The organism is Curtobacterium sp. CFBP9011 (assembly GCF_034045095.1).
Lineage (GTDB): Bacteria > Actinomycetota > Actinomycetes > Actinomycetales > Microbacteriaceae > Curtobacterium.
The window spans coordinates 56,365-112,489 of sequence record NZ_JAXCWN010000003.1 but is presented as its reverse complement, the minus strand read 5'-3'; the positions used below and the strand labels follow the sequence as shown (position 1 = coordinate 112,489).

The following is a 56,125-nucleotide window of genomic DNA, read 5'->3' as shown; positions in this document are numbered from 1 at the left end:
GCGATGCCCGCGCATTCTCTTCCGAGACATCTAGGCCGCTAGAAGCAATAGAGTGCCTCACTCGTTGAAGACCGAAAATCTCAACGTTCACCCGCCCAGCTTGAGCCTCGTTGAGGTTGACGTTCGTCGAAAGAGCGAGCCACGCCGTCCCAACGGCCAGCCGTGTCATACGCTCTCTTGAAGAGGCTAAATCGTCGCTTCCGTCCACCGGTTGTAACTGCTTTGGCAGCACACCGGAGGGCAGAGCAGACGGGGAAAGGGAAGGACCCACTGCGCCAAGCATATCCGCAAATTTAGAGATATTTGCGCAATGCAATCCGACAATAGCACCGCGACCGAGTCGGAGGTACGATTCAGGTCCTAAGCTAGTAACAACGAAAATAGGTGCTTTCTCGGATCCGAATATAGCTCGGGCGTCCCACACGGGTGTCGCGTCAAGCAGGGCGTGAAAGTCCGCGATGTTCTGCAACAGGGTCCATTCGGCACGATCGTCTGCCCGCCTTAGGGGAAGGCGCAGGTCGCAGCGAACGATCAATTCCCAATCTGCAGGAAGACTCGCCATCGCGTCCGCGTTCCCGCTCGCGGCCCGGTTCGCTGTTGAACGTAGCTCACGACCATACGCAGCAAGCAAATTTCCTGGAACAGAAGTGACCACCCTGCGTCCTGCGGAATCCACCTCGATCTCCGCCACATCATCTCCTACGACTGCACGAGCAGTCACTGTTGCGCCAATAGGTTCTAGCGCTCGGATTCGGTCGAGTAGCGGAGTGATGGCGTCAGATGTGATCGTTACGGTGGCAAAATTAGGCGTCCGAACTAGTGCCCAGCCTTCCGCAACCAAGTCAGAGAGTGTCGCCGTAGCGGCCTGCAGCTCCGCAACCGCCTGCGTAATCGCACTCAACTTACTGTCCCGTTGCCGGACCCCGGCAAGGTATCCGAGTCACTGAAGGTAGGAACGCTGGTAGCGGGTACAAGCGGCAGGTCTGTGCGAACTTCTGTTACCCACACCGTGCCTTCCTGGCGGGAGGTAACACGGCCGATTTCCGCGAGTGGCACCTTTAGTTCAATTCCGTGAGCCTCGTAGGTTTGTTTGGAGGTTGTCGCAAATGATGGTCGGATTATTCCCGGAATTGCTCCGTGCCCGCCAAGGGCTTTCGCCGAGCCGTCTAGTTCCGGTACGTCTTGGTGAATGCGAGTAATGACGTCGTTCGCACTACCACCGTCCCCTGCCGCCGCAACAGCGTCAGCTACCTTGCTCGGCGCAAGCACCGACATAGCCTTCACCAGCGCTTGCTCAGTCAATTTGGCAGTGGGGGATGCGTCGATTTTGTATGCATTCAGAAAATACTGGGCAGTACCAGCCATGGCACCGGCCTGCTTATCGCGGATAATAAGGTCTGAGTGCTGTCGGGGATCAGGCCAGGAGATGCCCTTTTGGATCTCGCCCGGGCTTGGGAGGAGGTCGTCGAAAACCTCCAGACGAATTTCGCCCATAATCTGCATGAGTCTCGCGGCTTCAATTTCTGCATCGAGCTTGAGCAGTGTGACCGACTTGCCGTCGCCATCTGAGCTAACGATGAGAGCAACGACACAGGAGGCTTTTGCTGCGACCGGGAGCATCGCCGTTGCGAGCTTCTGCACCAGTCGCTTGGCGATGTCGACAAATTCTGATTGCTCCGTGGCGTCGAGGGCTGCCATCAGATCTGATTCGAGACTCGAGTCGGGGCGAAATCGGCCTCGTGTCTGCTCATCCGTAGCGGTCGCACGGACTTCATCGATGTGTCTACGAAGGAAGTCCTCCTCGTGATCACCCAAATTGCTCCACGTTGGGTCCAGAACCTTTTTACCGCGTTCCGTAATCACGCCGAGCGCGCACTTCTCGATCATTGACTCATCTCCTTGATCGCAAACAAAGCGGGGCGGTTGCAGTGGAGCGAAGCGAGGTCCCGGCAATCAGCATTGAGGCGGCAGGCACGCTACCGCTCGTCTCGACCCATTGGGGCAAGCACGGAGCACCATCTTTCGCACGTCGTGTGTGATCGATACTCACATAAAGTCCCGACGTTCGTGTGCCACGACCCGCCGAGAGGGCGCTCGAGGACTGCCTAGATTGGCCAGCATGTTGCGCGATAGGCAGTCGAGGGCCCTGTCCGCATGGTCCTAGCGTCCGCTTGCCCCCTCTCGGCCACAGATCTATGCGGAGGTCCGGACGTGACGCAACACAGGATGCAAGAGGTCGCCTCGTGCGGGTCAGTTCAACCGATCAGAACCAGGTCATGGACGACGACGGCGCCGGCGCCGGCGCCGGCGCCGGCGCCGATGACGCTGTCGTCGCCGATGCTCACGCCGGGGCCGACGATGACACCGCCCCCAAGCCACACGTTGTTCCCGATGCTGATCGGGTGGGCTGCTTCGAGCTTGTGGCGGCGCGGCGGCGGATCAATGGGGTGGGTCGGTGTCAGCAGCTGGACGTTCGGCGCGATCTGGCAGTCCTCCCTACGGTGATCCCTCGTCACAGCCCCTGACGCCACATGCAGTCACCGGCCCGCGCCGCGGTCCGCCCCGGCACCGGTCCTCCCCATCACTCACGCCCGGTCGTGCACCGTCACGTGGTGCCCGGCCGGGCCGGCGAGGGAGTACCGGACGACGACGACGATCTCGTCCGCGACCAGCAGCAGGCCAACGGTTTGGGCATGCGCGGGACACCGTCGCTGACCCGTTGGGAGCATTGCGACGATGTGCGACACAATGGCGCTCGTGTCAGCTCCTCAGCAGCGCCTGTCCCGTTGGGCACTGATCCTCGCGACGGCGGGCTTCGTGCTGCTCGGCATCGGGGTCGGCATCACGGTCTGGCAGTGGGCCCATCCCGTCGAGTTCGGCTGGTTCGCGTACGCACCGCTCAGCGACACCGTCTTCAACCCCACAGTGAACCCGAGGTGGCCGCTGGTGCTCGGCTACTGCCTCACGGTGCTCGGAGCACTCGGGCTCGGCGCGGGGTGCGGCATCTACGCAGTCGCCCGTCGCGGACGCGGGTAGGCCCCGGGCCGCCGGGTGCTACCCGAGACTTTCCTCGTCACGACGCGGTTCCCTCGAGCGCGTCGGGCTTCCTCGCCGCTTGGGTCCGGTCCAGCCTCACTCGCGCCGATCCCTGCACGTTCGCCGCACCCCTCGCGGCGTGGCCGGCCGCCCGTGCCTCGACCACGTCACGCACCGTGAGGCCGCATGCCGAGGCCGGGCCGGGCCCCGGCACGGGCCGCGGTTCGCCCCGGCAGACCGCTCCTCCCCGGACTCACGCCCGGTCGTGCACCGTCACGTGGTACCCATCCAGGTCAGCGAACGTGAACGTCCGCCCGAACGGTCCGTCGATCGGACTCGAGACGATGCGGTGCCCGTCGGCCTGCAGGGCGTCGTGCATCGCCTGCACCTCGGTGCCGTGCAGCCAGAGCGCGACGCCGACACCGGGCTGGTCGGCAGCGTCGAGGTCGGTGCCGGGGACGACGTCCCGCAGCGCGAAGGCGATCGGCGTCGTGCTGAAGACGACGGCGTGCGGAGGTCCGGCGGGTGAGCGGACCAGGCCGAGGTACCGCTCGTAGAACGCCTGCGAGGCGTCGAGGTCGCGGACCTGCAGGGAGACGAAGTCGGGGCCGGTGACGGGCATGGTTGCTCCTCGTGTCGATGTCAGTTGTCTGACATCGAGCAGCGTATGTCAGACTATTGACATGAGTCAAGACGGACCCGGCGTCGACCTGCCGACTTCGATCGGCTACCTGCTCAAGGAGACCGCGACCGCACTCCGCACCGCGATGGAGGCCGTGCTCCGCCCGCTCGGCATGACGGTGACGCACTACTCGTGCCTGGAACTGCTGGCGCAGCGTCCCGGTTCGTCGAACTCCGAGCTCGCCCGCGGCACCTTCGTCACCCGGCAGTCGATGAACGTGCTCCTGCAGACACTGGAGCGGGACGGCGTCGTCACCCGCCCGTCGGAGGCCCGCTCCGGCCGGGTGATGCCGGCACAGCTCACCGAGCGCGGTCGTCGCGACCTCGCCGCAGCGACGGCGGCGGTCCGCGGCGTCGAGGACCGGATGCTCAGTGACCTCGACGAGGACGACCGCGCGGCCGCCCGGCGCCTCCTGCAGAGCATGGTCCGGTCACTCCGCGGCGCGGACCAGACCCAGGCAGCGAGTGGTCCGAAGGACGACGCCGCGGGTTGAGGGTCAGGCCTCGTCGAGGAACGCCCGGACGACCCCGACTGCGTCGGGATGGTCCTGCGGCCGGTGTCCGTGCCCGGCGAGCGTCACGTGACGGGCACCGACGATCCGGGAGGCGATGGCCTCGTACTCGTCGTTCCATCCGCCCGTCACCACCAGGGTTGGTACGCCGATCCGGTCCGGGGTGTCCAGGCTCCACGGCCCGGGCAGTCGGCGCTGCCGCTCGGCAGCGAGCAGGTCGGCCGAGTCCGTCGGGGGTGCGATGGTCTGTCCGGCGAGTGCCGTCGCGAAAGCCACGGCGAACTCCGCCGCCGGGAGCGTCGCCGCCCGGTCGAGCACTGGTTGCACCCGACGGATGTGCTCCTCGACCGCCGGGTTCCCCCGCGCCAGGGCGTAGGCGGCGGGCTCGAACAGCACGAGCGCCCGGACCAGGTCCGGACGACGAGCGGCGGCACGCATGGCGACCGGCCCGCCGAAGGAGTGCGCCACCACGGTCGCTCCGGCATCGCACGTCTCGAGCAGCCGGGCCTCCCAGCGGTCCTGGTCGAACGTGGCCGGCCCGTCCGCGCTGTACCCGGGCATCACCGCGAACCACGCACCGGGCAGATCCCCGACAGCCGACCAGGCCCGGTCCGGACTCCGGTTCGAGGCGTGCAGGAACACGATCCGCGCGCCCGTCCCGTCACCCGTCATGGACTGCACGCTAGCGCTGCCCTCCCGCCCGGTCACTCGCCGGCGAGGACGGCGTTCATCGCGATCCACAACGGAACCCACGGAGCGCAGAGCGCGAGGACCAACGCGACTGCAGCACCGACCCGGTGCACGCCTCGCCACAGGAGGACGACCGCAAGGACCACGGTGGTGGACGCTGCCGCGACGCTGACGACCGCCGCGGCGTTCAGGCTCGCACGGCCACTCGCCGTCGCAGCCGGTGTCGGCATCACCCCGAGGGTGAACACGTCCAGCAACGCACCGAACCACAGCATCGCGACGACGACCCCGCAGCCCAGGACGAGTGCGACCCACATCGCCGCGACGACCCCGCGCTCACCCGTCCCCATGTCGCTCATCCACGTCATCGTAGGTGCACTGCTCGCCGTCGGTCGCGATGTCCGATGGCCGATCACCGATGGCACTGCTGCACCCGCGCGGCACCGGCCCGGTCGGGCACACAACCCGAAGGGCGCACGACCCGCCGGACCGGCACGCGACGGACGGGAGGCGCGGCACCCGCTGGCACCGCGCCTCCCGTCCGTCAGCCATCCAGTCGGTCAGGCAGGGCCGGACCGGCGAGCACCCGGCTCAGCGCACCGCGAAGGGCGCCCGGCGCCCCTCACCCCACGCCCAGTGCAGCAGCGCCAACCCGGAGTCGTTCGTGACCCGCAGCGAGAGGTTGCTCCCCGAGCTGCGGACGGTCTCGAGGCTGTAGGTGTCGTCCGTCCGGAGCCCCGGCCAGTAGACCGCGCCGAGGTGCCGCTCCCGTGCAACGGTCGTCACGGTCTGCAGGAACGCGACCGAGTTGTCCGCGTCGGCGTTGCCCGTGGTGGCGGAGCCGCGGTAGTCGAGGCCGGTCGTCATCGGCACGCCGAACTCGTCGAGGACGGTGCGGTTCGAGCACGCCTGGTCGCCGAGTCGGCTCTCGAAGTCGGCCTTCCACTCGGCGGCGTTCCGGGTGCCCCAGTAGCCGTAGTAGTGCTGCGAGACGTAGGTGCCGTCGAGTGCCGGGGCCGCACAGATCGCGTCGACGTGGTCGTTGTAGCCGGTGCCGCTGACGAACACCCGGTCCCGCGGGATGCCCTGCGCGGTGTAGCGCTGCACCCACGTCGTGGCGAGCTGCACCCAGTCGGCCGGGGCGTACCCGAACGGCTCGTTCATCGGCTCGAAGAACACGCCGGAGTCGTGGCTGTACGTGCGGGTCAGGGTGTCCCACATGCCCCACCAGGCGGCGGGGTCGTCGACCTTGCCGTCCTTGCTGGCGTCGCTGCCCTCCCAGTAGCCGAGGACGACCTTGACGTCCCGGTGCCGGGCGGCGTCGATGACGGCTCGGTAGGAGTTCCACCAGGTCGTGCCGACGGAGTACGGGTTGACGGGCAGGCGGACGGTGTCGGCGCCCAGGTCCTTCCGGAACTCACGGATGACCCGGTCGGCCTTGCGGTATGTGGTCCGGTAGTCGTCCGAGGTGGACAGGCCCGACAGCACGACGGGTCCGTTGACGTAGTTGTCGCGCGGGTCGGCCCAGTTCACGCCGTGGAACCGGGTCGGGTCGAGCCGGGCGTCGAGCTGGGCGTCGGGTTGGGCGTCGTGGCCGTGGCCGGCAGCCGAGACCGAGGTGCCGGTCGTCGTCGCCGGAGTCGCGGACGCGGTCGTCGGGACCGCCAGTGCGAGTGCCGTGACGCCGGCGCAGACGGCGGCGACGACGGTCGCGATGCGGCGGAGACGCCCTCGTGTCGGTCGGCCCCTGCCGTCCGTCGAGCTGGTGGTGTGGATGGTCATGGTGTTCCCTCCTGCTCCGTCCTCGGAGCACCCCGGACGCCGTCGTCCTGGGGTCGTCGACGCAGCACGACCGTTCCCCCACCGGTGATGGCAACGTCAACACGGCGAGGATTGCACTCTGCACCACTCGTGTCAACAGGTCGAGTGCGGACGCACCTACGACGGACGGGAGGCGCGGTGCCAGCTGGCACCGCGCCTCCCGTCCGGTGGTCCGACCGTCCCGCGGGCCGAAGGGCTGGCGACCGGCGGGCCGGCGCTCAGCGCGCGGCGACCGCCTGCTGCGCTGCCGTCTCGGCGGCGACCCATGCGAGCATCCCGCACTTCACCCGCATGACGAACTTCGAGACCCCGTGGAACGCGACGAGGTCCTCGAGCACGTCCTCGTCCGGCTCGCCGACGCCGCGGGAGCGCATCATCGTGCGGAACTCCTCGGTCAGCGCCAGCAGCTCCGGCACCGTCCGCCCGACGGCCATGTCGGTCAGGACCGAGGCGGACGCCATCGAGATCGAGCAGCCGTCCCCCTGCCAGGCGACCTCGGCGATGCGGTCGGTGCCGGGCTCCAGACGAACCCGGACGGTGATCTCGTCACCGCACGTCGGGTTCCGTTCGAAGTGCTCGGCGTCGGCGTGCTCGAGCGGGCCGTCGCCGTGCCGGGCCTTGGCGTGGTCCAGGATGACCTGCTGGTACAGGCTGTCGAGGCTGCTCACGAGGCGTCCTCGGCGTCGGCACCGAAGTACCCGCGGATCTCGGCGACGGCGGTGACGAAGCGGTCGACGTCCTGCTCGGTCGTGTACACGTACGTGCTCGCCCGGCTGGTGGCGGTCAGGCCGAGCCGGCGGTGCAGGGGTTGGGCGCAGTGGTGCCCCGAGCGGACCGCGATGCCCTGCGCGTCGAGGTACTGCGACACGTCGTGGGCGTGCACCCCGTCGACCACGAACGCGGCCAGGCCGCTCCGTGCGACCCCGGCGGGCGGGCCGACGACCGTGACGCCCGGCACGGCGGCCAGGCCGGTCAGCATCCGCTGCGCCAGGTGCTCCTCGTGCGCCTGGACCCGCCGCATGCCGATCCGTTCCAGGTAGCGGACGGCTTCGGCGAGCGCGACGGCCTGGGACACGGGCTGGGTGCCGGCCTCGAAGCGCTCGGGGGCCGGCATGAAGTCGGTGTGCTCCATGGTGACGGTCGTGATCATCGAGCCACCGGTGCGGAACGGCGGCAGCGCGTCGAGCATCTCCTGGCGGCCCCAGAGGACGCCGATGCCGTTCGGGCCGAGCATCTTGTGCCCGGAGAACGCGGCGAAGTCGACGTCGAGCGCACGGACGTCGAGCGGCCGGTGCGGTGCGGACTGGCAGGCGTCCAGGACGACGAGGGCACCGACGGCGTGTGCGGCGGCGACGACCTCGGCGACGGGGGCGATCATGCCGGTGACGTTCGAGACGTGGGAGATCGCGACGACCCGGGTGCGGTCGGTGACCAGCGCGAGGGCGTCGGCCGCGGTCCAGCAGCCGGTGTCGTCGACGGGCACCCAGCGGAGCGTCGCACCGGTGGCCACGGCGAGCTCCTGCCACGGCACCAGGTTGGCGTGGTGCTCGGCCTCGGTGACCAGGATCTCGTCCCCGGCACCGAGTCGGAAGCGGTCGGCCTCGGGGCCACCGCGGCCGGCGCTGGCGTTCCGGAGGCCGTACGCGACGGTGTTCAGCGCGTCGGTGGCGTTCGCCGTCCAGACGACCTCGGACGGGCTGGTCGCGCCGATGAACCGGGCGACGGTTGCTCGAGCGTCCTCGTAGGCGTCGGTGCTCAGCGCGGCGAGGGTGTGTGCGCCGCGGTGCACGGCGGCGTTGTCGTGCTCCAGGAAGCGGCGTTCGGCGTCGAGGACCTGCACAGGTCGCTCGGCCGTGGCCCCGGAGTCGAGGTAGGCCAGGGGCTGCCCGTTCACCTCTTGCTGCAGGATCGGGAAGTCGGCCCGGATGCGGGCGACCTCGTCCTCGGTGAGCGGTTCGACGGTGTCGTCCGTCGGCGCTGGTGCAACGATCGTCACGGTGCTGGCCCTCCTGTGCGTCTCGCGGGAGACAACCCGTCAATCGTGGTCGTTCTTCCCGGTGACGTCCAGTCGGGCCAGCACCGCGCGGTCGTCGTGCGGCTGGCGCTACTCGTTGCCGATGCGCTTGTCGGCCTCGTCGCGGGCCTTGTCGATCTTGTCGTCGTACTTGCCGCCGGTGGCCTTCTTCACGGCGTCGGCGACACCGTCGAACACCTTGTCGCTGACACCTTCGGCCTTCTCGCTCTTGAGCGCGTCCTGCACCTTGCCGTCCTGCAGGAAGGACTGGGCCTTCTTCGCGATGTCGTCGAACCCCGCCATGACCGGCTCCTCACTTCGCCGCGGCGCCTGGTGCCCCGCGTCCTGGCGCCGATGCTAACCACCGAACGTGTGCTCGGTCCGGCTCAGGTCATCTGGGCGCTGCGGCGGCGGGCCAGGACGTACGCGACGGCGACCGACCCGCTGACGGCCAGGAGGGACGGGATGAGGATGTCGGTCCCCTGCTGCGTGAACTCGACGACGAGCACGAGGGCAGTGAACGGTGCCCGCATGGTGGTCGCCAGGAACGCGGCCGCGCCGATGAACGCGAACGAGGCGATGCTGCCGCCGTCCACCGGCCAGAGCAGCAGCCAGGCCGCGCCGAGGAACCCGCCGAGTGCGGATCCGATCGCGATCGACGGGGTCAGGGTGCCACCGACCGCGCCGGCGCCGATCGTCGCGGCCGTGGTGACGGTCTTCAGCAGGCCGAGCACCAGCAGCGCCAGGAGTGGTGCCATGCCGAGCAGGGTCGGGCCGTCCAGGTCGGCGTTCATCGCGGCGATGCCGAGGGCCCGGCCGTTGCCCATCACCTCGGGGAACGGCACCGCGACCAGTCCGACGAGCGCGAAGACGACCGGCAGCACCACGAGGAGCTTCCACCCGGTCGGGGCGATGCCCTGCAGCCGGTTCGTGGTCTTGACGAACCCGACACCGGCGAACCCGAGCAGCGGTCCGACGACGACCGCCCAGACCAGCAGCGACGGCGAGAGGTGCATCGCGGGCACGTGGTAGAGCACCTCGTCCGGGATCACGAGCCGGGCGACGAACGCCGCGACCGCACTCGTCGCGAACGCGGGCAGGGCGGTGGCCAGGGTGAGCTCGCCGAGCAGGACCTCGACCGCGAACAGGGCGCCGCCGAGCGGGACGTCGTAGACCGCCGCCAGGCCGGCAGCCGCACCACAGGCCACGAGCACCTTCGTCTCACGACGACTCAGGCCGGCGCGGACCGTCAGCAGCTGGGCAGCCCAGGCACCGATCTCGCGTGGTGCGACCTCTTTGCCGATCGAGGCGCCGAGCCCGACCGCCAGGATCTGCACGCCCGCGTTGCCGAGGGTCACCAGGGACGGCATCCGCTTGCCGCCGACCGCCGCGGGCACGCCGACGACGGGTCGACCCCAGCGTCGGATCGCCCACCACGCCACCGCGGTGAGGACACCGGCGGCAAGGACCGCCAAGAACCGGTTCAGCCCCGAGGGCGCGTCGGCAGCCTCGTGGTGTCCGGCGAACGGGTACCCGAAGGCGACGAACTGGATCAGCTGGAGGGCGAGCCACACGGCGATCCCCGCGGCACCGCCGGCGACGCCGACGAGCGCGGTGACGACGGCGAGTTTCAGCACCCAGGCCGGACTGGCGTGACCGTTGTGTGGCATGTCGGCAAGCGTAGTGGGAGCGCTCCGCTGAGACGATCTGGAGGCCCGGCCCACCACCGGCGGACCGGTCCCGACCTGCGGATGGTGATCCGGGCCTCCCGGCCTGGTGGTCAGACGGCCGTCACGCGGAACGGCACCACCGTCTCGGGGAACGTCATCGGGGCCTGGACGCCGACCACCTCGAGCGCACGGCCCGAGAAGACGCGGTCGCCGGACCACCACGGTGCCGGCTCGAGGCCGGGCACGTCGCCGATGACGAGCGGGTCGACGCGGTACCGGGTCTCCGGGTCCAGACCACGGAACGTGATCCGACCGCGCGGGCTGACCTCGGAACGGCCGACGACGGCCAGGAAGAACAGGGCCTGTCGGCGGTCCGACGCGACCGACCCGTAGACCAGCTGCGTGTCGTCCGCCTGGTCGACCCGGACCAGGTCGCCACCGTGCAGCAGCGGCCGGACCTGCTTGTAGGTGTCGATCCACTCGGTGAGCTCGCGCTCCTCGGCCTCGGTCGCCCGTGCCAGGTCCCACTCGATGCCCAGGTGCCCGTACAGCGCGGTGCCGGCGCGGAAGGCCAGCGTGTGCTGCCGTCCGGTCGTGTGGTTCGTGCCGCTGGCGATGTGCGAGCCGAGCATCTCGGCGGGCAGCAGCTGCATGGTCCAGCGGTTCATCTGCTGCCGCTCGAGCGGGTCGATGCAGTCCGACGTCCAGACGCGGTCGGTGTGCTCGATGACGCCGAGGTCGACGCGGCTGCCACCGGACGAGCACGACTCGATCTCGAGCGCGGGGAACCGTTCCTTCAGCGTCGCCATCAGCCGGTAGGCGGCGAGGGTCTGCTCGTGGACGGCGGCACCGGCGCCACGGGTGCCGGCCTCGACCAGGTCGCGGTTGTGGTCCCACTTGACGTAGTCGACGCCGACCTCGCCGATCACCGCGGTCAGGCGGTCCAGGACGTACTCGTACGCCGCCGGGATCGCCAGGTCGAGCACCTGCTGGTTGCGGGCACGGACCGGCAGTCGACCGTCCGCCTGCATGATCCACTCCGGGTGCTCCCGGGCCAGGTCGCTGTCCTCGTTGACCATCTCCGGCTCGAACCAGAGGCCGAACTCCATGCCGAGCGCCCGGACGTGGTCGACGAGCGGGGCGAGCCCGTCCGGCCAGACGTCCTCGTCGACGAACCAGTCCCCCAGGCCGGCCCGGTCGTCCCGGCGTCCCCGGAACCAGCCGTCGTCGAGGACGAACCGCTCGACGCCGATCCGTGCTGCACGGTCGGCCAGGTCCGTCAGGCGCGCCAGGTCGTGGTCGAAGTAGACCGCTTCCCAGACGTTGATCGTCATCGGGCGGGGGCGGCTCGGGTGCTGCGGTCGCTGCCGGAGCCAGTCGTGGAAGCGGCGGGCCTGCGCGTCGAGGCCGTCCCCGTACGCGCCGTACACCCACGGCCCGGAGTAGGTCGCGTCGCGCTCGAGACGGACCTCGCCGGGCAGGAGCAGTTCGCCGCCGCCGACGACCTGTCGCCCGTCGCTGACCCGTTCGGCGTGGTGGCGGTGGTTGCCGCTCCAGCCGACGTGCACGCCCCACACCTCGCCGCTCGCGAAGCCGAACCCGGGCGTCCCGACGCTGAGCACCGTGGCGGCGTCCGGACCGGTCCGGCCACGACGGCCCTCGCGCTGGTGGGTGCCGACGACGAGCTCGTGGCGCTGCGGGGTGCGTTCCTTGCCCCAGCGTCCGGCGAAGTCCAGGACCTCGCGGGCCCGGCCGGGGACGGGGAGCGCCACCGTCAGGTCGTCGAGCGTGTAGGTGCCGTCGGCGGTGTTCGTCACCGCGGCGCGCAGGCGCACCAGGCCCGACACGAGCATCTCGATCTCGAGGCGGAGCGCCAGCCCGGCGACCTCGTCCGCGGCGTCCACGACCAGGCGCTGCAGTGCGCCCACGTCGCCGGTCCGGGTGACGTCCGAGACCGTGAACGCGGGCGACCAGTCGGCGCCGTCGCGGTGTCCGACGAGGCCGGGACGACCCGTCCAGCCGGTGTGCGCCTCCGGCACCACGCTGAGGCGGACGGCGACGTCGGGCGTGCTCGGCTGCAGCGGCAGGACGTCGGCCTGGGCGAGCGCGGTCAGTTCGGCGTCCGACGACTCCCCGAGGGCAGCACCCCAGTGCACGACGGCGGGCAGGCGGCCGTCCGAGCAGTCGAGCACCAGGGAGACGCCGGCGGCGCTCAGGTGGACGGGGACGGTGGGGAGCTGCGACATCGGGTCTCCTCGGTGCGGACGGACGGGGACGAGCCTCCCGGTCCCGGGCGGTGCGCCGCAACCCGACGCGCTGGTGCACTCAGAACCAGCGGCTGGTGCACTCAGAACCAGCGTTTGGCCTTGAACACGGCGTACAGGACCGCGGCGAACAGCACCATCGCCAGGATCGAGAGCGGGTAGCCCCAGGTCCACGACAGCTCGGGCATGTGTGTGAAGTTCATGCCGTAGATCGCCGCGATGAGGGTCGGGGCGAACAGGATCGCCGCCCAGCCGGAGATCCGCTTCGTGTCGTCGTTCTGCTTCTGCGCGGCCAGGGTCGAGTCGACCGTCAGCGCGTTCTGCAGCAGCTGCCGGAAGGTGTCCAGGCGCTCGACGACCCGGATGGCGTGGTCCAGCACGTCGCGGAAGCGTCGCTGCAACTCGACCGGCAGGTGGTACTTCTCGGCGCCGCGGTGCAGGTCCTCGATCATCCGGATGAGCGGTCGCGCTGCCCGCTGGAAGTCGACGACCTCGCCGAACAGTTCGTAGACGCGGCGGGACACCCCGGCGGAACCGGAGAACAGCTGTCCCTCGATCTGGTTGATGTCCTCCTCCAGGCCGTCGATGACCGGGCGGTAGTCGTCCACGATCGAGTCCATCAACGCCCAGAGCTGCGCCTGCGACCCGGCGGTGACCAGGCCGGGCTTGCCGCTCATCCGCTGCAGTGCGCGCGGGACGGTGCCCGGGCCGCGCGGGTCGGCCTGCACGACGGCCAGGAAGAAGTCCTGGCCGACGAAGGCGTGCACCTCGCCGAACTCCACCTCTTCTTCGGCGTCGCGGTACACGGCGGGCTTCAACACGGCGAAGAGGGTCGACCCGTACCGTTCGAGCTTCGGACGCTGGTGCCCCTCGGCGGAGTCCTCGACCGCCAGTTCGTGCAGCCCCAGGGCGACGGCGACGTCCCCGAGCTCGACCGCGTCCGGCCGGTCCAGCACGATGCACGCGGAGGCACCCTGCTCCTCGATCATCCGGAAGCTGTCGTCGAGCGAGTGGCTCGCCGTCGGAGCGATGCGGTCCACGTACACGGTGTTCAACTCGACGGTCACGGCACCACCGTACGCACCCTGGGCAACGGGTGGGCGAACGACGGCGGGAGGGCGTAGCGTCCAGGTCCTCAGCATGCTGACGAAAGGAACGACCATGCGGTGGATGCGGAAGATCGTGATCGCGGTGAGCGCCGTCGTCGCCGTGGTGGGCTCGTTCATCGGGTCCGGCGCGGCCGGCGGCACCCCGATCGCCGAGGCGGCGGACGGCGCACTGTCGGCCTCGTCGACGGCGATCGCCCCGGGCGGCCCGGCGTTCGGGATCTGGAGCGTCATCTACGTCGGGCTCATCGCCTTCGCCGTGTGGCAGTTCCTCCCCCGCACCGCCGACCGCGCCCGCCACGACCGGCTCGCCGTGCCCGCGACGCTGTCCTTGCTGCTCAACGCGGCCTGGATCCTGTCCGTGCAGTTCGGGTACCTGTGGCTGAGCGAACCGATCATCGTCGCGCTGCTCGGCGTGCTCGCCTGGGCCTTCGTGGTGCTCCGGCGCACGCGGCCGTCGGGTCGCCTCGAAGCGGTCATCACCGACGGCACGTTCGGGCTCTACCTCGGCTGGGTGTGCGTCGCGACGGCGGCGAACACGGCCGCGGTCCTGACAGCAGCGGGCTTCCGCGGGTTCGGTCTCGGGCAGGACGTCTGGGGCGTCGTCGTCGCGGCGGTCGCCGGACTCGTCGGGGTCCTCGTCGCCGTGACCGGACGGGGGCGGATCTCGCCGACCCTGTCGCTCGGCTGGGGTCTGGCGTGGGTCGCGGTCGCCCGCCTCGACGGGCCGCTGGTCTCGGTGCCGACCGCCGTCACCGCCGTCGGTGCGACCGTGGTGGTCGTCGTGGTGACGCTCGTGGCCCGTGCGCGGGCCGGCTGGGCGGCACGTCCGGCCGCACTGCGCGCCGCCTGACCCGGTCGGGCCGACGCCCGGCGCGGGCGTCGGACCCGGTCGGGAGTCGCGCCTCACCCCGCCCCGCCGCCGGGCCCCCGGCAGGCTCAGCGCCCGGCGGCCACCAACCCGTGCGCTGCGGCGACGGCGTCGTTCGTGACCCGCCCCGCGTGCACGTTGAGGCCGAGGGCGAGAGCCGGGTCCGCGTCGAGCGCCCGCTCCCACCCCTGGTCCGCGATGGCCACGGCGTACGGCAGCGTCGCGTTCGTCAGCGAGATCGTGCTGGTGCGGGGTACCGCACCGGGCATGTTCGCCACGCAGTAGTAGACGGCGTCGTGCACCATGAAGGTCGGGTCGTCGTGCGTGGTCGGCCGCGAGCCCTCGAAGCACCCGCCCTGGTCGATCGCGATGTCGACCAGCACCGAGCCGGCTCGCATGTCGGCCACCATCGCGTCGGTGACGAGCTTCGGCGCCGAGGCTCCCGGGATCAGCACCGACCCGATGACCAGGTCGGCGTCCGCCACGGCCGCGGCGATGGCGAGCGGGTTCGACCGGAGCGTCGTCACCCGGCCGTCGAACCGCGCGTCGAGCGCCCGGAGGCGCGGCAGGCTGATGTCGAAGACGGTCACCTCGGCACCCATCCCGAGCGCGATCGTCGCCGCGTGCTCCCCCGCGACCCCGCCGCCGATCACCACGACCCGACCCTTCGGCGTGCCCGGGACGCCACCGAGGAGCAGGCCTCGACCGCCGGTCGCGCGCATCAGGTGGTGCGCGCCGACCTGGGCGGAGAGACGACCGGCGATCTCGGACATCGGCGACAGCAGCGGCAGCGACCGGTCCGGCAGCTGCACGGTCTCGTAGGCGATCGCCGTCGCACCGGACTCGACGAGCGCCGAGGTCAGCGGACGGTCGGCGGCCAGGTGCAGGTAGGTGAAGAGCACCTGCCCCTCGCGGATCAGCGGGTACTCGGACGCCACGGGCTCCTTGACCTTGAGCACCATCTCGGCCTGGTCCCAGACCTGCCGGGCCTCCGACACGACGGTCGCGCCGGCCGCGGTGTACTCGTCGTCGGTGAACGCCGATCCCGTCCCGGCGCCGGCCTGTACGAGCACCTGGTGTCCGTGCATCGTCAGCTCGGCGACCCCGGCGGGGGTGGCGGCGACGCGGAACTCGTTGTTCTTGATCTCGGTGGGGACGCCGATGCGCATGACGGACTCCTTCGTGGGCAGTTGCTCGGTCCCACCATTCAGCCGCGTGTTCGTCATGGCTGTGGTCAGACCGAACGATCACCCGTCTCGACGGAGTTCGGTGTCACGGTGTTCGGTACCGCGGCGCGTGAGACCGCTTCCACCGAACGCAGCACGGCACGCCGGCCGACTGCGATCAGCGACGTAGGCGCGAGCGCAGGGTGTCGCTCGGCAGCTCGCCGAAGCGGGACCGGAACGCGGCCGAGAACCGGCCGAGGTGCCCGAAGCCCCACCCGCGGGCGATGTCCGCCACCGAGGTCTCGTCACGCTCGGCCCGCCGCAGGTCCTCGCGCGCACCGTCGAGCCGCACCGAGCGGAGCAGTTCACCGGGGGTCTGGTCGAGGTGCCGACGGAGCGACTGCTGCAACCCGCGCGGGCTGAGACCGGCGGCCGCGGCGATCTCCGGGGTGCCGATCGGCTCACGGGCGTGGGCGTGCACGTAGTCGAGCGCACGGCGCAGGCGCTGGTGTTCCGGTCCGGTGCCCGAGACGGCGGCACGCCAGGTGCTGCGTCGCGGGAACGCCCGGACGGCGGCGGTCGCGAAGGCCTCGGCGATGTCCCGGCGCGCGACGGCGGAGAGCTCGTTGTCGACCTGCAGCCACGTCGACGAGTGCCGACGGACGGTCTCCTGCCAGATGCGCAGTCCCTCGGGGTCGGGTCGCTCGAGCGGTTCGAAGGCGAAGGTCTCGTCGCCGACCAGGTCGGTGAGGAACGTCCGGTCCAGGTGCACGAGGTTCAGCCCGATGTCACGGTGGTGCAGGTCGTAGACCTCGGACGGCAGGACCATCGGCACCCCCTGCACCAGGTCGACGGAGCGCCCCTTGAACGTGATGGTGCTGCTGCCGCTGCGGAGCCACGCGACGATGACGTCGTCGGACTGGCTCTGGCTGCGCAGGTCGACACCGAACCGGGAGGTCCGGAGCGACATCCGCTCGTCGGTGACCCCGGCGAAGTCCCAGAGCGTGTCCGGGCGGGTGCGTCGGATGACCGGGGCCTTCAGGTCGTAGTCGGCGGTGAAGAACGCCATGGCCTGGTCGATGTCGGTCCCCGCGAGCCGGCGGTAGGAGCGCGTGTCCTGCCGCGGCACGGCTCGGGGCCGCTCGACGCTGCCGGAGGGGCGGGCGACGGACGGACCGGCTTCGGGAGAGAGCACCATGCTCCGACGGTAGATCAGGCCACCGACATCCTGGCCGGTCCGTCCACCCCAGAAGCGGGGACACGACCGGGGTTCCCCGTCCGGGCTCCGGGTCACCGGTCAGTTCTGCAGGATCGCCTGCCCCACGCTCTCGTCGAGGATCAGGTCCGTCACGAGCCCCGCCGCCAGGGCTCCGCGGAGCGACGCCGCCTTGCCCCGCCCGGCGACCACGCAGATCCGCCGCGGTGCGCGCTTGATCGTGTCGAGGTCCGGCGCACCGGCCCGGGCGTTCACCCCGATGTCCTTCCACGACCCGTCCGCGCGGTAGAAGACGGTCGAGACGTCGCCGACGACCTGCGCGGTGACGAGCTCCTCCTGGTCGGACGGGTCCAGGTACCCGCCGGAGTAGACGTGCGAGGGCACCGGGGCCTGCGGGGCGCCGACCCCGAACACGACGACGTCCATCCGTTCGTGCAGGTCGAGCACGCGGCGGATCGAGCGCTCCCGGAACAGCGCGGCCTTGGTGGCGGGGTCGTCGAAGAACGCCGGCACCGGGAACTGCTGCACGAGGGCGCCGTAGGCCTCGCCGAACCGCCGGAGGATCTCGGAGGCGTAGACGATGCCCGTCGTCCGGGTGTTGGCCGCGCCGTTCACCTGCACGATCGTGGAGCCGTGCGTGGTCTTCGGCACGAGGTACCGGCTGACGGCGCTGACCGTCGACCCCCACGAGATGCCGATCACCATGTTCGACTCGATGTACTGCGTCAGGATCCGCGCGGCCGACAGGGCGACCCGCTCCAGGCGGTCGACGTCGCTCGTGTGGTCCGGCACCGGAACGACGTGGGCGTGGACACCGAAGCGGGCGCGGATGCTGCGGCTGAGCGCGGCGGCCTGGTCGAGGGGCGAGCGGATCTGGATGTCGACGAGTCCGGTGTCCCGCGCGTACTTGAGCAGACGGGACACCGACGAGCGGGACGTGCCGAGCTCGTCGGCGATGGCGTCCATCGTCAGGTCCTGCAGGTAGTAGAGGTGTGCGGCCCGCAGGGCCTGCTGGGTGCGCACGGGCTGGGCGGCATCGCTCATGGACCGAGCATGCACGGACGTGCACGACCTCTGCAACCCCGTCCGCGCCTCCCGTCCGCACAGACGCACCACGGGACGCCAGGCGCGACAACCGTTCTGCACGTCCGTGCACGCAGGTTGCCCACGCGTTCCGACGAGCGCACGATCGACGGAGTACCAACGAACCGACCCCAGAAAGCGATGCGAACGACCATGTCGAAGAAGACGCAGCCCAGGAACACGGTCACCGCCCTCACCGGACGCCCGAACGCACAGGTCCTCATCGTCGGTGGTGGCATCAACGGCATCGCCACCTTCCGCGACCTCGCCCTGCAGGGCGTCGACGTCGCCCTCGTCGAGCGTGGCGACTACGCCTCCGGCGCCTCGGCCGCGTCGAGCCACATGATCCACGGCGGCATCCGCTACCTCGAGAACGGCGAGTTCCGCCTGGTGCGCGAGAGCGTGCAGGAGCGCAACGGCCTGATCCGCATCGCCCCGCACTACGTCAAGCCGCTGCAGACGACGATGCCGATCTTCTCGACCTTCTCCGGCATCATGAACGCCCCGCTGCGCATGCTGACGCACAAGCAGCGCTCCACGAAGGAGCGCGGCGCGATGCTCATCAAGATCGGCATGACGATCTACGACTCGTTCTCCCGCGACGGCGGCTCGGTCCCGAAGCACGTCTTCCGCACCAAGAAGGCCGCGCTGCAGGACATGCCGGCCCTGAACCGCGACCTCAAGTACACCGGCACCTACTACGACGCCTCGGTCCACGAGCCGGAGCGCCTGGCGCTCGACGTGCTCAAGGACGGTCTGGCCGCCAGCACCGGCACCGGGTCCGACGCGACCGCCCGTGCGACCAACTACGTCGAGGCCGCCGGCAGCCGCGACGGCGGCGTCCTGCTCCGTGACCGCGAGACCGGCGAGGAGTTCGTGTTCACCGCGGACGTCGTCGTGAACGCCTCCGGCCCCTGGACCGACCTGACCAACGAGGCGTTCGGTGGCGAGACGAAGTACATGGGCGGCACCAAGGGCTCGCACATCGTCGTCGACAACCCCGAGCTCCTCGAGGCGACGAAGGGCCGCGAGCTGTTCTTCGAGAACAACGACGGCCGCATCGTCCTCATCTACCCGCTCAAGGGCCGGGTCCTCATCGGCACCACCGACATCGACGCCGACCCGTCCGAGCCGGCCGTCTGCACCGAGGAAGAGGTCGACTACTTCTTCGGCCTGGTGAAGCACGTCTTCCCGCAGATCGAGCTGGGCCGCGACCACATCGTCTACCGCTACTCGGGCATCCGTCCGCTCCCCCGCCACGAGGACACCGCCCCCGGGTTCGTGTCGCGTGACTACCGGATCGTCGACACCCCGATCGCGGGTCTGCCGAAGACCACCGTCCTGTCGCTCGTCGGTGGCAAGTGGACGACCTTCCGTGCCCTCGCCGCGCACCTGTCCACGGACATCACGACGAAGCTCGGCGTGACCCGCAAGGTCGACACGACCGGCATGCCGATCGGCGGTGGCAAGGACTTCCCGACCACCGACGGGCAGCGTGCGCTGTGGATCAAGTCGCACCGTGACGGCCTGGCGTCGGAGACGGTCGACCGTCTGCTCGAGCGCTACGGCACCCGTGCCGCCGAGGTCGTCGACGTCCTGGTCACCGGCCCGGTCGAGCCGCTCGAGTCCGACGGCACGATCACCCGCGGCGAGGTCCGGTACTTCGCCGAGCGTGAGCAGGCCGTGCACCTGATCGACGTGGTGCTGCGCCGCACGAACCTCGCGTTCGTCGGTGGCGTCACGATCGATCTGCTCGACGAGCTGGCCGACGTCATGGCCGAGACCCTCGGCTGGACGACCGAGGAGCGCGCGGACGAGATCCAGCGCACCCTCGACGTCCTCCGCGAGTCGCACGGCGTCATCGTGCCGCTGACCTCCGCGTCGCAGCTCGCCTGACCCCTCCCGCACGACGCAACCTGGGCGGTTCTCCGCAGCGACATCACGCTGCGAGGAGCCGCCCAGGTTGCGTTTCGCGAGGACGCGCGGGGACCGCGAGGACCGCGGGTCGGACTGGAGGCGCGGGCCGGGCCCGTCAGAACCGCTCGCCGGTCGGGTCCTGCGCGCCCAGGTCGGCGAGGTCGTCGCCGCCGATCGGCTCCCCCGCCCAGTCCACGAGGCGCCAGCCGTCCGCGGTCGATCCCTCGAGCTCGACGACGCCGGTGTTCTCCAGGTGCCGGTTCCGACCGAGGTCGGCCGGCACGTTCTGCGCGGTCACCGCAGCCCAGATCCGGATCGCCGCACCGTGACTGAACGCCGCGGCGACCTCGGCACCGGTCGCCTCGATCTGCTGCACGGCGTCGTCGTAGCGGGCGAAGAAGGCGTGCCCGTCCTCGGCGCCCGGCATCCGCTCGTCGCGGTCCCCCGCCGCCCAGGCGTAGGCCGCCGCCAGGTAGCTCTGCACCGACACGGTGTCGCGCTTGCCCTGCAGGTCGCCGGCCTCGATCTCGCGGAGGCCGGGCAGCACCACCGGCTCGAGGTCGAGCGCCCGGGCGAGCGGCGCGGCGGTGATCTGCGTGCGCACCATGGACGAGGTGAAGAGCCGCTCGATCCCCCGGTCGCCGAGGGCCGCGGGCAGCGCCTCGGCCTGCTCCTGCCCGAGGTCGGTCAACCCGGGTCCGGGCACCTCGGCGTCGAGCAGGCCGGTCACGTTGGCGGGGGTCTGTCCGTGGCGGACGAGGAGCAGTCGCATGCCCTCACCCTACGGATCGACCCGGACGTCACCCCTGCCGGGTGTTCCAGCGCGGGTTCTTCTTGTTGATGACGTAGACGCGTCCGCGGCGGCGGACGATCTGCGAGCCGGGGATCTTCTTCAGTGCCTTGAGCGAGTTGCGGACCTTCACCACGAGCCTCCTTGTTGAGAACGGTTTTCATGTACCGTACTGCACATGTCGACCGTCCCGATCACCCTCGTCTCCGCGCTCCACGACGCCGATGCCGCACGCGTCGCCTCCCGGCTGTCGGACGGCCACCGGATGCACGCCGCGGGCAGTGCGCTCGCAGCCGCCCGGGCCGTTGCGGACCGGGCGGACCACCTGGCCGAGGTCTGCGGTCCTGACGCCCGGCACTCCCTCGTCGTCACGCTGCCGGCGTGGGGCGACGCCCGAGCGGTGGCGATGATGCTCGCGAACGCCGCCCGCGCCGAGACCGGCGACGACCGGGTGATCGACCACGTGGTGTCGGTCCTCCGTGCGGGCGACGTCGAGCACCTGCTCTGGTCCGGCGTCGACGACGCCTTCGTCGCCGCGGAACGGCTCGCGGCCCTGGTCGAGTACGCGACCGTCATCGTGCTCCAGGGCACCGAACGCCTGCCGGTCGCCCGCCGCCGGGCCCTCGTCGCCGTCGTGCACCGCTGCGCACCGCAGGCCGTCGTGCTCGCCGACGTGCGGCTCCGGAGCGCCGACGACCTGCCGGCCTCGAACGGTGCCGCCGCGCGCGTCCTGGCCGGGGCGGCGGGCTGGATGCTCGCCCTGTCGACCGACCACGACCTCCGGTTCCGGCACGCCGACGGGCTGACCGCCTTCCGCTACCGCGACCCGCTGCCGTTCCACCCCGCGCGGCTGGCCGACGTCGTCGAACACGACCTGGTCGCGGGGCCGCAGGGCCGGGTGCTGCGGTCGCGCGGGTTCTTCCGCCTGGCGTCGCGACCGGACCACGTCGGCTCGTGGTCGAGCGTCGGCGCGATGCTCGCCCTGGACCCGACCGCGAACCCGTCCTGGGACGAGGACGCCCCGATCGGCCAGGCGCTCTGGTTCGTCGGCGAGGGGCTCGACGTCGACCGGCTCAGCCGCGCCCTCGACGGGGCGCTCATCACCCCGTCGGAACTGCTGGCCGGCCCGGACCTCTGGCGGTCCTGGGCCGACCCGTTCCCGGTCTGGCCGGCACTCGACCGCGGCGAGTGACGCCGCAGCGCGCGCGGGGCTGCGAAACACCGGTGTTCGTCTGTCGAACACCCGCAGGTCGCGGTGTGACGGACGAACACCGGTGTTCCGCGGGGGGACGGACGGGAGGCGCGGGTCAGCGCCCGCGCTCGCCCGCCGGCTCCGGGGTGGCCGCGTCCACGACCCCGAACGGCAGGTCGCCGAGGTCCAGGTGGGGGTTGGTGTCCTGCGTGCGCACGAGCTCGCGGGCCTCGTCGCTGGTCTCCACGGCGGGCATCGAGCCGGGCAGTGGGCGCTGCGAGGACTCCTTCATGCAGAACACCCCGACCGCCCCGAGGACGCTCGTCGCCATGAGGAAGTACGCCGGTGCCAGCTCGTTGCCGGTCGCGTCGAGGAGCGCCTGCACGATGAGCGGCGTCGTCCCACCGAACACGGCGATGGCGATGTTGTACGCGAAGCCCATGCCGCCGTACCGCGTCGAGGTCGGGAAGAGCGCCGGCAGCGACGCCGCCTGGTTCGACACCCAGAGCGCGGTCATCAGTGCGAGCAGCGCCAGACCGAGCAGCGTCGACCACTGCTCGCCGTGGCCGATGAGCATGAACGCCGGCAGCACGAGCACGATCGTCGTCGCGGCGCCGATCCACATCACCGTGCGTCGACCGAGTCGGTCGGACAGCCGTCCGGTCAGCGGGAGCATCAGCGCCAGGAGCACGAGCACCGGGATCGTCAGCAGGGTGCCGTCGATGGCGGAGTAGCCGAGCGAGTCGGTGAGGTACGTCGGCATGTACGAGGTCAGGGCGTAGCCGACCGTGTTCGACGCGGCGACGAGCATCACGGCGATGACGATGGGGCGCCAGTACTGCCGGACCATCGCGAACACCGTGGCCGGTCGGCCCTCGGCGTCGGCACGGGCCTCGGTCGACGCCTCCTGCGCCGCCTGGGTGGCCTGGAACACCGGGGACTCCTCGATGCGCAGGCGGAAGTACACGGCGACGACGCCGATCACGCCGGCGAGCAGGAACGGCAGCCGCCAGCCCCACGCGGTCATCGTCTGCTCACCGAGGACGATCTGCAGGACCGTGACCACGGAGGCGCCGAGTGCGAAGCCCATGTAGCTGCCGAGGTCCAGGAAGCTGGCGAAGAACCCACGGCGGCGGTCCGGGGCGTACTCGGTGATGAAGGTCGTGGCCCCGGCGTACTCACCGCCGGTCGAGAAGCCCTGCAGCAGCTTGAGCACGACGAGCAGCACCGGCGCCATGACGCCGATCAGCGCGAAGTCCGGCAGCGCTCCGATGAGCACGGTGGACGCCGCCATCATGATGAGCGTCGTCGCCAGGACCTTCTGGCGGCCGATGCGGTCCCCGAGTCGCCCGAAGACGATGCCGCCGAGGGGGCGGGCGATGTACGTCGCCGCGAACACCCCGAGGCTGAAGAGGACCTGCACCCCGGGCTCGGCCGTCGGCAGGAAGACGCGGCCCATCGTGACGGCGAGGTAGCCGTACACGCCGACGTCGTACCACTCCATCGTGTTGCCGACCACCATGCCGCCGACCGCCCGGCGCATCATGCCCTTGTCGACGACGGTGACGTCGCTCTCGCGGAGGCGACGAGCAGGCCTGCGCCCGGGCCTCCCGAACGACCGGTCACTCCGTGGTGACCCGTCCTCCCGGATGTCGGGGCGCTCGGTACTGCTGGGGTCGGAACCCATCCGTCTCTCCTCTGGTCCGCTCGGCCGGTCGTTCCGGCCTGGAAGCAACAGCCGACGACGTTACCGAGCGACTGCAATGTCATCCAGCGGAGACTGCCAGGTTCGCAGCTGTCACCCGGACGGGGGTCATGCCCGATCAGCAGCCCCGTGCGGATCGGGCGGGACGGTCACATCCTGGTAACTTCTCGCCATGCCGATCGAACCGGACACGAAGAACTGGACCTGGGTCATCGAGTCGGCCTGCCCGGACTGCGGGTTCGACGGCTCGGCCGTGACGATCCGCGAGGTGCCCGACCTCATCGACGCGAACACCGCCGGGTGGCCGGAGCAACTCCGGCGCGATGACGTTCGGCAGCGCCCGGACGACGCGACCTGGTCGCCGCTGGAGTACGGCGCACACGTCCGCGACGTGCACCGGAAGATGACCGAGCGCCTCGAGCTGATGCTCGCCGAGGACGACCCGCTCTTCCCGAACTGGGACCAGGACGCGACCGCCGTCGCCGACCGGTACGACGAGCAGGACCCGGCGACGGTCGCCGAGGACCTGCAGGCCGCGGCTCGTCGGGCCGCACAGGCCTTCGCCGGCGTCCGTGACGACCAGCTCGACCGCACCGGGCGGCGCTCCGACGGCAGCGGCTTCACGGTCGCGACGCTCGCGGTCTACTACGCCCACGACCCGGTCCACCACCTGTGGGACGTGCGGCACGCGCGCTGAGCGATCCGGGCCTCCCGGCCGACGACGAACGCAGACAGCCGACCACAGACGGCCGCCGACCGTCGTCAGGCCAGGGCGTCGAGCAGCGCTCGCGCGGTCGCCGCATCAGTGACCAGCTCGTTGACCAGACGTCCCCGGACGGCGCTGATGATGCTCGGCACCTTGACCGCACCGACGGCGACGCCGACCGCGTGCGGCACGGCGGCCAGGACCTCTCGTGAGGTCCGCACCATCCGGTCGCTGCCCGGGAACTCGATCGGCTCCCCGTCCGGCCCGGTGAAGTTGAGGCAGACGTCGCCGGTCGCCCGGTCGAAGACGTCGTCGTCGACCGGCAGCCCGCGGGCCATCGCGTCCCGGGTCACGACCGGCGCACCGATGCCGAGGATCGCGCCCTTCGCCCGGGTCCAGAGCCCGACGACGTGCTGGAACGCCGGGTCCTCGTCCAGGGAGGCCCGGAGCGCCTCCGACGGCAGGGCCTGCGCGAACAGGAAGGTCGGGATCGCCCCCGAGCGCTCCGCGGCCGCTCGGGTGATCTCGTTCGTCTGGAACCACTGGTTCGGGTCCGCCTGACCGCCGACGGTCGGGACGAGCTGCACGCCCGGCATCGGCGGCATCGCCCCGTGCGCGATCGCGTGCACCGTGCTGCCGGACGACATCAGGACGGCGTCGCCCGGGGCCAGGCCCATCGCCGCCACCGCGGCGGCGACCGGCTCGGCCAGGTCCACGCCGAGGGTCGCGGCGTGCGTGACGGCGGCCAGGTGCACCGCCTGCAGACCGAGCACCACCTGCAGCCGTTCGGCCAGGGCGACGGTCTCGTCCTGGAAGGGGTCGACGACCTCGATCCGGACCAGACCGGCGCGACGGGCCTCGGACACGAGCCGGCTCACCGTCGGGCGGGAGACCCCGAGGCGCGTCGCGATCTCGTTCTGGGTGGCGTCCTCGAGGTAGTACATCCGCGCGGCCTGGTAGACGGTGTCGAGCGGGAACCGGGAGCGCTGGGCCTCGGGGACCGTCACCGACGTCGGCTGCTCGGGCGTGGCCGGGACGGGGACCGACGGGCCGGCGGACGCAGTGCTGTCGGACATCGAGCGCAGGCCTCCCGGGGTGTGGTGCCGTCGACCGGGCGTGCGGACGACACGGTGATCGTAGCGCCGGACGGCCGCACGTCGGCGGCCCGTGACCCCCGGCAGAGCACAGCGTTCTGTCGGTTGTCGGACGTACCGTGCTCGAGACTCCGATGCGCTCCACAGCGGGGTCCGACGTTCCATCGAGGGGATCCACCCATGAAGAAGTCCGTCTGGCTGCCGGCCCTGATCGCACCCGTCGTCGTGGCCGGTGTCGTCGCCGCTCCCGTCATCGCGCAGGCCGCGTCCACCCCGATCGCCGGGGACCACCCGACCGCGGCGGCCGTGATCGCCAGCATCGCGAAGTCCTCGGACGAGCGGTACTCGGGCAAGCTCTCGCAGACGAGCGACCTGGGCCTGCCGGAGCTCCCCACCGGTGCCGGCGGGTCCTCGCTCGAGGGCAACGCCTCGGACGCCCTCAGCCTGCTCACCGCGTCGCACACCGCCCGTGTCTACGTCGACGGGGCGAGCAAGCAGCGCGTGCAGGTGACGGAGCAGCTCGCCGAGCAGGACCTCATCCGCAACGGCAGCACCGTGTGGACGTGGGACTCGAAGCAGCGCGCCGCGACGAAGACGACGCTCCCCAGCCGATCTGCCCAGACCCCGGGCAGCGGCACAACGACGCCGACGGACGTCGCGGAGCAGGCCATCGACGCGATCACGCCGACCACCACGGTCTCGAAGCCCGTCGCGACCTCGGTCGCCGGGCACGACGCCTGGCTGCTGACCCTGACGCCGAAGTCCTCGGACACCTTGGTGGGTCGGGTCCAGCTCGCCGTCGACCAGCAGACCGGGCTGCCCCTCCGCGCGTCCGTCACCGCCGCCGGCAAGGACGACCCCGCGTTCCAGGTCGGGTTCACCAGTCTCGACTACGGCGCCCCGGCCGCGCGCCTGTTCGACTTCACCCCGCCGACCGGTGCGGACGTCAGCACGAAGGACCTCTCTGACGCGACGCCGGGCTCCGGTGCGCGGCACCACGGCGCCGGCAGCGCCGAGCGCCCGACCGTCTCGGGCAGCGGCTGGGACACCGTCGTGGCCCTCCCCGCGGGCAGCGCCGACCAGGCCGGGCTCGACGCGGACGCTTCCGGTCTCCTCGACCAGCTCACCACCGCGGTCGACGGCGGTCGTGCCGTCCAGACCTCGCTCGTGTCGGTCTACCTGACCGACGACGGCCGGGTCCTGGCGGGCGCGGTGCCGGTGTCGGCCCTGGTCGCCGCGGCCAAGTGACGACGACGCCGACCGGCACCGACCGCGCCGTCAGCACGGACCTCGCCGTCCGCACCGACCTCGCCATCCGCACCGAGGGACTCCGCAAGGTGTTCCACAAGCAGCGCGCGGTGGACGGCATCGACCTGACCGTCCCCCGCGGGTCGGTCTTCGGGTTCCTCGGACCGAACGGCTCCGGCAAGACCACCACGATCCGGATGCTCCTCGGGCTCTCGAGCGCGACCGGCGGCTCGATCCAGGTGCTCGGTGAGCCGATGCCCACGGCCCTCCGCTCGGTGCTCCCCCGGGTCGGCGCGCTCGTCGAGGGTCCGGCGTTCTACCCGTACCTGTCGGGACGCGCGAACCTCTCCCGGTTCGACGCCGCCGACCCGACCTCGGACCCGCGCAGCCGGAAGGAACGGGTCGCGTCCGCCCTGGACCGCGTCGGCCTGACCCACGCGGCCGACAAGAAGGCGCACGCGTACTCGCTCGGCATGAAGCAGCGGCTGGGGCTGGCGAACGCCCTGCTCACCCCGCGCGAACTCCTGGTGCTCGACGAGCCGACGAACGGCCTCGACCCGCAGGGCACCCGCGAGGTCCGCAACCTCATCCGCTCCCTGGCCGACGACGGCACCACGGTGTTCGTGTCGAGCCACCTGCTCGCCGAGATCGAACAGGTCTGCACGCACGCCGCCGTGATGCGGACCGGGCAGCTCGTCGCGCAGGGCACGCTCGACGACCTGCGCTCCGCCGGTGCCCGCACCGTGACGGTCCGCACCCCCGACGTCGGGCAGGCCGCGGTCGTCCTCGGGCGTCTCGGTCTGGCACCACGACGGGACGGCGGGTCGGACGTGCTCGTCGCCGACCTGGTCGCCGACGTCGAACCGGAGACCATCACCGCCGAGCTCGTCCGTGCCGACGTCCGCGTCCGTGGGCTCGCCGTCGGCGGCGGGACGCTCGAGGACCTGTTCGTCGCACTGACCGGAGAGGGATTCGATGTCGCCGGCTGACCCCACCCCGACCACCGCCGAGCGCCCGGCGACGACCGGCAGCGCCGACCACGGCACCGCCCCGGCCCGCCGGACACGTCCGTTCGCGCTGCTCGGCTCCGAACTCGCACTCGTCTTCCGGCGTCGCCGCACCTGGGCGATGCTCGGTGCCCTGGCCGCCGTGCCGATCCTGATCGCCGTCGCCGTCCGACTGACCACCGGCGAGGACAGCGGCGGCCCGGCGTTCCTCGGCGACATCACGAACAACGGTCTCTTCGTGGCGTTCACCGCGCTGACCGTGTCGATCCCGCTGTTCCTGCCGCTCACCGTCGGCGTCGTCGCGGGTGACACCGTGGCGGGCGAGGCGAGTCACGGCACCCTGCGGTACCTGCTCGTCGCGCCGACCGGCCGGGTGCGGTTCATCCTGGTGAAGACCGCCGGTGCGATCGCCTTCTGCCTCGCCGCCACCCTGCTCGTCGTGCTCGTGGGAGCGGCGATCGGTGCCGTGCTGTTCCGGATCGGCCCGGTGACGCTGCTGTCCGGCACGCAGGTGGACGGCTGGTCGTACGCCGCCCGTGCCCTGCTGCTCGCGCTCTACGTCACCCTGTCGATGCTCGGGCTCGTCGCGATCGGCTTGTTCGCGTCGACCCTGACGAACGTGCCGGTCGGAGCGATGGCGGCGACCGTGGTGCTCGCCGGCGTCTCCCAGGTGCTCGACCAGCTGCCGCAGCTGGACTGGCTGCACCCGTTCCTGTTCTCGCACCTGTGGCTCGGCTTCGGCGACCTGCTGCGCGACCCGATCTCGTTCGACTCGTTCGGCAGCAACGCCCTGCTGCAGCTCGGCTACCTGGTCGTGTTCGGGGCGCTGGCGTACGGCCGGTTCGCCAGCAAGGACATCCTCAGCTGAACGGACGAGGACGTCCCCACCACACGGTGGGGACGTCCTCGTCCGGCAGCAGGGTCCGCGCGACTCAGCTGGTCGAGACCGCGCCCTCGGCCCCGCGGGACGCCGGGGACCCGCTCGCGAGCGTGCCGTCGGCCTTCTCCTCCGCGTACTGGTCGCGCAGGTCGCGCGCCTTCTCGGACCGGTACCAGTCCTGCCGTGCGCCGGTCTCGACGGGCTGCATGCCGACGACGACCTTGCCGCGCGAGTGCATCTCGGCCAGGTCCTCGTAGGCGTCGACGATGTACTCGAACGGGTAGAAGCCCGAGATGAGGATCTGCACGCGGCGGTCCTCGACGGCCTTCGCCAGGAAGAGGATGAGTTCCTTCGCCTCCGGGTCGGACGCCGGGGCACGGAGGAACCGCAGTTCGGCGTCACGCCGGGCCTCGGACGAGACGAACCGCTTCTCGTCGACGCCCAGACGGAGTGCGAGCTCGTGGGCGGATTCGTCGCCGTGGTTGTCGATGAACGCGGTGACGGGCCGGCCCTGGGCGATCTCGGTGATCCGGGCCTCCTCACCGTCCCCGTAGGCGACGGGCAGGATGCCGATCTGCCGCAGGTAGTCGTGGTTCCGCGGGCTGCCGAGGCCGATCACGGTCGCACCGGCGTCGCGGGCGAGCTGGCACTGGATGTGGCCGACACCACCGGCGGCGGCGCTGATGACGACGGTGTCGCCGGGTCCCAGGCGGAGCTTCCGGACCACGTCGACGGCGGTGCAGCCGGCCAGGTACAGGCCGCCGGCGACCTCCCACCCGACGTGTGCGGGCTTCATGACGACGGCTTCGCGGGGCACCACGACCCAGGTCGCGTGCGAGCCGCCCTCGGGCGCGTGACCCATGACCTCGTCACCGACGCGCACGTCTTTGACGCCCGCACCCCGGGCCCGGACGATGCCGGCGAGGTCGACGCCCTGGCGGGCCGGGAACTCGACCTGGATGTGGTCCTGCAGCTTGCCCTCGCGGAGGAACCGCTCGATGTGGTTCAGGCCGGCGGAGATGACCTCGACGACCACCTCGCCGGGTCCGGGCGTGGGTCGCTCCTGTGGCACGACCTCGACCACGTCGAAGTCGCCGTACCGCTCGTACTGCACTGCGCTACCAGTTCGCATGTCACCCTCCTCGGGACGTCGTGCGTCCGTCCTACTCGCCTCCGGCACGGCTCCGTCCGCGGATGTGGGGTTCTCGCAGGGAGCGGTCCGGATCCTGAGGACCCGTCGGGACGGGTCGGCACCCGCTGGGGACGGGCCGGACGGGAGGCGCGGGGCGGCACCGCCACGGGCCTCCCGTCCGTCTGCCGGTGCGTCACGCACCCGACGCCGGGTGGTCGTTCGGGGGCGACGCCAGGGGCTGGCTCAGGAGGGGCCGAACGCCTGGGCGATCCGCGCGGACGCCTCGGCGTCGAGGTGCAGGGCCTGCTGGTCGGCGTCGGGACGGGGCAGCCGGACCGGCGTCGACCAGAGCGACCCGTCGGCGGCGAGGTCGACGACGAGCGCGCCCGTGCCGACGAGCGCGGTCTCCTGCTCGTACGGGCCGGCGACGTCGTTGTCGTTCGCGACACCCGGCGCCACCAGCACCGGCACGCCCGCGAGCGACCCGGCGAAGTGGTGGTGGTAGTGGCCGCCGAGGACGACCCGCACGTCGGTGCCCCGCAGCACCTCGGCGAGGTCCTCGGGGTTCCGGAGCTTCAGCGCGTCGTGCAGTGACGTCGGCGCGGGCAGCGGCGGGTGGTGCAGGACGACGACGGACCCGTGCTCGGACGGCTCGGCGAGCACGGTGCGCAGGTGCTCGAGGACCGACTCGCTCAGTTCGCCGTACCCGGCGCCCGGGACGCTCGTGTCGACGGTGACGATCCGCCGCCCGGCCACCAGGGACTGGCCCCGCACCGGGACGGACGGGTCGTGGTGCTCCATCGTGTGCATGAGCGGCTGGCCGCCCTCGCCGAGGACGTGCCCGTTGATCAGGACCTGCCGGAACCCGGCGCGCTGGTCGTGGTTGCCGGGCACCGTGACGAACGCGGCGCCGTGCCGCCCAGCCCAGTCGCCGACCATCTGCCGGACCGTCCGGTAGGACTCGGGCGAGCCGTCCTCGGAGACGTCGCCGGAGATGACGACCAGGCCGACACCGGGCACGGCGTCGAGGTGCGCGAGCAGTGCACCGAGCGCCGCCGTCGTGTCGACCGTGCCCTGGTGGAGGGTGCCGTCGCCGGTCAGGTGCGTGTCCGACAGGTGCAGGATGCGGAGTGTTCCGGGTACGGGAGTCTGCATGTCGCACACCGTAGCCGGGACGCGCATCAGCGGGCTGTCGGCAGGGTTACCGTTGTCCGGTGATCGACCTGCGCTCCGACACCGTGACCCGTCCGACCCCGGCGATGCGCCGCGCGATGGCCGAGGCCGAGGTCGGCGACGACGTCTTCGGGGAGGACCCGGAGACCACCCTGCTCGAGCAGGAGGTCGCGGCGCTGCTGGGGCACGAGGCCGGGCTGTTCACGCCGTCCGGCTCGATGGCGAACCAGCTCGGGCTGCGGCTGCTCGTCGGCCCGGGCGAGGAACTGCTCGCCGACGTGCAGGCCCACGTCGTCCGCGCCGAACTCGGGGCGGCCGCGGTGTTCTCCGGCATCACGACGCGGACCTGGGCCTCCGAGCGCGGTCGCCTGGTCGCGCGGTCGGTGGCCGAGATCGCCGAGCCGAACGCCGGCGCCTACTCGGTGTCCACCACGGCGATCGCGGTCGAGAACACGCACAACTTCGGCGGCGGTACGGTCCAGCCGCCGGACCAGGTGCGCGCGGTGCAGGACTTCGCCCGCGAGCACGGCATCGGCCTGCACCTGGACGGCGCCCGGCTGTGGAACGCCCACGTCGCGTCGGGCACCCCCTTCCCGGAGCTCGCCGGCGGGTTCGACACCGTGTCCGTCTGCCTGTCGAAGGGCCTCGGCGCCCCGGTCGGGTCGGTGCTCGTCAGCACGGCGGAACGCATCGCCGCCGCCCGGATCTGGCGGAAGCGGTACGGCGGCGGCATGCGCCAGACCGGCATCCTGGCCGCCGGTGCCCGGTACGCCCTGCGCTCGCACGTCGACCGGCTGGCGGAGGACCACGCGAACGCCCGGGTGATCGCGGCGGCGCTCGACGTCGACCCGGCGACGGTCGACACGAACATCGTCTTCGCCGAGGTGTCCGACCCGGCGGCGTTCGTCGCCGCGGCGGCCGACGCCGGTGTCCGGGTGATGCAGCTCGGGCGGACGACGGTCCGACTCGTGACGCACCTCGACGTCTCGGCCGCGGACGCCGAGCACGCGGCCCGGGTGCTCGCGACGCTGCCCCGCTGAACGAGCGCGGCTGAACGCGACCGGGCTGAACGCCACTGGCTGACGGACCGGAGGCACCGCGCACGACGCGAGCCGCGCCTCCCGGCCGTCAGACGGCGTCGGTAGGGTCGGCACGCGAGGAAGGGGTCCACCGTGGCCGGAGCAGGCATCAGCGTCCGCGACTTCGTCATGCGCTTCGGGGACCGGAACGTCGTCGACGGCCTGACGTTCGACATCGCGCCCGGCGAGACCTTCGGCCTGCTCGGCAGCAACGGCTCCGGCAAGACCACGACGATCCGCGCGCTGCTCGGCATCACCGCGCCGACCGCCGGCACCCTGACGATCGACGGCGAACCGTACCGACCCGCCACCGGTGGGATCGGCTACCTACCGGAGGAGCGCGGGCTCTACCGGAAGGAGACCGTCATCGACGTCATGACGTACTTCGCGGCCCTGCGCGGGACGCCCCGGGGCCCGGCGACACGGTGGTCGACGGAGTACCTGGAACGCGTCGGCCTGGCGGACAAGGCGAAGGTCCGGATCGACAAGCTCTCGGGCGGACAGCAGCAGAAGGTGCAGCTCGGCATCACGATCATGGACCGGCCGCGCCTGCTGATCCTCGACGAACCGACGAAGGGCCTCGACCCGGTGAACCGGCGGCTGCTCCTCGACCTGGTCGACGAGCGGAAGGCGGACGGCGCGACCGTCATCCTCGTCACCCACCACATGGACGAGGTGGAACGGCTCTGCGACCGGATCCTGCTCCTCAAGGACGGGGTGGCCGCCGCGTACGGCACGATCCCCGACGTGCAGGACGCGTTCGGCGGGGCGGTCGCGAAGGTCGCCCTGAGCGGGCCGGTCCCCCGGTCCGAGCGGTACCGGCTCGCCCGGCACGAGGGGCACGTCGCCTACCTGGTCCCCACCGCGGCGGCGACACCGGACGGGTCGGACATCCTCGCCGAACTCGTGTCCGCCGGCGTCCACGTCACCGGGTTCGAGATGCGCCGGATCCCCCTCGACGAGATCTTCGTGCAGCTGTACGGGCACGACGCCGACGCGGACGCCGCCCGCACCGTGGTCGGAGCCGGGCGATGAGCCGTCTGGGAACCGTCGTCCGGTTCGAGTTCGTCCGCGCCGTCAAGAAGCCCGCGTTCTGGATCGGGACCCTGGCCCTGCCGCTGGTCGTCATCGTCGTGTCGCTGCTCGTCGGGGTCGGTCAGGCCGCCGGCACCGACTCCGCGATCTCCAGCGGGTCGGCCGCCCGGACGCCGTTCCACTACGTCGACCACTCCGGGCTGGTGTCCCAGAAGGTGGCGGCGAAGTGGGGCGGGTCCCCCTCGACCGACCCCGCGGCAGACCGTGCGGCGGTCCGCGCCGGTCGCCTCGACGCCTTCATCGCGTTCCCCGCGACGCCGTCCACCACCCCCGTCACGGTGCTCGGAGCGGACCGCGGGCTGTTCGCCAACACCGGGTACTCGGCCCTGGCGGAACGGGTGCTGGAGCAGAGCGTCGCGGCGCAGGTGGACGACGCCGAAGCCGTGCACATCCTGCGGTCCCCACCCCAGGCGACGGTCACCACCTACGCCGACGGCCGGGTCGCGCCGGGCTGGCTGTCGATCGTGCCGCCGCTGCTCTACGTCGCCGCGTTCTTCGGGCTCGTGATCCTGCTCGCCGCCCGGATGGTCACCGTCGTGGTCGAGGAGAAGGAGAACCGCATCTCCGAGATGATCCTGACCACCGTCACGGCGGGCACCCTGATCCGCGGCAAGGTCATCGCGATGCTGCTGGTCGGGCTCGTCCAGGTCGGTGTGTTCCTGGTGCCCGGTCTGCTGTCGCTCGCCGTGCTGCTGCCGCTGGTCGCCGGGCGGGTGGGCTCGTTCGCACTCGACCCGTGGCGGATGGTGGCCGGAGCACTGCTGCTCGTCGGCGGGGTGCTGCTGGCCTCAGCGTTGTTCGTGGCGGTCGGTGCCTCGGTGCCGACGATCAAGGACGCCTCGACGCTGCAGTCGGCGGCGCTGTTCGCGGTGATCATCCCGCTCTACGCCGCCTTCTTCGTCATGACGACACCGTCGTCGCCGATCGCCGCCTTCTTCACGTACTTCCCGACGTTCACGCCGGTGACCGCGATGGTGCGGAACGCGGTGGGGTCGCTGTCCGTGGTCGAGACGATCGCCTGCATCGTCGAGGTGTTCGTGGTCGCGGGCGTGCTGCTCTGGTTCGCGGAGTACCTGTTCCGGCACTCGGTCGCCCAGTACGGGTCGAAGGTGAGCTTGAAGCAGATCGCCGGGTGGCGGCGGTCGAAGGCGCTGCCGCGCTCGCGCTGACGCGCGGGTCCGGCTGCCAGGGCGGCGCGCTCCGCCGTGTCAGCCGACGGTGACCGGCGCCGCCGCGGGCTTCCGCCCCTGGACCATCCAGACGAAGAACCCGGCCAGGGTGAAGGCGCCGTAGACGACGTACATCAGCCCGGAGGCGTAGTACCCGGCCGAGAACAGCAGCGGCACACCGACCAGGTCGACCGCGACCCAGATCAGCCAGAACTCGACCCACCCCTTCGCCATGCCGTAGGTGGCCAGGAGCGACCCGACGAAGATCCAGGCGTCGCTCCACACCGGCTCGTACGAGCCGAGCGCACGGAACACCGGTGTCAGGACCGCGGTGCCGCCGACCAGGGCGACGACGAGCAGCGCACGTGCCCGCCAGGAGGCCCACTTCGGCTCGAGCACGGTGGTCGCCTCGTCCGCGCGGTGCGTCCAGCGGTACCAGCCGTAGACGCTGACCAGGATGAACATGACCTGTCGTCCGGCCTGTCCGAGCAGGTTGACGGGGTTCGGGGTGTCGAAGAGCGCCCCCATGAAGACCGTGAAGAGGAGCGCGTTGCCCGCGATGCCGACCGGCCACGCCCACACCTTGCGGCGCATGCCGCCCAGGGCGCTGAGCAGCCCGAAGACGTTGCCGATCACCTCGCGCCAGAGCACCGTCTGGTCGCCGATGACGAGCTGCGCGTCGAACAACCACCGCACGATGCCCATGAGACCTCCTCGATCCGGTCGATGCAACTGCACAGACCTCGCGGGCATTCCGCCCGCTGTGCCACACCGACCCGTTCCGACGGCTGTCCGGAGAACGAGAGATGACCCCCGTTCTGGGGGTGCTCCGAGGCCGATCCGTGCTTGTCCACATTTTGGGGGACGCGTACGCTCTGACCATCAAGCGAGTCCAGCCCGCCCGAGCACCTTCCCCCGCCTCGGAGCCCGGCGACCGCCCCTCTCCCGCACACCTCGGTTGCGGTCCCGCTCACCCCGGGACCGACCACGTCGCCGTGCGCGAGCACACCCGAACGCCGACGACGGCCTCACCGCGCCCGTCAGGGGCGCAGAACGGAACCACCCCATGCACAAGATCGTCACCGGAGCCATCGCCGGCGCAGCAGGCGTCGCCCTCCTCCTCGGCGGGGCCGGGTCCTTCGCGCTCTGGAACGCGAGCGCCAGCAGCGCGGCCTCGGCCGTCAGCGCCGGCACGCTGAGCCTCACCGCGAACAACGACGGCGTCTGGACCGACATCACGAACGGCCGCTCCGCCACGATCAACCCGGCGTCCGTCCTCATGGTCCCCGGCAACACGTACCAGTTCACGCAGACCCTCACCGTCGGTGCGACCGGCCAGGACCTCAAGGCGAACCTGACCTACGCGCAGCAGAGCATCACCGGCGACCAGGCACTCATCGCCGCGACGACGAAGACCCTCGCGGTGACGTCGACCAGCGCCTCCGTCGTCCCGGCCAGCGGCACCGCCAACACGTTCGTCGTGTCCCCGTCGACCGCGACCTCGACCGTCAAGGTCGTCTTCACCATCGCCCTGCCGTCCTCGGCGACCACCGGGCAGGGCGGCACCGTCAACGTCGGCGCACTCGCCTTCACCCTGACGCAGACCGCCATCGGGTCCTGACCCCCGGGTGACCGACCGCGTGCGACGGGCTGACGACCCGCCCGTCTCACGCGCTGCCCGAACGCTGCACCCGCGCCATCGCGCGCACCCGTCGCACGCGCCGCCCCACACGCGCCCGCACCACCACACCGCCCGAGGAGGACACGAGCATGAGCGCCAGCACGACGGCCTCGGGACGCCACCGCGCACCCCGACGGAACCGCTGGCTGGGGCCCACCGTGCTCGCCCTCGTCGTGGCGGTCGTCGTCGCCGTCGTCACCGCACTGCTCGGCACCAGCAGCACCTACGCCCTCTGGAACCAGGCCGCGAGCACCTCGTCCTCGACCGTCCGCTCGGGCACCGCCACCCTCACGGTCAGCCAGCTGACGATGAGCGCCGCTCCCCTGGCACCCGGAGCGGCGAGCACCGGCACCTTCACCGTCACGAACACCGGCACCGTGCCGCTGAGCACCCGGGTCGTCACGACGTCCGCGCGGGTCACCGGCACCAGCACCGCGAGCACCACCGTGCTCGGCGAGGTCACCCTGCGCTACTCGGTCGTCACGTCGACCAGCGCGTGCCGTGCGGGCACCGCGGGCGCCTCCGGCCGGGTCGCCGCGTTCGACTCGGGCACCGACAGCGGCAGTGTCCCGGCCGGCGGTCGGCGGATCGGCTGCGTCGAGATGGACCTCGACACCGACGCACCGCAGAGCGTGGCCGGAGCCGGGGTGGCCGTGACCCTCACGGTGACCGGGACGCAGGTGGCCTCGTGACCACGCGCCTCCGACTCCTCGTCACCGTCCTGCTCGTCGCGGCCTTCGTCGGCGGTGGGTCCTCCGCCGCCTGGGCGCTCTGGACCGCCTCGGCGTCGACCACCACCAGCGTCGCGGTCGGTCGCATCGCCGTCACGGTCGGCGGCACCGACGCGCTGACCACCGCGTTCTCGTCGACGACCACCACCACGACGACGCCCGTCACCGTCACGAACACCGGCACGATCGCCGGCACGGTGAGCACCACCGCGTCCGTCCTCGCCGGCGGCTCGACCGCCCTCGCCCGCGCCGTCGACGTCCGCGCCTGGCAGGTCGCGTCGACCGGCACCTGCACGGCGAGCACCGCGGTCGCGTCCGGCGCGGTCGTCGGCACCTGGGCCTCCCTGCCGAGCCTGACGTCGAAGACCAGCGCCGGTGGCAGCACCGTCTGGTGCATCCGGTCGACCGCCGGCACGGCGGCCCCCGCCGCGGCACGCGCCGACGTCGCCCTCGACGTGACCCTGACGAACGCCAGCTGGACGGCGAACGCCGTCCGCGGGACGTTCTCCCTGACCACCGCGGCAGCGGCACCGGCCCTGGTCTGCACGGACCACGGCGGCAACTACGTCGACGTCGCCTGGGAGGCGGCAGGTCGCTCGATGGACACCTGGTACGGCGCGTTCGTCCACGGGGTCCAGATCGGCGACCGCCAGCAGTCCTACTTCGGTCGCGTCACCATCGCCCCGAGCCAGATCCCGTCCTCCGTCGCGACCAGCGGCACGGTCACGGTCGACGTCTTCGTCCTCGACTCGGCCGGGAAGCCGACGACGACCGACGCGGGGACCGGCACCATCACGCTGTTCACGCAGAACAACGGTCCGGCCGTGCGGTGCGGGTCGTGAGCGCCCACCTCGCGGGGCGTCGGACCGGAGGCCCGGACCAGCGCCGCGACCCGGCCCGCCCCTCGCAGGGACGTGCGCCACACACGCGCTCGCGGAGCCGCCGAGCCGGAGCACAACCCGCCGACCGCAGCGCGCTGGTCTCGGTGCTCCGCGCCGTCGGCTTCGGGCTGAGCACCGGTCTGGTGCTGCTCGTCGCCGCCCTCGCCGTCGTCCTGATCGTCATCCCGAAGGCCACCGGGTCGATGCCGCTGACGGTGCTCACCCAGTCGATGGAGCCGACCCTGCCGCCGGGCACCCTCGTCGTCGTCCGGCCGGTCGCCACGGACCGGATCGAGGTCGGTGACGTCGTCACGTACCAGATCACCTCCGGCCAGGCGGCCGTGGTCACGCATCGGGTCATCGCCGTGAGCTCGTCGTCCGACGGCGGCCGGACGTTCACCACCAAGGGCGACAACAACGCCGTGGCCGACAGCCGACCGGTCCTGCCCGCACAGATCCGCGGCACCGTCTGGTACAGCCTGCCGGAGATCGGCACGGTCAACCAGTTCGTGAACGGGTCCCGGTCGTGGCTGATCCCGACCGCGGCCACGCTCCTGCTCGGCTACGCGGCGGTGATGATCACCCTGGGCGTCGTGTCGACGGTCCGTCGCCGCCGGGCCGCTCGACGTGCGTCCTCAGGCGATCTCCGTGCCGCGGGTCGTCACCGACAGAGGACACCTGCCGGCACCCCGTGACCCGCTTCGGCGAGCGCCGCCTGCGCGTCCCGGAAGGAGGAGTACGGCACGTGCTCGCCACGGACGTCCCGGTAGTCGGTGAGTCCCGGTCCCGCCCAGTAGACGACCCCGTGGTCCCCGACCGCGGCCACCGCGTGCCGGATCGCGCGCGCCGGGTCGGCCAGCTCCACGACACGGGCCGTGCCGCCGACCGCGTGGGCACCCTGCAGGATCGCGGCGCGGATGTGGTCCGGGTCCTCGAACCGCGGGTGGTGGTCGGCGACCACGACGACGTCCGCCAGGGTGGCTGCCACCGCGCCCATGGCCTCCCGTTTGCTCGGGTCCCGGTCGCCGTCCGCACCGAGGACGATGCCGACCGGGCCGGTGGCGACGGCCCGGATCGCGTCGAGGCTCTTCGCGAAGGCGTCCGGCGTGTGCGCGAAGTCGACGTACACGCGCGGTCCGGTGACGCCCGACGCGTCGGCCATCCGACCGGGGACGACGACGTCGAGGAAGCCGCCGGCGGCCGACACCAGGGCCGGAGCCGGGACTCCGGCGGCGAGCAGCATCGCGACCGCCAGGCCGACGTCTGCGGCCATGTGCCGGCCGAGCAGCGGGACCTCGGTCGTCACCGACAGGTCGGGTCCGTCGATCCGCATCCGCGTGCCCGCGGCGTGCAGCTCGAGCACGCTGACCCGCCAATCGGCCGCGGTGTCGGGCTCGCTCGTGATCGTCTCGACCGGGATCCCGCTCGCGGCGACGACCGCGCGTCCGGCGGCCGAGTCGAGCGAGACGACCGCGCGGTCGGCCCGGTCCGGCTGGAACAGGCGGAGCTTCGCCCGGAGGTACTCGTCCATGTCGGCGTAGTCGTCGAGGTGGTCGTGGCTGAGGTTCGTGAACCCGGCGACGGCGAAGCGCACGCCGTCGACCCGGTGCCGCGTGAGCCCCTGGGCGCTGACCTCGACGGCCGCGCCGTCCACCGATCGTTCGCGGGCCCGGGCGAGGAAGGCGTGGAGTTCGGTGGCCTCGGGGGTGGTCAGGCGGCTCGGGACGACGTCGTCCGCGATCCGCCGTTCGGCGGTGGAGGTCATCGCCGTCGTCCACCCGAGCCGGCGCATCAGGGCGTCGAGGACCGACACGGTGGTGGTCTTGCCGTTCGTGCCGGTCACCCCGAGCAGGGGGAAGCCGAGGTCGTCGGTGCCCGAGACGGTCTGCGCGACCGTGCCGAGGACGGCCCGTGGGTCCGGGACGACGACGGTGGGCAGGCCGGAGCCTGCTGCCGCCTCGGCGCCGTGGTCGTCGGTGAGCACCGCCACCGCACCGGCGGCGCGCGCGGCGTCGGCGTGCCGGGCACCGTGTCCGCGTCGACCGGGCACGGCGACGAAGAGCCACCCGGGACGGAGGTCCTCGGTCGCGACCGCCACGCCCGTCACGGACACGTCGGTGTGCGTCGACGGCAGCGACCGGGCACCGACGGCCGCGGCGACGTCGGCGAGCCGGGTCGGGTGCGGGTGGACGGGGTCGAAGGCGTGTGGCACGGCGGTCCTCCTCATCAGGGAGGGTCAGTCAACGCGCGCCGGTCCGAGTGGTGCCACAGGCGTTCGTACCCCGGCCGACGTCGGTCTAGGCTCTGGCGGGTGACGGACGGTCGGACCGACGGGGTGCAGAGCGCGCGGGCCATGCTCGAGGACGCGGCGACGCGACTCGGCACGGCCGGAGCCCGGGACGAGGCACTCGGCGAGTACGTCGAGCCCAAGCCCGTGCTCGGCATCCGCCGGGACCCGACCATCCGCTCCCTCGGGCGGGTGTGGCGGGTCGGCGCACTGCTGCTCGGGTCCTCCCCCGAGACCGCGGGCCAGGTCTGGGCGACCGGGGCGATCACCCGCGTGACCGAGGCCGGACGCTCCCAGTTCGTCTCCGTCTCCGCCGAGGTCCGTCGGGCCTACCGGGCGGCGGCGGCGAAGGGGCACTTCGCGCCCGGGGACACCGTGAACCACAGCGCGACGCCGATCCCCCTCGACGCCTCGCTCGTCGGAGCCGACACGGCGCTGTTCGTCCGCGACGACGAACCCCGCGTCCGCTGGTCCGCGACCGCCGGCACCGACGTCCCGCTGGCGGACTACCTCGCCGACCGGGTCGGGCTGCTCGTCGACCCACCGCCGGGTGCGACGGACTAGGGGTACGAGCCGCCGTCAGCGCTGCCGCGTAGCGTCTGCCGGGTGACCGACTCCGCCCCCGCAGCCGTGCGGCGGCGCCTGCTGCTCCCCGGCCAGTACGGCCCGGCGTTCGACGACGGCGGACCGGTGGTCGTCGTCGAGGCCCGCGAGTTCTTCACCGCACGCCCGGTGCACCGGACGAAGGCGCACCTCTGGCTCAGCGCGCTGCGACACCGGGTGCGGGACCTGGGCGACCGCGCCGAGCACGTCCGGGTCGACCACCTGCGGGACGCCCTCGTCGGGCAGGACGATCTGGAGGTCATCGACCCGCCGTCCCGGGTGCAGCGCGGCCAGGTCCGGCACTGGGGACACGGCACCACGATCCTGCCGAGCCGCGGGTTCGTCACCGACGAGGACGAGTTCGCCGTCTGGGCCGCCGAGCGCGGCGGGCGGTTCCTGATGGAGGCGCACTACGAACGGGTCCGGCGACGCGAGGGCTGGCTGATGGCGAACGACGCCCCGCTCGGTGGCGCGTTCAGCCTCGACGCGCAGAACCGGCAGCCCCCGCCCCGGGGCGCGACGACCCTCGGGCTGCCCGACCCCTGGTGGCCGACCGAGGACGAGGTCGACGACGAGGTCCGGGCCGACCTCGACCGGTGGGAGCGCGACGGCCTCGTGCAGTTCGTCGGGCGGGACGACCGGCGGCGCTTCGCGGTGACGCCCGACGAGGCCCAGGCAGCGCTCGACGACTTCGTCGCGGTACGGCTCGGCGACTTCGGGCCGTACGAGGACGCCGTGCTGACGAACGACTGGACGATGGCGCACTCGCTGCTCAGCGTGCCGCTCAACCTCGGCGTGCTCGACCCCCGGCAGGCGATCGACGCGGCGCTGGCGGCCCACGCCTCCGGAGCGGCGCCGCTCGCCAGCGTCGAGGGGTTCGTGCGGCAGGTCGCTGGGTGGCGGGACTACGTCTGGCACCTCTACTGGTGGCTCGGGGACGACTACGGGGCGGACGTCGAAGTGCTCGGGGGGCGACCACCTGCCGGAGCCGGACCGGCGCACGCGGCGGGGACGGGCCTCCCGGCCTGGTGGCGGGAGCTGGACGCGACGGAGGTCGACGCGGTCTGCCTGACCGTCGCCCTCGACGGGGTCCGCGACCACGGCTGGCTGCACCACATCCAGCGGCTCATGGTCCTCGGCAACTGGGCACTGCAGCGGGGGTACGACCCGTTCGAACTGACCGAGTGGTTCACCGACGTCTTCGTCGACGGCACCGACTGGGTGATGCCCGCGAACGTCATCGGGATGTCGCAGCACGCCGACGGCGGCGTGGTCGCGACGAAGCCGTACGCGTCCGGCGGGCGGTACATCGACAGGATGACCGACCACTGCGGCGGCTGCCGGTTCGACCCGACCACGCGCCTGGGCGAGGACGCCTGCCCGTTCACCGCCGGGTACTGGGCGTTCCTGGAACGCGCGGAACCGGCGCTCCGGCGGAACCCGCGGATGCACCGCCCGTTGCAGCAGATGCGGGCGATGCCGGACCTGGCGGCCGTCGTCGCGCAGGAGGCAGCCCGGCAGACGCCGTGAGACCGCCCGGTAGGGTCGGATCGTGGCTCTGATCAACGACGAATCCACCGACCGCTACGACCTCCGCGAGTTCCGCCCGCAGACCGACGACCAGGGGGCGCCGGACGCCACCACCCGCGCCTGGATGGACGCCGTCGGCGTCGGGTTCCACGAGCCTCCGGAGTCCGACGAGGGCGCCGCCCGCATGGCGTCGCACTTCGTGGCCGACCAGGAGACCTTCCTCGGCGTCTACGTCAACCGACCCGCAGCCGGGTCCGTCGACGAGACCTGGCCCGCCGGCACGTTCACCTGGTTCCCGAAGGACCTCAGCTGGGGCGACGGTTCCGCCGTCCGCACGCAGGCGGTGTCCGCCGTGACCGTGCGTCCGACCGATCGTCGTCGCGGGATCCTCCGCCAGATGATGACGCACGCGCTCGAGCGCGGGGTGGCGGAGGGCTACGCGGTCGCGTCGCTGACCGCCTCCGAGGGCACCATCTACCGCCGGTTCGGCTTCGGCTGCGCGATCCGCGAGCGGGCCGTGCACGTCCGCCGCGACCGGGCGCTGCCGTTCCTCGCGCCGACCAGCGGCACCGTCGTCATGGTCACCACGCAGTGGCTGGCGGACGGCGTCGGCCAGGAGGTCTTCGCCCGCTTCCACGCCCGCACCCCGGGCTCGATGGTCCGCAACACCGGCACCTGGCCGATCGTGTTCGGCGAGTTCGGCCCCGACGGGCAGAAGGCGAAGGACGTCCGCGCCGCCGTGCACCGGCCCGAGGGCTCCGACGAGGTCGACGGCTACGTCACCTGGCGGGTCGTCGAGGGCAAGACCGGCGAGGACACCCGCGTCGAGATCGTCGACCTGGTGTACACGACCGACGCCGCCTACCTGTCGCTGTGGGAGTTCCTGCTCTCCATCGACCTCAACGACGTCGTCGTCTACAAGCGCTCACGCCTGGACGACCCGATCGTCGCGGCGCTGGCGGACGCGCGCTCCTACGACGTCGACCACGAGGAGGACCACGTCTGGCTGCGCGTCCTGGACGCCGCCGCCGTGCTCGAGTCCCGCCCGTACGCGGCCGACGGCTCGCTCACGATCGCGGTCGCCGACTCGCTCGGCCACGCGTCCGGCACGTACCGCCTCGACGTCCGGGAGGCCCGTGGCACCGTCAACCGCCTGGCACCCGACGCCGACGTGGCCGGCTCAGACATCGCGCTCGACGTCGCCGACCTGGGGGCGCTGTTGATCGGGTCGGTCTCGCCGGTGACGCTCGCGGCCGCGGGGCTGCTGCGTGCGGCGGACCCGGCGGCGCCGGTGCTCCTCCGCGCGATGCTCACCCCGCCCCGGACCCCGCACGGCATCACGTACTTCTGACGCGGGCTGCGCAGCCTTCTGACGCGGGCTGCGCAGCGGAACACCGGTGTTCGTCGGCGACGCCGCGTCCTGCGGGTGTTCGTTGGACGAACACCGGTGTTTCGATGCCCTCGGCCGCCCTACGCCCGGCGGCGCACTCGCGGGTCGACCACGGCGTAGACCAGGTCGACGACGACGTTCGCGGTGACGACCAGGAATGCCGAGAAGACCGTGAACCCGACGACGACCTGCAGGTCCAGCGTGTGCACCGCGTCGATGAGCAGCGCCCCGAGGCCCTGCATCGAGAACACCTTCTCGGTGATGACCGCACCACCGAGCAGCGTGCCGAGGTCGAGCCCGAACAGCGTCACCACGGGCAGGATCGCCGTCCGCAGCCCGTGCCGCACGACGACCTGGCGCTCGCGGAGGCCCTTCGCGCGGGCGGTCCGGACGAAGTCCTGCCCCATCGCCTCGAGCATCTCGCCGCGGGTCAGTCGGGCGTAGATCGCGGCGCTGATGAACGCGAGGACGCACCACGGCAGCACCAGGTGCGTCAGCCAGCCGACCGGGTCCTCGGTCAACGGGACGTACCCGCTGGTCGGCAGGATCCCGAGCACGAAGCCGAACAGCAGGATCGACAGCAGCCCGATCAGGTACGCGGGCGAGGACACCCCGGCCACCGCGACGGTCATCACGGTGCGGTCGAGCGCCGAACCCGGGCGGAGCGCCGAGGCGGTCCCGCCCAGCACACCCGCGACGAGCCAGAGCAGCGCCGCACCGATCGCGATCGAGGCCGTGACGGGCAAGCGGTCGACGATGAGCGTGGTGACGCTCTCGTGCAGCTGGAACGAGTAGCCGAAGCAGGGCGCGGCGCACTGCACGGCCGAGACACCGCTGCCGAACGAGCGTCCGGTGAAGATCCCGCCCAGGTACGCCGTGAACTGCAGGATCCACGGCTTGTCGGTACCGAGGAACGCCTGCACCTGCGCCAGTCGGTCCGGGGTGCAGGGCTTGTCGCAGATCGCCCGCGCCGGGTTCGTCGGCAGGAGCATGAACAGGGCGTAGGTGATCGCGGCGACGACGAGCAGCACGACGACGGCGCCGAGCACCCGGAACAGCACGAAGCGGAGTGCGGTCATCGGCTGCCTCCTCTCGGGTCGAGGGCGTCGCGGAGGGCGTCGCCGAGCACGTTGAACGCCAGGGTGACGAGGAACAGGGCGGCTCCCGGGAAGACGAGGTACATCGGGTCGGTCTGCACCCACCCGACGGCGTCGCCGATGCTGCGGCCCCACGAGGGGGTCGGCGGGGTGACGCCGACGGCCAGGAACGACAGCGCAGCTTCGGCGCCGATCATCGACGGGATCGAGATGGTGGCGTAGACGGTGATCGTCGCGGCGAGGTTCGGCAGGAGCTGGGTCCGGATGACGTGCCAGCGTCCGGCACCCATCGCGGTCGAGGCCACGACGTAGTTCCGCTCGCGCAGCGACAGCGTCTGTCCGCGGATCACACGCGCGACCGCCGGCCACCCGAAGAACCCGATGACCAGGACGACCAGGACGGGCTTCGGGAACGACGTCGGCACGATCGCGGTCAGGGCGATCATGAACACCAGCGACGGGAAGCCGAACATCACGTCGACGACCCGGCTGAGCACGCGGTCGTACCAGCCGCCGAAGAAGCCGGTCGTGACGCCGACGAGCACCCCGATGACCAGCGAGAACACGGTCGCGGCGAGCCCGATGCCGAGCGAGGTCCGCGCACCGTAGGTGACGATCGCGAAGAGGTCGCGCCCGGTCAGGGGCTCCACACCGAACCAGTGCTCGGCGCTCATCCCGCCCAGGGGACCGCGGGGTGCGCCGAAGTCGTTGAGCGCCCCCACGTGGTACCCGTAGGGGTCCTGCCCGCTGATCCGCGCGATGAGCGGCGCTGCGAGGGCGACCACGACGAACACGGCGATGACCACCGCGGCGGTCACGGCCCACCGGTCACGACGGATGCGTCCGACGACGGCGCGGAAGCCGGTGCCGGAGCCCGGAGTCGGACGGACCGGACGGTCGACGACGTTCGCGGTCATGCGACCACCCCTTCCCACTCACGCCAGGCACGGCGGCGTTCGGCCTGTCGGGCAGGGTCGGCGACCGGTGCGGCGGCGAGCAGCATGCGTGTGTAGTCCTCCTGCGGGTCGTCGAGGACGGCCTGCGTCGTGCCGTGTTCGACGATCCGGCCGTGGTGCAGCACGGCGACCCGGTCGGCGAGCTGCCGGACGACGGCCAGGTCGTGGCTGACGAGCAGACACCCGAACCCGAACTCGTCCTGCAGGTCACGGAGCAGGTCGAGCACTGCGGCCTGCACGGTGACGTCGAGCGCCGAGGTCGGTTCGTCGGCGATGAGCAGTGCCGGCCGGAGCGCCAGTGCCCGGGCCACGGCGACACGCTGCCGCTGGCCGCCGGAGAGCTGGTGCGGGAACCGCTCGGCCCACGACGGGTCGAGCTGCACGGCCTCGAGCAGCTCGCGGACGCGTGCCGGTCGGTCGGCGCTCGGTTCGTGCACGAGCAGCGGCTCGGCAATGCTCCAACCGATGCTCTGCCGCGGGTTCAGCGACGAGGCCGGGTCCTGGAACACGATCCCGACGCGCTTGCGGATGTCTCGGAGGCGACGGCCTCGGGCGGTGCGGAGGTCCTGCCCGTCGACGTCCACCGTGCCCTCGACCACCGGGACGAGGCCGGCCAGGGCGCGGCCGATCGTGGTCTTGCCCGAGCCGGACTCCCCCACGAGGCCCAGGGTCTCGCCGGCGTGCAGCTCGAGGTCGATGCCCGACACGGTCGGGTCACCACGGCGCGAGTACCGCACGCCGACGTCGCGCAGGCGCGCGACCACCGGCCGGGAGGCGCGCCCCGCGTCGTCCGCGTCGCTCGCGCTGGGCGACGTGGCTCGGACTGTCGGACGCGAGTCCGGTCGCTCAGCGCGAGTCTCGGCCGGGGCACCGTCCGTGGCGGAGGTGGGCCGCGCCTCTCCCCGCGAGCTCGGCCGCCCCGCCGCTCCGCAAGCTCCGCGGCGCGGCGGTACCGGCACGAGGGGGCCCAGTGCCGGCACGGCGGCGAGGAGCGCTCGCGTGTACTCGGCCTGCGGGCGCGCGAACAAGTCGACGACCGTGCCGTGCTCGACCGGGTCACCGCGACGCATCACGAGCACCTCGTCGGCGACGTCCGCCACCACGCCCATGTCGTGCGTGATGAGCAGCACCGCGAGCCCGCGGTCGCGGCAGAGGGTCCGGAGCAGGTCGAGGATCCCCGCCTGCACGGTGACGTCGAGCGCCGTCGTCGGCTCGTCGGCGATGAGCGCGACCGGGTCACCGGCCAGGGCCATCGCGATCATCGCGCGCTGCAGCTGTCCGCCCGAGAGCTCGTGCGGGAAGGCCTTCCGGATCCGCGCCGGATCGGCGATGCCGGCGGACCGGAGCAGCTCGTCGATCCGGGCGGACACCCCGGCGCGGTCGAGGGCGGTCGGGTGTGCCCGGACCGCCTCGGCGATCTGGGTCCCGATCGACAGCACCGGCGTGAACGAGTTCATCGGCTCCTGGAACACCACACCGATGCCGGCGCCGCGCACCTGGCGCAGTTCCTCGACGGGTGCGCCGACGAGCTCCTCGCCGCGGAACCGGGCGCTGCCCTCGACGCGCGCCTGCGGCGACAGGAGTCCGAGCACGCTCATCGCGCTGACGGACTTGCCGGAGCCGGACTCGCCGACGAGCGCCAGGACACGACCGGGCGTCAGGTCGAAGGAGACGTCACGGACGACGGGCTCCGCGTCGCCGAACGCGACGCGGAGCCCCCGGACTTGCAGGATGGGATCGGTCACTGCTTGAGCGAGACCTTGAGGTAGTTCGGGTACGCCGGGAAGTCGGCGATCTGGAAGTTGTCGACGTCCGAACCGGCCAGGAACGACTGCTTCGCGTACATCAAGGGGACGACCGGGGCGTCGGCCATGATCGTCTTGTCTGCCTGCGCCCAGGTCTTCTGCGCCTCGGACTGGTCGACCGTGGCGCTGGCCTTCGCGATGAGGGCGTCCACCTCCGGGTTGCTGTACTTCGAGACGTTGTAGCCACCGCCACCGATCTGCGACGAGTCGTAGAGGGGCTGCAGGTTGGCGTTCGCGCTCGGGAAGTCCGGCTGCCAGCTGGACAGCGACAGGTCGAAGTCGGTGCCGTTCGTGGTGGCCTGCGTGAACGAGTCGTAGTCGAGGGGCTTCAGCGTGACCGTGATGCCGGCGCGCTTGAGACCGGCCTGCAGCGCCTGCGCCTGCGCGAGGTAGGTCGGGTCGTTCTGCGTGACGAGCGTCAGCTTGAGGTTCGAGACCCCGGCCTGCTTCAGCAGCGACTTCGCCTTGTCGACGTCACCCGTGGCGCTCGTCTTGTAGAGGTCGTAGTCCTGGCGACCGGCGATGCCCGGCGTGATGAGCGTCGAGGCGTAGGTGCCGGCGAGGGCTCCACCCGCGGCGATCCGGAACGACTTGCGGTCGACCGCGTACTGCAGGGCCTGACGGACCTTGAGGTCCTTCAGCTCGCCGCGCTGCGTGTTGATCGCCATGTAGCTGATCGGGCCGGCCTTCGACGTGGCGAGGCGGTCCTGCGCGGACGGGTTGCTCCGGACCTGGTTGAGCTCGGCGGCACCGAGGTAGATCGCGCCGAAGGAGCTCTTCGCGTCACCGTTGTCCGCGATCAGCGTCTGCGTCATCGTGGACGGGTCCTGGCTCTCCTTGAAGACGATCTTCGAGGGCCCGGCGGTGCGTACCTCGTCCGTCTTCGCGGACCAGGCCTTGTTGCGGACCAGGGTGACCTGCGAGCCCTGCTGGTTCGACTGCACCTGGTACGGGCCGGACGCCACCGGCTTGAGGTCGTACGCACCGGTGTCGGTGCCCTGGCCCTCGGGGACCGGGGTGAACGCCGGCATCGACGCGAGCCACGGCCAGTCGCCGTACGCGTCGTTGAGCTTGAAGACGATGGTCTTGTCGTTCGGGGTCTCGATGCTGTCGAGGCTCTTGCCCTCGAACGGCCCCTTGTAGTCGCTGCCGCCCACCAGGAGGGACTTGTGGTAGCTGAGACCACCGGAGAGGGTCGGCGCGAACGAGCGCTCGATCCCCCACTTGATGTCCTTCGTGGTGATCGGCGTGCCGTCCTGGAACTCGACGCCGTCCTTCAGGGTGTAAGTCCAGGTCTTGCCGTCGTCGCTCGCGACACCGGTGTTCGTGGCGAGGTCCGGGACGACCTTCGCGGTCTTGCCCGGCTCGACGTCCCACGTGGTGAGGCGACGGGCGACGAGGCCCATCGAGGTGATGCCGAGGCTCTGGCTCGTCGCGGGGTCGAGGTGGAACGTGGTCTGCGACGTGAGGATGTTGAGCGTGCCGCCCTTGTCCGTCCCGCCGCTGGCGTCGTCGGAGGCGTTGCCGCCCGAGCAGCCCGTGAGGACCAGGGCCGCTGCGGCGGCGACGGCCGCGGTGATGGTCAGGCGCTTCGGACGTCTCATGACGACGGGTCTCCTTGTTCGGGGGTGCCGGGTGGGCGGCGTCCATCCTGGCACCGCGCCCGGATCCGTTCCGAATCCCGCGCGTGCGGGACGACGCACAACGAAACACTCCAAGTCGTCGGCGGCGCCCGCCATTCCCGAACGGCGGTCGCGATCTGGAGACCGTCGGGTCTTGCGGACGCGGCCTAGCGGTCGAAGAAGTCGCTGATCCCCGGCCACTGGAAGCCCTCGCCGAGGTTCCCGACCTGTTCGCCGAGGCCCCCGAGCGCCTGCTCCCCCTGCGCTGCCACGCCCTCGACACTGCCGCCGAGGTCGCCGAGGCCGCCACCCACCGTGTCGCCGAGGCCGGCCGCGACGCCCTCGAAGTCCACGCCGAGGTTCGCCGCCTGCGCGAGCACCGGTCCCGCGGCTGCGCTCAGGACTGCGCCGCCGGCGACCGCGACCGCGAGGCCGCCGACCGCCAGGGCGCCACCACCGAGCGCGGCGCCGCCGAGCACCTTGCGCATGGTCCCGGGACGGCTCGTCTCGCCCCGTGTCGCGGTCCGGGCGAGACCTGCCGCGGAGGCATCGGTCCCCCGGTCGTGCTGCGGCAGTTCCGCGTTGAGCCGCTGCAGGACCTGCTGGCGCTGCTCCGGGGTGAGTCGGGCGAACGCGTCGTGGTGGGCCTGCTCGAGACGCTCGGGATCGGCGGTCTTCAGCAGGTAGTCGTACTTCGCGATCGCGACGCGGTCGGCCTCGCCCAGTGCGCCGGTCCGGGGCTGGTGGTGGCCGATCGGGGGCTGCTGCTGGCGTCCGTGCGGCGACGGCGCGGGCTGCCCGTGCGGCTCCGCGTGCGGTTGCGTGCTGCGGTCGTCGCCGGTCAGCTTGTCCGCCGCCGTCCGGACCAGCCCCCGCCAATCGGTCCCGCCAGGATGAGCCGGCTGTCGGTACTGCTGCACGCCCCCGGGCTGCTGGCCGGAGCGCTTCTGCAGTTGCTTGTCGATGACCTTCGAGGCCATGCCGAGGATGCGGTTCAGGTTCGCCATGCCTGACCTTTGCGTCCACACATGGACAGCCCCGGCGACGACCCGGTGGAACGGCGGTGCAGTCCCCCGACATCCCCTGTGAACGGCGAGAGAGGCGCGCCTGCGCTCGCGCCCCTGATGATCGTCACTCCGTGTCGACGTCTTCCGGCTTCGTCGGTCCGACGCCGCCGCCGCCGACGACGCCGCCGACGTCGTCTCGGTACGGGTGCCGGAGCGGCGCAGTGAGTTGCCAGGCGAACGCGCCGCAGAGCCCGACGGTGCCGAGCAGGACGAGCGCCAGGAACGGCACGAGGTGCGATCCGATGAAGTCCATGCCCTTGCGCCTTCCGAGCCATGATGTCACTGGAATACGTGTATCACGCCGGTAGGCTGGCCGTCGAGCGCGGAACCGCCGGACCGCGCTCGGAGCGAACGAGTGAAGCCCGGGACTGCACGAACAGTCCCGGGCTTCGGTTCGCTCTCCGAGTGGAGGGCCAGGGGAAGACACCGTTCCCCGAGTTCAGCACTCGGGAAGCAGTGTAGCCGAGCCCGCTCGGCGACACACCCCTGGCCTGACGCTCCTCGTGTCCGCCGGCGATGACACCAGGAGGTACTCGATGTCGCACGACGACGAGCGCCGGCCCAGGCGTCAGGTCCCGTGGCTGGGGATCGCGAGCTTGCTCGTGACCCTCGCACGGTTCCTGCACGACCTGAGCCGCAAGGGCCAGTAACGAGGGCGCCCCGCACCGCATCCAGCGGCGCGGGGCGCTCCCGTCGTGCGGGGTCAGCCGAGCACGCGGTCCAGGAAGGGGTTGCGGAAGCGCCCCTCCGGGTCGAGGTCCCGCGCCAGCGCCGAGAACGCCCCGAGCTGCGGGTAGACATGGTGCAGCCGCTCCGGGCTCGCCGCCGCGACCTTGCCCCAGTGCGGCCGAGGCCCGAACGGCGCGAGGGCGTTCTCGATGAGGGGCAGCGCGACCGCCACGTCCTCGGTCTGACGGCGGAACGTGAAGTGGAACGCGACCGAGTCACGGCCGGAGCTCGGCGCGAGCCAGGCGTCGTCGGCGGCGATGCGACGGATCTCGGACACGAAGAGCACCGGGGCGATGGCGTCCCCGATGCCCCGGAGCGCCTGGATCGCGGGGACGGCGTCCTGCGCGTCGGTCATGTACTCGGCCTGGATCTCCTCGCCCGCCGAGGGCGTGAACGACGACCGGAAGTGCGGCAGTCGCTCGTGCCAGGGGCCGGGCACGCCGCCCTGTTCGGTGACACCGGCGGTCTCGCTGCCGGGCACCGGGTGGATCGGTTCGGCACCGGCCACGGCACCGAGGGCGGCGAGGTCGATGACGGCGTCGTCGCGGTCCTCGCGCCGCTTGGTCCAGATCTGCCGGATGCCGTCGTCGGTGTAGCCGGTGAACATGCTGACGCTGTAGCCGGCGGACATGATCGACTCGAACTGCGCGTCGACGACGTCCCAGCCGAGCCCGGTGTGCACGGTCTGGGCGACCCGGTAGGTCGGTTCGACGGCCAGGTGCACCGCGACGACGACCCCGAGCGCGCCGAGGGCGACCCGGTGCGCGTCGAGCCGGGGGTCGTCCACGCCGACGACCTCGACGTCGCCGGAGGCCCGGACGATCTCGAGTCCCACGACGGACTGGGCGAGCGACGCGTTCCCGACACCGGATCCGTGGGTGCCGGTCGCGACGGCGCCGGCGACGGAGATGTGCGGCAGGGACGCGAGGTTCGCGAGGGCCCAGCCACGGGCCTCCAGGCCGACGGCGACCTGGGCGTGCGTGAGGCCGGCGGCGACACGTGCCACGCGCCGGTCGGAGTCCACGTCGAGTTCGGGCGGGAGGCCCGTGAGCGTCACCTGCACCGCGTCGGTGTCGGCGATGGTGTTGAACGAGTGCCGTGACCCGAGCGCCGTCAGGCGCGGGGTCGAGGCGACCAGCCGCTGGAGGTCGGCCACGGTCGTCGGTTCTGCCAGTTGGCTCGCCGAGTAGGTGACGTTCCCCGCCCAGTTGGTGCGGGTGTGGGCTGCAGTGGTGGTGTCGTCGTCGATCACGTCGCTCATGGTAGGCCTCCCGACCTGACTCAGAAGCCCCGGTCGAGCCGGTGCCAGGTCTGCTGCGTGCGGACCTCGTCGCGGAAGCCGCGCAGCGTGGTGTGCTCGTCGATGACCAGGAACTCGGTGCCGATCATGGTGGCGAGGTCCTCGAGCACCTGGATGCCGACGGCGGTCGTCATCACGGTGTGGTGGGCGGCGCCGGCGCTGAGCCAGGCCTCGGCCGAGACGGGGAACGACGGCTGCGGCTCCCAGACGGCACGGCCGACGGGCAGGTTGGGCAGTGCCTCGGTCGGCGGGACGACCTCGACGACGTTCGCGGTGAGGCGGAAGCCGTCGCGGGTGTCGCTCAGGGCGGCGACGACCGCGGGGCCGGAGTCGGCGGTGAAGACCAGGCGCACCGGGTCGTCCTTGCCGCCGATGCCGAGCGGGTGGATCTCGAGCGTCGGGGTCGACGAGGTCAGGGTCGGCGACACCTCGAGCATGTGCGCGCCGAGGATCTTCTCGGCACCCGGGGTGAGGTCGTACGTGTAGTCCTCCATCAGGGAGGCGCCACCGGGCAGTCCGGCGCCGGCGACGTTCATCGCGCGGACCAGGACGGCGGTCTTCCAGTCCCCCTCGGCGCCGAAGCCGTAGCCGTCGGCCATCAGCCGCTGGACGGCCAGGCCGGGCAGCTGCTTGAGCGTGCCGAGGTCCTCGAAGTTCGTGGTGAACGCGGCGGACCCGTTCTCGGCCAGGAGGGCGCGGAGACCGAGTTCGATCGCGGCACCGTCGCGGAGCGAGCTGCGCCGCGCGCCACCGTCCTGCAGTTCCGGGACGAGCTCGTACGACTCGTCGTAGACGGCGACGAGCGCGTCGATGTCCTGCTCACGCGCGGCGGACACCGCCTCGGCCAGCTCGTTGACGGCCCAGGTGTTGACCTGCACGCCGAGCTCGATCTCGGCCTCGGTCTTGTCGCCCTCGGTGACGGCGACGTAGCGCATGTTGTCGCCGAAGCGCGTGAGCTTGAGCTCGCGGATCGCTGCGGCACCGGCGGCGGCGCGGGTCCAGTCGGCGACGCGCTGCTGCACGCGCGGGTCGCTCACGTGGCCGACGGCGGTGGCGTGCCGGACGCCCATGCGGGCGAGGGCGTAGCCGAACTCGCGGTCGCCGTGCGCGGCCTGGTTGAGGTTCATGAAGTCGAAGTCGATGTCCGCCCAGGGCAGCGTGACGTTCGCCTGCGTGTGCAGGTGCAGCAGCGGCTTGGTCAGCGCGTTGAGGCCGCCGATCCACATCTTGGCGGGGCTGAACGTGTGCATCCACGTCGTGACACCGATGACGTTGTCGTCCGCGCTGGCCTCGATGAGGGCGCGGCGGATGCCGTCGGCGTCCTTGAGCACGGGCTTCCACACGAGCGTCACCGGCAGTGCTCCGGCGAGCGACTCGTGCACCGCGCGGCTCTGCTCCTCGACCTGGCGGAGGGTCTCCTCGCCGTAGAGGCCCTGCGAGCCGGTGAGGAACCAGACCTCGTAGCGCTCGAGCGTGGCCTGGGGGTCGACGGCGTCCGTCGTGGTGGGGGTGTCCTGCGTCATCGCATGGCTCCTTCGGGGTTCTGTCCGTAGACGTTCTGGTATCGGTCGAAGAGGCGGTCGACGTCCTCGGGCGCGATCGGCACGAGGTCACCGCCCTGCTTCGCGATGTGGACCGTGCGGGCGACGTCTTCGCACATCACGGCGGCCTTGACGGCGTCCTTCGCGTCCTTGCCGATGGTGAAGACGCCGTGGTTCTGCATGAGCACGGCGCGGGACCGGTGGTCCTTGAGCGTCGCGACGATGCCCTGGCCGATCGAGTCGTCGCCGATGATCGCGAACGGGCCGACCGGGATCGGGCCGCCGAACTCGTCGGCCATCGCGGTGATCACGCAGGGGATCTCCTCGGCGCGGGCGGCCCAGGCGGTGGCGTAGGTCGAGTGGGTGTGCACGACACCGTTCACCTCGGGCATGTTGCGGTACACGAAGGCGTGCGCGGCGGTGTCGGAGGAAGGACCGTGCGCGTTGCCCCAGCCCTCGGCCGGCACACCGTCGAGGGTGCAGACGACCTGGTTCTCGGGGGTCAGGTCCTCGCTGACGACGCCGCTCGGCTTGATGACGAACAGGTCGGTGCCGGGCACGCGCTCGGAGACGTTGCCGCCGGTCCAGATGACCAGCCCGTAGCGGACGAGTTCGCCGTGCAGTCGGGCCACGCGCTCCCGCGCTGCGGCGACGGCGGCCTTGGTGGTGTCGTCGGTCATCAGTTCACGTCCTGTTCCTGCTGGTGCGCGTCGGCGCTGCTGTCGTGTTCGGCCTGGAGGCCCGGCTCGGCTGCCGTCGTCGGCTCGCCGGCTGCCGTGGTCGCGCCCGGCGTCGCGGTCGCGCCCGGCACGCCTGCTGCGATCGCCTGGATCGGCAGCGCTGCCCGGAACCGGTCGAGGTACGTCGTGAACCCGTCGACGTCGCGCTGCTCCGGGTCGACGACGTCCGACGCCGCCGAACCGAACACGGTCGTGTCGAGGTACTCGGCGAGCGAGGTGTCGGCCGCGTGCTCGAGGTAGGCGGCGAGGACGGCGATGCCCCACGCCCCGCCCTCGCTGGCGGTGGCCTCGAGCGCGACGGGCACGCGGAGTGCGGCGGCGAGCTGGCGCTGCGGCAGGCCGGGCGTCCGGAAGAGTCCGCCGTGTGCGGTCATCCGGTCGACGGCGACGCCCTCGGCGTGCAGGACCTCCATGCCGATGGCGAGCGTCGCGAACGCGCCCATGAGTTCGGCGCGGACCAGGTTGCCGAGCGTGAACCGGGCGTCGGGGGCGCGGAGGAGCAGCGGTCGGCCGTCCTCGACGCCGGTGACGGGTTCGCCGGCCAGGTAGTTGACGGCGAGCAGTCCGCCGGCGTCGGGGTCGGCGGTGGCGGCCTCGTCGAGCAGGGTGCGGAACACGGTGTCGGCGTCCGTCGCGGTGCCGGCGGCCTCGGCGAAGCGGCCGAACACGCGTGCCCAGCTGCCGATCTCGCTGGCGCCGTTGTTGCAGTGCACCATCGCGACGGCGTCACCGGCGGGGGTGGTGACGACGTCGAGTTCCTCGTGCGGGGTGGACAGCGCACGCTCGAGGACGACCATCGCGAAGATGCTCGTGCCGACGCTGACGTTGCCGGTGCGTTGGGCGACCGCGTTCGTGGCGACCATGCCGGTGCCGGCGTCGCCCTCGGGCGGGCAGAGCGGGGCGCCGGGCTGCAGGGTGCCGGTGGGGTCGAGCCAGGCGGCGCCCGCGGGGGTCAGGTGGCCGGCGTCCTGGCCGGCGACGCGGACCTCGGGCAGGAGTGCGCGGATGTCGGGGACCCCGATGAGGTCCTGTGCGGTGTCGAGCATGCGGGCGTCGTAGTCGCCGGTGGCCGGGTCGATCGGGAACACACCCGAGGCGTCCCCCACACCGAGGACGTCCTGCCCGGTGAGCTGCCGGTGCACGTACCCGGCGAGCGTCGTGATGCCCGTGGTCTGCGCGACGTGCTGCTCGTCGTCGAGGACGGCCTGGTACAGGTGCGCGATCGACCAGCGGAGCGGGATGTTGAAGCCGAGCGCGTCGCTCAGGGCCGCGGCTGCCGGGCCGGTCGAGGTGTTGCGCCAGGTGCGGAAGGGCACGAGCAGCTCGCCGTCGGCGTCGAAGGGCAGGTAGCCGTGCATCATCGCCGAGACCCCGACGGCGCGGAACGTCGTCGGCACCGTGCCGTGCTGCGCCTGCAGGTCGGCGACCAGCGCGGCGTACGCGGCGCGGACACCGGTCTCGACCGCTGCCAGCGGGTAGGTCCAGCGACCGTCGACGAACTCGTTCTCCCACTCGTGGCTGCCGGAGGCGATGACGGTCAGGTCCTCACCCACCAGACACGCCTTGATGCGGGTCGACCCGAGTTCGATGCCGAGGGTCGTGCGGCCGTCCGCGATCTCGCGGGTCCGGTCGTCGCTCATGGTGGGCCTCCTGCTCTCGCCGTCGAGTGAGCGCTCACACCGTAGCGCGTGAGCGCTCACGTGGACAACTCGTCCGGCCGTGTCGCCGCCGAGCGCACCGGAGGGTGCCGGCGTCAGGCGCCGACGGTGCTCTCGCGGATGACGAGCGACGGCGTGACCGATGCGGACGCGGCCGTCCCGCCGTCGATCAGCGCCAGGAGCGCCTGCC

53 protein-coding genes and 1 pseudogene (2 of these 54 running past the window's edge) are annotated in these 56,125 nt (G+C 71.7%); 19 read left to right on the top strand and 35 right to left on the bottom strand.

Annotated elements, in window-relative coordinates:
* From SOM35_RS07790 to SOM35_RS07780, 3 genes and pseudogenes are all read right to left on the bottom strand, one after another.
* Positions 1 to 691: the 5' portion of a hypothetical protein gene (locus tag SOM35_RS07790; RefSeq protein ID WP_320514985.1), read on the bottom strand. It extends 608 nt beyond the left edge of the window; only the first 691 of its 1,299 coding nucleotides appear in the window; the start codon lies at positions 689 to 691; its stop codon lies off the left edge, out of view.
* A 206-nt stretch (positions 692 to 897) separates the two neighbouring features.
* The gene (locus SOM35_RS07785) at positions 898 to 1,887 is read right to left on the bottom strand and encodes a hypothetical protein (protein ID WP_320514984.1); all 990 of its coding nucleotides are present in this window, start codon (positions 1,885 to 1,887) and stop codon (positions 898 to 900) included.
* A 368-nt stretch (positions 1,888 to 2,255) separates the two neighbouring features.
* Positions 2,256 to 2,495 (bottom strand): annotated as a pseudogene (locus SOM35_RS07780) (DapH/DapD/GlmU-related protein); the annotation flags it as partial.
* Between the two features lie 262 nt (positions 2,496 to 2,757).
* Here SOM35_RS07780 and SOM35_RS07775 point away from each other — a divergent pair.
* Positions 2,758 to 3,036, top strand: coding sequence for a hypothetical protein (locus SOM35_RS07775; RefSeq protein ID WP_320514983.1), 279 nt, complete (start codon positions 2,758 to 2,760; stop codon positions 3,034 to 3,036).
* Positions 3,037 to 3,289: 253 nt separating this feature from the next.
* On the opposite strand, the gene SOM35_RS07770 is transcribed toward SOM35_RS07775, so the two are convergent.
* Positions 3,290 to 3,658, bottom strand: a complete 369-nt coding sequence (locus SOM35_RS07770) for a VOC family protein (RefSeq protein ID WP_320514982.1) — start codon at positions 3,656 to 3,658, stop codon at positions 3,290 to 3,292.
* A gap of 61 nt (positions 3,659 to 3,719) precedes the next feature.
* On the opposite strand from SOM35_RS07770, the gene SOM35_RS07765 reads away from it, so the two are divergent.
* Entirely contained in the window at positions 3,720 to 4,211 is a 492-nt protein-coding gene (locus tag SOM35_RS07765; RefSeq protein WP_320514981.1) for a MarR family winged helix-turn-helix transcriptional regulator, read from the top strand.
* Between the two features lie 3 nt (positions 4,212 to 4,214).
* Here SOM35_RS07765 and SOM35_RS07760 read toward each other — a convergent pair whose 3' ends face one another.
* The 9 genes from SOM35_RS07760 to SOM35_RS07720 all read right to left on the bottom strand — a co-directional run bounded on the left by SOM35_RS07760 (position 4,215) and on the right by SOM35_RS07720 (position 13,755).
* Positions 4,215 to 4,901, bottom strand: coding sequence for an alpha/beta fold hydrolase (locus SOM35_RS07760; protein WP_320514980.1), 687 nt, complete (start codon positions 4,899 to 4,901; stop codon positions 4,215 to 4,217).
* Between the two features lie 32 nt (positions 4,902 to 4,933).
* Complete coding sequence (locus SOM35_RS07755) at positions 4,934 to 5,278, bottom strand: hypothetical protein (RefSeq protein WP_320514979.1); 345 nt, start codon at positions 5,276 to 5,278, stop codon at positions 4,934 to 4,936.
* A gap of 232 nt (positions 5,279 to 5,510) precedes the next feature.
* Positions 5,511 to 6,701 carry a glycoside hydrolase family 5 protein gene (locus SOM35_RS07750; protein WP_320514978.1) on the bottom strand — a complete coding sequence of 397 codons (1,191 nt, stop codon included), beginning with the start codon at positions 6,699 to 6,701 and terminating at the stop codon, positions 5,511 to 5,513.
* Positions 6,702 to 6,958: 257 nt separating this feature from the next.
* Complete coding sequence (gene sufU / locus SOM35_RS07745; protein ID WP_320514977.1) at positions 6,959 to 7,408, bottom strand: Fe-S cluster assembly sulfur transfer protein SufU; 450 nt, start codon at positions 7,406 to 7,408, stop codon at positions 6,959 to 6,961.
* Positions 7,405 to 8,736, bottom strand: a complete 1,332-nt coding sequence (locus SOM35_RS07740) for a SufS family cysteine desulfurase (protein WP_320514976.1) — start codon at positions 8,734 to 8,736, stop codon at positions 7,405 to 7,407. The genes sufU and SOM35_RS07740 overlap by 4 nt, the downstream gene beginning before the upstream one ends.
* Positions 8,737 to 8,844: 108 nt before the next feature.
* Positions 8,845 to 9,057 carry an antitoxin gene (locus SOM35_RS07735; protein ID WP_111074725.1) on the bottom strand — a complete coding sequence of 71 codons (213 nt, stop codon included), beginning with the start codon at positions 9,055 to 9,057 and terminating at the stop codon, positions 8,845 to 8,847.
* A gap of 83 nt (positions 9,058 to 9,140) precedes the next feature.
* Positions 9,141 to 10,424, bottom strand: coding sequence for a chloride channel protein (locus tag SOM35_RS07730; protein WP_320514975.1), 1,284 nt, complete (start codon positions 10,422 to 10,424; stop codon positions 9,141 to 9,143).
* A 110-nt stretch (positions 10,425 to 10,534) separates the two neighbouring features.
* Complete coding sequence (locus tag SOM35_RS07725) at positions 10,535 to 12,670, bottom strand: alpha-galactosidase (RefSeq protein WP_320514974.1); 2,136 nt, start codon at positions 12,668 to 12,670, stop codon at positions 10,535 to 10,537.
* A 101-nt stretch (positions 12,671 to 12,771) separates the two neighbouring features.
* A complete protein-coding gene (locus SOM35_RS07720; protein ID WP_308118852.1) occupies positions 12,772 to 13,755 on the bottom strand; it encodes a magnesium and cobalt transport protein CorA in 984 nt (327 codons plus the stop codon).
* Between the two features lie 103 nt (positions 13,756 to 13,858).
* On the opposite strand from SOM35_RS07720, the gene SOM35_RS07715 reads away from it, so the two are divergent.
* Positions 13,859 to 14,647: a tryptophan-rich sensory protein gene (locus SOM35_RS07715; protein ID WP_320514973.1), complete on the top strand. Its 789-nt coding sequence runs from the start codon at positions 13,859 to 13,861 to the stop codon at positions 14,645 to 14,647.
* An 86-nt stretch (positions 14,648 to 14,733) separates the two neighbouring features.
* On the opposite strand, the gene ald is transcribed toward SOM35_RS07715, so the two are convergent.
* The 3 genes from ald to SOM35_RS07700 all read right to left on the bottom strand — a co-directional run bounded on the left by ald (position 14,734) and on the right by SOM35_RS07700 (position 18,091).
* The gene (ald, locus tag SOM35_RS07710; protein ID WP_320515205.1) at positions 14,734 to 15,834 is read right to left on the bottom strand and encodes an alanine dehydrogenase; all 1,101 of its coding nucleotides are present in this window, start codon (positions 15,832 to 15,834) and stop codon (positions 14,734 to 14,736) included.
* A 175-nt stretch (positions 15,835 to 16,009) separates the two neighbouring features.
* Positions 16,010 to 17,029: an AraC family transcriptional regulator gene (locus SOM35_RS07705; RefSeq protein ID WP_320514972.1), complete on the bottom strand. Its 1,020-nt coding sequence runs from the start codon at positions 17,027 to 17,029 to the stop codon at positions 16,010 to 16,012.
* A gap of 99 nt (positions 17,030 to 17,128) precedes the next feature.
* Positions 17,129 to 18,091, bottom strand: a complete 963-nt coding sequence (locus SOM35_RS07700; RefSeq protein ID WP_111074730.1) for a sugar-binding transcriptional regulator — start codon at positions 18,089 to 18,091, stop codon at positions 17,129 to 17,131.
* Positions 18,092 to 18,283: 192 nt separating this feature from the next.
* On the opposite strand from SOM35_RS07700, the gene SOM35_RS07695 reads away from it, so the two are divergent.
* Positions 18,284 to 20,026 carry a glycerol-3-phosphate dehydrogenase/oxidase gene (locus SOM35_RS07695; RefSeq protein WP_181439225.1) on the top strand — a complete coding sequence of 581 codons (1,743 nt, stop codon included), beginning with the start codon at positions 18,284 to 18,286 and terminating at the stop codon, positions 20,024 to 20,026.
* 136 nt (positions 20,027 to 20,162) lie between these two features.
* On the opposite strand, the gene SOM35_RS07690 is transcribed toward SOM35_RS07695, so the two are convergent.
* Together SOM35_RS07690 and ykgO are read right to left on the bottom strand one after the other, a co-directional pair.
* Positions 20,163 to 20,819: a histidine phosphatase family protein gene (locus SOM35_RS07690; protein WP_320514971.1), complete on the bottom strand. Its 657-nt coding sequence runs from the start codon at positions 20,817 to 20,819 to the stop codon at positions 20,163 to 20,165.
* Between the two features lie 28 nt (positions 20,820 to 20,847).
* Positions 20,848 to 20,970, bottom strand: coding sequence for a type B 50S ribosomal protein L36 (gene ykgO, locus SOM35_RS07685; protein ID WP_111074819.1), 123 nt, complete (start codon positions 20,968 to 20,970; stop codon positions 20,848 to 20,850).
* A 45-nt stretch (positions 20,971 to 21,015) separates the two neighbouring features.
* Between ykgO and SOM35_RS07680 the strand changes: the two genes are divergently transcribed.
* Positions 21,016 to 22,029 (top strand): GTP-binding protein, encoded by a 1,014-nt coding sequence (locus SOM35_RS07680; RefSeq protein ID WP_111074733.1) that lies wholly within the window; start codon positions 21,016 to 21,018, stop codon positions 22,027 to 22,029.
* A gap of 115 nt (positions 22,030 to 22,144) precedes the next feature.
* Here the strand turns inward: SOM35_RS07680 and SOM35_RS07675 are convergent, their stop codons facing one another.
* The gene (locus SOM35_RS07675) at positions 22,145 to 23,716 is read right to left on the bottom strand and encodes an MFS transporter (RefSeq protein ID WP_320514970.1); all 1,572 of its coding nucleotides are present in this window, start codon (positions 23,714 to 23,716) and stop codon (positions 22,145 to 22,147) included.
* 190 nt (positions 23,717 to 23,906) lie between these two features.
* On the opposite strand from SOM35_RS07675, the gene SOM35_RS07670 reads away from it, so the two are divergent.
* Entirely contained in the window at positions 23,907 to 24,431 is a 525-nt protein-coding gene (locus SOM35_RS07670) for a DinB family protein (protein WP_320514969.1), read from the top strand.
* Positions 24,432 to 24,496: 65 nt separating this feature from the next.
* Here SOM35_RS07670 and SOM35_RS07665 read toward each other — a convergent pair whose 3' ends face one another.
* Complete coding sequence (locus SOM35_RS07665; protein ID WP_320514968.1) at positions 24,497 to 25,516, bottom strand: sugar-binding transcriptional regulator; 1,020 nt, start codon at positions 25,514 to 25,516, stop codon at positions 24,497 to 24,499.
* 198 nt (positions 25,517 to 25,714) lie between these two features.
* Here SOM35_RS07665 and SOM35_RS07660 point away from each other — a divergent pair, with 198 nt between their 5' ends.
* From SOM35_RS07660 to SOM35_RS07650, 3 genes are read left to right on the top strand one after another with little or no spacing between them, the layout of a single operon-like run.
* Complete coding sequence (locus SOM35_RS07660) at positions 25,715 to 26,782, top strand: LolA family protein (RefSeq protein WP_320514967.1); 1,068 nt, start codon at positions 25,715 to 25,717, stop codon at positions 26,780 to 26,782.
* Positions 26,779 to 27,771 carry an ABC transporter ATP-binding protein gene (locus SOM35_RS07655; protein ID WP_320514966.1) on the top strand — a complete coding sequence of 331 codons (993 nt, stop codon included), beginning with the start codon at positions 26,779 to 26,781 and terminating at the stop codon, positions 27,769 to 27,771. The genes SOM35_RS07660 and SOM35_RS07655 overlap by 4 nt, the downstream gene beginning before the upstream one ends.
* Positions 27,758 to 28,657 carry an ABC transporter permease gene (locus SOM35_RS07650; protein ID WP_320514965.1) on the top strand — a complete coding sequence of 300 codons (900 nt, stop codon included), beginning with the start codon at positions 27,758 to 27,760 and terminating at the stop codon, positions 28,655 to 28,657. Before SOM35_RS07655 ends, SOM35_RS07650 begins: the two co-directional genes overlap by 14 nt.
* Before the next feature lie 64 nt (positions 28,658 to 28,721).
* On the opposite strand, the gene SOM35_RS07645 is transcribed toward SOM35_RS07650, so the two are convergent.
* Positions 28,722 to 29,801: an NADP-dependent oxidoreductase gene (locus tag SOM35_RS07645; RefSeq protein WP_320514964.1), complete on the bottom strand. Its 1,080-nt coding sequence runs from the start codon at positions 29,799 to 29,801 to the stop codon at positions 28,722 to 28,724.
* A gap of 243 nt (positions 29,802 to 30,044) precedes the next feature.
* Positions 30,045 to 30,956 (bottom strand): metallophosphoesterase, encoded by a 912-nt coding sequence (locus tag SOM35_RS07640; RefSeq protein ID WP_320514963.1) that lies wholly within the window; start codon positions 30,954 to 30,956, stop codon positions 30,045 to 30,047.
* Positions 30,957 to 31,015: 59 nt separating this feature from the next.
* Here SOM35_RS07640 and SOM35_RS07635 point away from each other — a divergent pair, with 59 nt between their 5' ends.
* From SOM35_RS07635 to SOM35_RS07625, 3 genes are all read left to right on the top strand, one after another.
* On the top strand, positions 31,016 to 32,014 hold the full coding sequence (locus SOM35_RS07635) for a threonine aldolase family protein (RefSeq protein WP_320514962.1): 999 nt from the start codon (positions 31,016 to 31,018) through the stop codon (positions 32,012 to 32,014).
* 168 nt (positions 32,015 to 32,182) lie between these two features.
* The gene (locus SOM35_RS07630; RefSeq protein WP_414648565.1) at positions 32,183 to 33,088 is read left to right on the top strand and encodes an ABC transporter ATP-binding protein; all 906 of its coding nucleotides are present in this window, start codon (positions 32,183 to 32,185) and stop codon (positions 33,086 to 33,088) included.
* On the top strand, positions 33,085 to 34,317 hold the full coding sequence (locus SOM35_RS07625) for an ABC transporter permease (protein WP_320514960.1): 1,233 nt from the start codon (positions 33,085 to 33,087) through the stop codon (positions 34,315 to 34,317). The genes SOM35_RS07630 and SOM35_RS07625 overlap by 4 nt, the downstream gene beginning before the upstream one ends.
* A 39-nt stretch (positions 34,318 to 34,356) precedes the next feature.
* On the opposite strand, the gene pnuC is transcribed toward SOM35_RS07625, so the two are convergent.
* A complete protein-coding gene (gene pnuC, locus SOM35_RS07620; protein ID WP_111074743.1) occupies positions 34,357 to 35,022 on the bottom strand; it encodes a nicotinamide riboside transporter PnuC in 666 nt (221 codons plus the stop codon).
* Between the two features lie 361 nt (positions 35,023 to 35,383).
* Here pnuC and SOM35_RS07615 point away from each other — a divergent pair, with 361 nt between their 5' ends.
* From SOM35_RS07615 to SOM35_RS07600, 4 genes are all read left to right on the top strand, one after another.
* Complete coding sequence (locus tag SOM35_RS07615; RefSeq protein ID WP_111074744.1) at positions 35,384 to 35,938, top strand: alternate-type signal peptide domain-containing protein; 555 nt, start codon at positions 35,384 to 35,386, stop codon at positions 35,936 to 35,938.
* Positions 35,939 to 36,087: 149 nt separating this feature from the next.
* Positions 36,088 to 36,690 (top strand): TasA family protein, encoded by a 603-nt coding sequence (locus SOM35_RS07610; RefSeq protein WP_221851441.1) that lies wholly within the window; start codon positions 36,088 to 36,090, stop codon positions 36,688 to 36,690.
* Positions 36,687 to 37,571 (top strand): hypothetical protein, encoded by an 885-nt coding sequence (locus tag SOM35_RS07605; RefSeq protein ID WP_320514959.1) that lies wholly within the window; start codon positions 36,687 to 36,689, stop codon positions 37,569 to 37,571. Before SOM35_RS07610 ends, SOM35_RS07605 begins: the two co-directional genes overlap by 4 nt.
* Positions 37,568 to 38,305 carry a signal peptidase I gene (locus SOM35_RS07600; protein ID WP_320514958.1) on the top strand — a complete coding sequence of 246 codons (738 nt, stop codon included), beginning with the start codon at positions 37,568 to 37,570 and terminating at the stop codon, positions 38,303 to 38,305. Before SOM35_RS07605 ends, SOM35_RS07600 begins: the two co-directional genes overlap by 4 nt.
* Here SOM35_RS07600 and SOM35_RS07595 read toward each other — a convergent pair.
* Positions 38,272 to 39,822, bottom strand: a complete 1,551-nt coding sequence (locus SOM35_RS07595) for a Mur ligase family protein (protein WP_320514957.1) — start codon at positions 39,820 to 39,822, stop codon at positions 38,272 to 38,274. The genes SOM35_RS07600 and SOM35_RS07595 overlap by 34 nt on opposite strands.
* Before the next feature lie 99 nt (positions 39,823 to 39,921).
* Between SOM35_RS07595 and SOM35_RS07590 the strand changes: the two genes are divergently transcribed.
* The 3 genes from SOM35_RS07590 to SOM35_RS07580 are packed head-to-tail and all read left to right on the top strand — an operon-like array spanning position 39,922 to position 43,381.
* Entirely contained in the window at positions 39,922 to 40,461 is a 540-nt protein-coding gene (locus tag SOM35_RS07590) for a hypothetical protein (protein WP_320514956.1), read from the top strand.
* 42 nt (positions 40,462 to 40,503) lie between these two features.
* Positions 40,504 to 42,030, top strand: coding sequence for a cryptochrome/photolyase family protein (locus SOM35_RS07585; protein WP_320514955.1), 1,527 nt, complete (start codon positions 40,504 to 40,506; stop codon positions 42,028 to 42,030).
* A gap of 22 nt (positions 42,031 to 42,052) precedes the next feature.
* Positions 42,053 to 43,381 carry a GNAT family N-acetyltransferase gene (locus SOM35_RS07580; protein WP_320514954.1) on the top strand — a complete coding sequence of 443 codons (1,329 nt, stop codon included), beginning with the start codon at positions 42,053 to 42,055 and terminating at the stop codon, positions 43,379 to 43,381.
* A 119-nt stretch (positions 43,382 to 43,500) separates the two neighbouring features.
* Here the strand turns inward: SOM35_RS07580 and SOM35_RS07575 are convergent, their stop codons facing one another.
* The 11 genes from SOM35_RS07575 to SOM35_RS07525 form a co-directional block, all read right to left on the bottom strand.
* Positions 43,501 to 44,499, bottom strand: coding sequence for an ABC transporter permease (locus tag SOM35_RS07575; RefSeq protein ID WP_111074753.1), 999 nt, complete (start codon positions 44,497 to 44,499; stop codon positions 43,501 to 43,503).
* Positions 44,496 to 45,434, bottom strand: a complete 939-nt coding sequence (locus SOM35_RS07570) for an ABC transporter permease (protein ID WP_111074754.1) — start codon at positions 45,432 to 45,434, stop codon at positions 44,496 to 44,498. Before SOM35_RS07570 ends, SOM35_RS07575 begins: the two co-directional genes overlap by 4 nt.
* Entirely contained in the window at positions 45,431 to 47,218 is a 1,788-nt protein-coding gene (locus SOM35_RS07565) for an ABC transporter ATP-binding protein (protein ID WP_320514953.1), read from the bottom strand. The genes SOM35_RS07570 and SOM35_RS07565 overlap by 4 nt, the downstream gene beginning before the upstream one ends.
* The gene (locus SOM35_RS07560) at positions 47,215 to 48,882 is read right to left on the bottom strand and encodes an ABC transporter substrate-binding protein (protein ID WP_320514952.1); all 1,668 of its coding nucleotides are present in this window, start codon (positions 48,880 to 48,882) and stop codon (positions 47,215 to 47,217) included. The genes SOM35_RS07565 and SOM35_RS07560 overlap by 4 nt, the downstream gene beginning before the upstream one ends.
* A 185-nt stretch (positions 48,883 to 49,067) precedes the next feature.
* Entirely contained in the window at positions 49,068 to 49,907 is an 840-nt protein-coding gene (locus SOM35_RS07555) for a cation-transporting ATPase (protein WP_320514951.1), read from the bottom strand.
* 124 nt (positions 49,908 to 50,031) lie between these two features.
* Positions 50,032 to 50,220, bottom strand: coding sequence for a hypothetical protein (locus SOM35_RS07550; RefSeq protein ID WP_111074758.1), 189 nt, complete (start codon positions 50,218 to 50,220; stop codon positions 50,032 to 50,034).
* 450 nt (positions 50,221 to 50,670) lie between these two features.
* On the bottom strand, positions 50,671 to 51,948 hold the full coding sequence (locus SOM35_RS07545; protein WP_320514950.1) for a D-arabinono-1,4-lactone oxidase: 1,278 nt from the start codon (positions 51,946 to 51,948) through the stop codon (positions 50,671 to 50,673).
* A gap of 29 nt (positions 51,949 to 51,977) precedes the next feature.
* The gene (gene araA, locus SOM35_RS07540) at positions 51,978 to 53,519 is read right to left on the bottom strand and encodes an L-arabinose isomerase (protein WP_320514949.1); all 1,542 of its coding nucleotides are present in this window, start codon (positions 53,517 to 53,519) and stop codon (positions 51,978 to 51,980) included.
* A complete protein-coding gene (locus SOM35_RS07535) occupies positions 53,516 to 54,217 on the bottom strand; it encodes an L-ribulose-5-phosphate 4-epimerase (RefSeq protein ID WP_111074761.1) in 702 nt (233 codons plus the stop codon). The genes araA and SOM35_RS07535 overlap by 4 nt, the downstream gene beginning before the upstream one ends.
* The gene (locus tag SOM35_RS07530; protein WP_320514948.1) at positions 54,217 to 55,917 is read right to left on the bottom strand and encodes a xylulokinase; all 1,701 of its coding nucleotides are present in this window, start codon (positions 55,915 to 55,917) and stop codon (positions 54,217 to 54,219) included. Before SOM35_RS07530 ends, SOM35_RS07535 begins: the two co-directional genes overlap by 1 nt.
* Positions 55,918 to 56,030: 113 nt before the next feature.
* Positions 56,031 to 56,125: the final stretch of a LacI family DNA-binding transcriptional regulator gene (locus tag SOM35_RS07525; RefSeq protein ID WP_320514947.1), read on the bottom strand. It continues 904 nt past the right edge of the window; 95 of the gene's 999 nt are visible here — the last part of the coding sequence; its start codon lies beyond the right edge, outside the window — the gene reads right to left on this strand; its stop codon occupies positions 56,031 to 56,033.

Excerpts from the sequence above, each read along its gene's own strand:
- SOM35_RS07785 (WP_320514984.1), bottom strand. The coding sequence starts at position 1,887 with ATGATCGAGAAGTGCGCGCTCGGCGTGATTACGGAACGCGGTAAAAAG.
- SOM35_RS07770 (WP_320514982.1), bottom strand. The coding sequence starts at position 3,658 with ATGCCCGTCACCGGCCCCGACTTCGTCTCCCTGCAGGTCCGCGACCTC.
- SOM35_RS07765 (WP_320514981.1), top strand. The coding sequence starts at position 3,720 with ATGAGTCAAGACGGACCCGGCGTCGACCTGCCGACTTCGATCGGCTAC.
- SOM35_RS07760 (WP_320514980.1), bottom strand. The coding sequence starts at position 4,901 with ATGACGGGTGACGGGACGGGCGCGCGGATCGTGTTCCTGCACGCCTCG.
- SOM35_RS07755 (WP_320514979.1), bottom strand. The coding sequence starts at position 5,278 with ATGAGCGACATGGGGACGGGTGAGCGCGGGGTCGTCGCGGCGATGTGG.
- SOM35_RS07750 (WP_320514978.1), bottom strand. The coding sequence starts at position 6,701 with ATGACCATCCACACCACCAGCTCGACGGACGGCAGGGGCCGACCGACA.
- SOM35_RS07735 (WP_111074725.1), bottom strand. The coding sequence starts at position 9,057 with ATGGCGGGGTTCGACGACATCGCGAAGAAGGCCCAGTCCTTCCTGCAG.
- SOM35_RS07730 (WP_320514975.1), bottom strand. The coding sequence starts at position 10,424 with ATGCCACACAACGGTCACGCCAGTCCGGCCTGGGTGCTGAAACTCGCC.
- SOM35_RS07725 (WP_320514974.1), bottom strand. The coding sequence starts at position 12,670 with ATGTCGCAGCTCCCCACCGTCCCCGTCCACCTGAGCGCCGCCGGCGTC.
- SOM35_RS07715 (WP_320514973.1), top strand. The coding sequence starts at position 13,859 with ATGCGGAAGATCGTGATCGCGGTGAGCGCCGTCGTCGCCGTGGTGGGC.
- ald (WP_320515205.1), bottom strand. The coding sequence starts at position 15,834 with ATGCGCATCGGCGTCCCCACCGAGATCAAGAACAACGAGTTCCGCGTC.
- SOM35_RS07705 (WP_320514972.1), bottom strand. The coding sequence starts at position 17,029 with ATGGTGCTCTCTCCCGAAGCCGGTCCGTCCGTCGCCCGCCCCTCCGGC.
- SOM35_RS07700 (WP_111074730.1), bottom strand. The coding sequence starts at position 18,091 with ATGAGCGATGCCGCCCAGCCCGTGCGCACCCAGCAGGCCCTGCGGGCC.
- SOM35_RS07695 (WP_181439225.1), top strand. The coding sequence starts at position 18,284 with ATGTCGAAGAAGACGCAGCCCAGGAACACGGTCACCGCCCTCACCGGA.
- SOM35_RS07690 (WP_320514971.1), bottom strand. The coding sequence starts at position 20,819 with ATGCGACTGCTCCTCGTCCGCCACGGACAGACCCCCGCCAACGTGACC.
- SOM35_RS07680 (WP_111074733.1), top strand. The coding sequence starts at position 21,016 with ATGTCGACCGTCCCGATCACCCTCGTCTCCGCGCTCCACGACGCCGAT.
- SOM35_RS07675 (WP_320514970.1), bottom strand. The coding sequence starts at position 23,716 with ATGGGTTCCGACCCCAGCAGTACCGAGCGCCCCGACATCCGGGAGGAC.
- SOM35_RS07670 (WP_320514969.1), top strand. The coding sequence starts at position 23,907 with ATGCCGATCGAACCGGACACGAAGAACTGGACCTGGGTCATCGAGTCG.
- SOM35_RS07665 (WP_320514968.1), bottom strand. The coding sequence starts at position 25,516 with ATGTCCGACAGCACTGCGTCCGCCGGCCCGTCGGTCCCCGTCCCGGCC.
- SOM35_RS07660 (WP_320514967.1), top strand. The coding sequence starts at position 25,715 with ATGAAGAAGTCCGTCTGGCTGCCGGCCCTGATCGCACCCGTCGTCGTG.
- SOM35_RS07650 (WP_320514965.1), top strand. The coding sequence starts at position 27,758 with ATGTCGCCGGCTGACCCCACCCCGACCACCGCCGAGCGCCCGGCGACG.
- SOM35_RS07645 (WP_320514964.1), bottom strand. The coding sequence starts at position 29,801 with ATGCGAACTGGTAGCGCAGTGCAGTACGAGCGGTACGGCGACTTCGAC.
- SOM35_RS07640 (WP_320514963.1), bottom strand. The coding sequence starts at position 30,956 with ATGCAGACTCCCGTACCCGGAACACTCCGCATCCTGCACCTGTCGGAC.
- SOM35_RS07630 (WP_414648565.1), top strand. The coding sequence starts at position 32,183 with ATGCGCTTCGGGGACCGGAACGTCGTCGACGGCCTGACGTTCGACATC.
- SOM35_RS07625 (WP_320514960.1), top strand. The coding sequence starts at position 33,085 with ATGAGCCGTCTGGGAACCGTCGTCCGGTTCGAGTTCGTCCGCGCCGTC.
- pnuC (WP_111074743.1), bottom strand. The coding sequence starts at position 35,022 with ATGGGCATCGTGCGGTGGTTGTTCGACGCGCAGCTCGTCATCGGCGAC.
- SOM35_RS07615 (WP_111074744.1), top strand. The coding sequence starts at position 35,384 with ATGCACAAGATCGTCACCGGAGCCATCGCCGGCGCAGCAGGCGTCGCC.
- SOM35_RS07610 (WP_221851441.1), top strand. The coding sequence starts at position 36,088 with ATGAGCGCCAGCACGACGGCCTCGGGACGCCACCGCGCACCCCGACGG.
- SOM35_RS07575 (WP_111074753.1), bottom strand. The coding sequence starts at position 44,499 with ATGACCGCACTCCGCTTCGTGCTGTTCCGGGTGCTCGGCGCCGTCGTC.
- SOM35_RS07570 (WP_111074754.1), bottom strand. The coding sequence starts at position 45,434 with ATGACCGCGAACGTCGTCGACCGTCCGGTCCGTCCGACTCCGGGCTCC.
- SOM35_RS07560 (WP_320514952.1), bottom strand. The coding sequence starts at position 48,882 with ATGAGACGTCCGAAGCGCCTGACCATCACCGCGGCCGTCGCCGCCGCA.
- SOM35_RS07555 (WP_320514951.1), bottom strand. The coding sequence starts at position 49,907 with ATGGCGAACCTGAACCGCATCCTCGGCATGGCCTCGAAGGTCATCGAC.
- SOM35_RS07550 (WP_111074758.1), bottom strand. The coding sequence starts at position 50,220 with ATGGACTTCATCGGATCGCACCTCGTGCCGTTCCTGGCGCTCGTCCTG.
- araA (WP_320514949.1), bottom strand. The coding sequence starts at position 53,519 with ATGACGCAGGACACCCCCACCACGACGGACGCCGTCGACCCCCAGGCC.
- SOM35_RS07535 (WP_111074761.1), bottom strand. The coding sequence starts at position 54,217 with ATGACCGACGACACCACCAAGGCCGCCGTCGCCGCAGCGCGGGAGCGC.
- SOM35_RS07530 (WP_320514948.1), bottom strand. The coding sequence starts at position 55,917 with ATGAGCGACGACCGGACCCGCGAGATCGCGGACGGCCGCACGACCCTC.